Origin of the sequence: Pseudomonas sp. MF6767, assembly GCF_016405475.1 — a bacterium.
Taxonomy (GTDB): Bacteria; Pseudomonadota; Gammaproteobacteria; order Pseudomonadales; family Pseudomonadaceae; genus Aquipseudomonas; species Aquipseudomonas paracarnis.
The window spans coordinates 1-56500 of record NZ_JAEKCY010000026.1 but is presented as its reverse complement, the minus strand read 5'-3'; the positions used below and the strand labels follow the sequence as shown (position 1 = coordinate 56500).

At 57.9% G+C, this 56500-nt stretch carries 53 protein-coding genes and 1 pseudogene (1 of these 54 cut by a window edge); 28 read left to right on the top strand and 26 right to left on the bottom strand.

The annotated features are described in order from the left end of the window. The 4 genes from msrA to istA (JFT58_RS27000) form a co-directional block, all read right to left on the bottom strand. Nucleotides 1-509: the 5' portion of a peptide-methionine (S)-S-oxide reductase MsrA gene (gene msrA / locus JFT58_RS27015; RefSeq protein WP_078468219.1), read on the bottom strand. The gene continues 4 nt to the left of window position 1, outside the view; only the first 509 of its 513 coding nucleotides appear in the window; the start codon lies at nucleotides 507-509; its stop codon lies off the left edge, out of view. 1 nt (nucleotide 510) lies between these two features. Then, on the bottom strand, nucleotides 511-954 hold the full coding sequence (gene msrB, locus JFT58_RS27010) for a peptide-methionine (R)-S-oxide reductase MsrB (RefSeq protein ID WP_078468218.1): 444 nt from the start codon (nucleotides 952-954) through the stop codon (nucleotides 511-513). Nucleotides 955-1474: 520 nt separating this feature from the next. Beyond that, the gene (gene istB, locus JFT58_RS27005; protein ID WP_011911830.1) at nucleotides 1475-2278 is read right to left on the bottom strand and encodes an IS21-like element ISPst3 family helper ATPase IstB; all 804 of its coding nucleotides are present in this window, start codon (nucleotides 2276-2278) and stop codon (nucleotides 1475-1477) included. Beyond that, entirely contained in the window at nucleotides 2271-3770 is a 1500-nt protein-coding gene (gene istA / locus JFT58_RS27000; protein WP_198834789.1) for an IS21-like element ISPst3 family transposase, read from the bottom strand. The genes istB (JFT58_RS27005) and istA (JFT58_RS27000) overlap by 8 nt, the downstream gene beginning before the upstream one ends. Here istA (JFT58_RS27000) and JFT58_RS30525 point away from each other — a divergent pair. The 21 genes and pseudogenes from JFT58_RS30525 to istB (JFT58_RS26890) all read left to right on the top strand — a co-directional run bounded on the left by JFT58_RS30525 (nucleotide 3714) and on the right by istB (JFT58_RS26890) (nucleotide 23642). Further along, nucleotides 3714-4037: a peptide-methionine (S)-S-oxide reductase gene (locus JFT58_RS30525; RefSeq protein ID WP_233095458.1), complete on the top strand. Its 324-nt coding sequence runs from the start codon at nucleotides 3714-3716 to the stop codon at nucleotides 4035-4037. The two genes, istA (JFT58_RS27000) and JFT58_RS30525, sit on opposite strands and share 57 nt — an antisense overlap. A gap of 241 nt (nucleotides 4038-4278) precedes the next feature. Further along, a complete protein-coding gene (locus tag JFT58_RS26990; RefSeq protein ID WP_014596902.1) occupies nucleotides 4279-4485 on the top strand; it encodes a hypothetical protein in 207 nt (68 codons plus the stop codon). 223 nt (nucleotides 4486-4708) lie between these two features. Continuing rightward, a pseudogene (locus tag JFT58_RS30890) lies at nucleotides 4709-4819 on the top strand (helix-turn-helix transcriptional regulator); the annotation flags it as partial. Between the two features lie 206 nt (nucleotides 4820-5025). After that, nucleotides 5026-5595 carry an Hsp20/alpha crystallin family protein gene (locus JFT58_RS26980; RefSeq protein ID WP_023657737.1) on the top strand — a complete coding sequence of 190 codons (570 nt, stop codon included), beginning with the start codon at nucleotides 5026-5028 and terminating at the stop codon, nucleotides 5593-5595. Nucleotides 5596-5689: 94 nt separating this feature from the next. After that, the gene (gene clpK, locus JFT58_RS26975) at nucleotides 5690-8539 is read left to right on the top strand and encodes a heat shock survival AAA family ATPase ClpK (protein WP_198834788.1); all 2850 of its coding nucleotides are present in this window, start codon (nucleotides 5690-5692) and stop codon (nucleotides 8537-8539) included. Between the two features lie 146 nt (nucleotides 8540-8685). Further along, the gene (gene hsp20-GI, locus JFT58_RS26970; RefSeq protein ID WP_016782889.1) at nucleotides 8686-9144 is read left to right on the top strand and encodes a small heat shock protein sHSP20-GI; all 459 of its coding nucleotides are present in this window, start codon (nucleotides 8686-8688) and stop codon (nucleotides 9142-9144) included. Between the two features lie 21 nt (nucleotides 9145-9165). Beyond that, entirely contained in the window at nucleotides 9166-10074 is a 909-nt protein-coding gene (gene yfdX1 / locus JFT58_RS26965) for a heat resistance protein YfdX1 (RefSeq protein WP_078468283.1), read from the top strand. 102 nt (nucleotides 10075-10176) lie between these two features. Beyond that, nucleotides 10177-11064, top strand: a complete 888-nt coding sequence (locus tag JFT58_RS26960; protein ID WP_016782891.1) for a YfdX family protein — start codon at nucleotides 10177-10179, stop codon at nucleotides 11062-11064. An 85-nt stretch (nucleotides 11065-11149) separates the two neighbouring features. After that, the gene (locus JFT58_RS26955) at nucleotides 11150-11761 is read left to right on the top strand and encodes an HdeD family acid-resistance protein (RefSeq protein ID WP_000993372.1); all 612 of its coding nucleotides are present in this window, start codon (nucleotides 11150-11152) and stop codon (nucleotides 11759-11761) included. A gap of 98 nt (nucleotides 11762-11859) precedes the next feature. Beyond that, complete coding sequence (locus tag JFT58_RS26950) at nucleotides 11860-13005, top strand: hypothetical protein (protein WP_029611654.1); 1146 nt, start codon at nucleotides 11860-11862, stop codon at nucleotides 13003-13005. Next, nucleotides 12995-13435 (top strand): heat resistance system thioredoxin Trx-GI, encoded by a 441-nt coding sequence (trx-GI, locus tag JFT58_RS26945; RefSeq protein ID WP_000787151.1) that lies wholly within the window; start codon nucleotides 12995-12997, stop codon nucleotides 13433-13435. The genes JFT58_RS26950 and trx-GI overlap by 11 nt, the downstream gene beginning before the upstream one ends. Nucleotides 13436-13438: 3 nt before the next feature. Further along, nucleotides 13439-15145 carry a cation:proton antiporter domain-containing protein gene (locus JFT58_RS26940; protein ID WP_034113490.1) on the top strand — a complete coding sequence of 569 codons (1707 nt, stop codon included), beginning with the start codon at nucleotides 13439-13441 and terminating at the stop codon, nucleotides 15143-15145. Continuing rightward, nucleotides 15142-16059 (top strand): GGDEF domain-containing protein, encoded by a 918-nt coding sequence (locus JFT58_RS26935; protein ID WP_176707302.1) that lies wholly within the window; start codon nucleotides 15142-15144, stop codon nucleotides 16057-16059. Before JFT58_RS26940 ends, JFT58_RS26935 begins: the two co-directional genes overlap by 4 nt. Nucleotides 16060-16087: 28 nt before the next feature. After that, nucleotides 16088-16171: a hypothetical protein gene (locus JFT58_RS30635; RefSeq protein ID WP_193759561.1), complete on the top strand. Its 84-nt coding sequence runs from the start codon at nucleotides 16088-16090 to the stop codon at nucleotides 16169-16171. A gap of 11 nt (nucleotides 16172-16182) precedes the next feature. Further along, complete coding sequence (locus JFT58_RS26925; protein WP_004152114.1) at nucleotides 16183-16671, top strand: phosphate-starvation-inducible PsiE family protein; 489 nt, start codon at nucleotides 16183-16185, stop codon at nucleotides 16669-16671. Further along, nucleotides 16658-16954, top strand: coding sequence for a PDZ domain-containing protein (locus JFT58_RS30630; protein ID WP_034113485.1), 297 nt, complete (start codon nucleotides 16658-16660; stop codon nucleotides 16952-16954). Before JFT58_RS26925 ends, JFT58_RS30630 begins: the two co-directional genes overlap by 14 nt. A 498-nt stretch (nucleotides 16955-17452) precedes the next feature. Further along, nucleotides 17453-18394, top strand: a complete 942-nt coding sequence (locus tag JFT58_RS26910) for an ATP-dependent nuclease (protein WP_139048383.1) — start codon at nucleotides 17453-17455, stop codon at nucleotides 18392-18394. Next, a complete protein-coding gene (locus JFT58_RS26905; RefSeq protein WP_047292944.1) occupies nucleotides 18384-19814 on the top strand; it encodes a UvrD-helicase domain-containing protein in 1431 nt (476 codons plus the stop codon). Before JFT58_RS26910 ends, JFT58_RS26905 begins: the two co-directional genes overlap by 11 nt. 598 nt (nucleotides 19815-20412) lie before the next feature. Then, nucleotides 20413-21207, top strand: a complete 795-nt coding sequence (locus tag JFT58_RS26900; RefSeq protein WP_198834787.1) for a restriction endonuclease — start codon at nucleotides 20413-20415, stop codon at nucleotides 21205-21207. Nucleotides 21208-21351: 144 nt separating this feature from the next. Beyond that, nucleotides 21352-22866 carry an IS21 family transposase gene (gene istA / locus JFT58_RS26895; RefSeq protein WP_138726176.1) on the top strand — a complete coding sequence of 505 codons (1515 nt, stop codon included), beginning with the start codon at nucleotides 21352-21354 and terminating at the stop codon, nucleotides 22864-22866. A gap of 20 nt (nucleotides 22867-22886) precedes the next feature. Then, complete coding sequence (istB, locus tag JFT58_RS26890) at nucleotides 22887-23642, top strand: IS21-like element ISPsy14 family helper ATPase IstB (protein WP_198834786.1); 756 nt, start codon at nucleotides 22887-22889, stop codon at nucleotides 23640-23642. Nucleotides 23643-24297: 655 nt separating this feature from the next. Here the strand turns inward: istB (JFT58_RS26890) and JFT58_RS26885 are convergent. The 5 genes from JFT58_RS26885 to mobH all read right to left on the bottom strand — a co-directional run bounded on the left by JFT58_RS26885 (nucleotide 24298) and on the right by mobH (nucleotide 37631). Further along, a complete protein-coding gene (locus JFT58_RS26885; RefSeq protein ID WP_034113481.1) occupies nucleotides 24298-26271 on the bottom strand; it encodes a hypothetical protein in 1974 nt (657 codons plus the stop codon). After that, nucleotides 26261-28204, bottom strand: a complete 1944-nt coding sequence (locus JFT58_RS26880; RefSeq protein WP_010567744.1) for a hypothetical protein — start codon at nucleotides 28202-28204, stop codon at nucleotides 26261-26263. Before JFT58_RS26880 ends, JFT58_RS26885 begins: the two co-directional genes overlap by 11 nt. Continuing rightward, nucleotides 28201-28851, bottom strand: a complete 651-nt coding sequence (locus JFT58_RS26875) for a hypothetical protein (RefSeq protein WP_034113479.1) — start codon at nucleotides 28849-28851, stop codon at nucleotides 28201-28203. Before JFT58_RS26875 ends, JFT58_RS26880 begins: the two co-directional genes overlap by 4 nt. Nucleotides 28852-29381: 530 nt before the next feature. Then, on the bottom strand, nucleotides 29382-35324 hold the full coding sequence (locus tag JFT58_RS26870; protein ID WP_198834785.1) for an AAA family ATPase: 5943 nt from the start codon (nucleotides 35322-35324) through the stop codon (nucleotides 29382-29384). 582 nt (nucleotides 35325-35906) lie between these two features. Further along, nucleotides 35907-37631, bottom strand: a complete 1725-nt coding sequence (mobH, locus tag JFT58_RS26865; protein WP_034128271.1) for a MobH family relaxase — start codon at nucleotides 37629-37631, stop codon at nucleotides 35907-35909. 224 nt (nucleotides 37632-37855) lie between these two features. Here mobH and JFT58_RS26860 point away from each other — a divergent pair, with 224 nt between their 5' ends. After that, nucleotides 37856-38053 carry a DUF7740 domain-containing protein gene (locus JFT58_RS26860; RefSeq protein ID WP_034113511.1) on the top strand — a complete coding sequence of 66 codons (198 nt, stop codon included), beginning with the start codon at nucleotides 37856-37858 and terminating at the stop codon, nucleotides 38051-38053. Between the two features lie 132 nt (nucleotides 38054-38185). On the opposite strand, the gene JFT58_RS26855 is transcribed toward JFT58_RS26860, so the two are convergent. Next, nucleotides 38186-39148 carry an ArdC family protein gene (locus JFT58_RS26855; RefSeq protein ID WP_010567739.1) on the bottom strand — a complete coding sequence of 321 codons (963 nt, stop codon included), beginning with the start codon at nucleotides 39146-39148 and terminating at the stop codon, nucleotides 38186-38188. A gap of 132 nt (nucleotides 39149-39280) precedes the next feature. After that, entirely contained in the window at nucleotides 39281-39610 is a 330-nt protein-coding gene (locus JFT58_RS26850) for a hypothetical protein (RefSeq protein WP_010567738.1), read from the bottom strand. Between the two features lie 455 nt (nucleotides 39611-40065). Between JFT58_RS26850 and JFT58_RS26845 the strand changes: the two genes are divergently transcribed. Next, complete coding sequence (locus JFT58_RS26845) at nucleotides 40066-40464, top strand: DUF3742 family protein (RefSeq protein WP_010567737.1); 399 nt, start codon at nucleotides 40066-40068, stop codon at nucleotides 40462-40464. Here the strand turns inward: JFT58_RS26845 and JFT58_RS26840 are convergent. The 5 genes from JFT58_RS26840 to JFT58_RS26820 all read right to left on the bottom strand — a co-directional run bounded on the left by JFT58_RS26840 (nucleotide 40453) and on the right by JFT58_RS26820 (nucleotide 45024). Continuing rightward, nucleotides 40453-41994, bottom strand: coding sequence for a conjugal transfer protein TraG N-terminal domain-containing protein (locus JFT58_RS26840; protein ID WP_010567736.1), 1542 nt, complete (start codon nucleotides 41992-41994; stop codon nucleotides 40453-40455). The two genes, JFT58_RS26845 and JFT58_RS26840, sit on opposite strands and share 12 nt — an antisense overlap. A 10-nt stretch (nucleotides 41995-42004) precedes the next feature. After that, nucleotides 42005-42313 (bottom strand): hypothetical protein, encoded by a 309-nt coding sequence (locus JFT58_RS26835; RefSeq protein ID WP_034115544.1) that lies wholly within the window; start codon nucleotides 42311-42313, stop codon nucleotides 42005-42007. 3 nt (nucleotides 42314-42316) lie between these two features. Beyond that, the gene (locus JFT58_RS26830; RefSeq protein WP_034115543.1) at nucleotides 42317-43699 is read right to left on the bottom strand and encodes an integrating conjugative element protein; all 1383 of its coding nucleotides are present in this window, start codon (nucleotides 43697-43699) and stop codon (nucleotides 42317-42319) included. Next, on the bottom strand, nucleotides 43696-44652 hold the full coding sequence (locus JFT58_RS26825; protein ID WP_034115542.1) for a TIGR03756 family integrating conjugative element protein: 957 nt from the start codon (nucleotides 44650-44652) through the stop codon (nucleotides 43696-43698). Before JFT58_RS26825 ends, JFT58_RS26830 begins: the two co-directional genes overlap by 4 nt. 117 nt (nucleotides 44653-44769) lie before the next feature. Then, on the bottom strand, nucleotides 44770-45024 hold the full coding sequence (locus JFT58_RS26820) for a helix-turn-helix domain-containing protein (RefSeq protein WP_010567732.1): 255 nt from the start codon (nucleotides 45022-45024) through the stop codon (nucleotides 44770-44772). 167 nt (nucleotides 45025-45191) lie between these two features. Here JFT58_RS26820 and JFT58_RS26815 point away from each other — a divergent pair, with 167 nt between their 5' ends. Then, nucleotides 45192-45449 (top strand): LasR-specific antiactivator QslA, encoded by a 258-nt coding sequence (locus JFT58_RS26815; RefSeq protein WP_034128270.1) that lies wholly within the window; start codon nucleotides 45192-45194, stop codon nucleotides 45447-45449. 41 nt (nucleotides 45450-45490) lie between these two features. Here JFT58_RS26815 and JFT58_RS26810 read toward each other — a convergent pair whose 3' ends face one another. The 9 genes from JFT58_RS26810 to JFT58_RS26770 are packed head-to-tail and all read right to left on the bottom strand — an operon-like array spanning nucleotide 45491 to nucleotide 52958. Further along, nucleotides 45491-48244, bottom strand: a complete 2754-nt coding sequence (locus JFT58_RS26810; RefSeq protein WP_010567730.1) for a conjugative transfer ATPase — start codon at nucleotides 48242-48244, stop codon at nucleotides 45491-45493. After that, nucleotides 48244-48660, bottom strand: a complete 417-nt coding sequence (locus tag JFT58_RS26805; protein ID WP_010567729.1) for a TIGR03751 family conjugal transfer lipoprotein — start codon at nucleotides 48658-48660, stop codon at nucleotides 48244-48246. Before JFT58_RS26805 ends, JFT58_RS26810 begins: the two co-directional genes overlap by 1 nt. After that, a complete protein-coding gene (locus JFT58_RS26800) occupies nucleotides 48623-50140 on the bottom strand; it encodes a TIGR03752 family integrating conjugative element protein (protein ID WP_010567728.1) in 1518 nt (505 codons plus the stop codon). Before JFT58_RS26800 ends, JFT58_RS26805 begins: the two co-directional genes overlap by 38 nt. Further along, on the bottom strand, nucleotides 50130-50942 hold the full coding sequence (locus tag JFT58_RS26795; RefSeq protein WP_010567727.1) for a TIGR03749 family integrating conjugative element protein: 813 nt from the start codon (nucleotides 50940-50942) through the stop codon (nucleotides 50130-50132). Before JFT58_RS26795 ends, JFT58_RS26800 begins: the two co-directional genes overlap by 11 nt. Next, entirely contained in the window at nucleotides 50939-51580 is a 642-nt protein-coding gene (locus tag JFT58_RS26790; protein WP_010567726.1) for a PFL_4703 family integrating conjugative element protein, read from the bottom strand. Before JFT58_RS26790 ends, JFT58_RS26795 begins: the two co-directional genes overlap by 4 nt. Next, a complete protein-coding gene (locus JFT58_RS26785) occupies nucleotides 51577-51990 on the bottom strand; it encodes a TIGR03750 family conjugal transfer protein (RefSeq protein ID WP_010567725.1) in 414 nt (137 codons plus the stop codon). Before JFT58_RS26785 ends, JFT58_RS26790 begins: the two co-directional genes overlap by 4 nt. 7 nt (nucleotides 51991-51997) lie before the next feature. Then, the gene (locus JFT58_RS26780; RefSeq protein ID WP_010567724.1) at nucleotides 51998-52369 is read right to left on the bottom strand and encodes a TIGR03745 family integrating conjugative element membrane protein; all 372 of its coding nucleotides are present in this window, start codon (nucleotides 52367-52369) and stop codon (nucleotides 51998-52000) included. Nucleotides 52370-52386: 17 nt separating this feature from the next. Next, nucleotides 52387-52626, bottom strand: coding sequence for a TIGR03758 family integrating conjugative element protein (locus JFT58_RS26775; protein ID WP_010567723.1), 240 nt, complete (start codon nucleotides 52624-52626; stop codon nucleotides 52387-52389). Then, complete coding sequence (locus tag JFT58_RS26770; RefSeq protein ID WP_010567722.1) at nucleotides 52623-52958, bottom strand: integrative conjugative element protein, RAQPRD family; 336 nt, start codon at nucleotides 52956-52958, stop codon at nucleotides 52623-52625. Before JFT58_RS26770 ends, JFT58_RS26775 begins: the two co-directional genes overlap by 4 nt. 320 nt (nucleotides 52959-53278) lie before the next feature. Between JFT58_RS26770 and JFT58_RS26765 the strand changes: the two genes are divergently transcribed. The 4 genes from JFT58_RS26765 (at nucleotide 53279) to JFT58_RS26750 (ending at nucleotide 56395) form a co-directional block, all read left to right on the top strand. Further along, entirely contained in the window at nucleotides 53279-53941 is a 663-nt protein-coding gene (locus JFT58_RS26765) for a tyrosine-type recombinase/integrase (RefSeq protein ID WP_010567721.1), read from the top strand. Between the two features lie 73 nt (nucleotides 53942-54014). Beyond that, nucleotides 54015-55307, top strand: a complete 1293-nt coding sequence (locus JFT58_RS26760; protein ID WP_010567720.1) for an AAA family ATPase — start codon at nucleotides 54015-54017, stop codon at nucleotides 55305-55307. Then, the gene (locus JFT58_RS26755) at nucleotides 55307-55807 is read left to right on the top strand and encodes a hypothetical protein (protein ID WP_010567719.1); all 501 of its coding nucleotides are present in this window, start codon (nucleotides 55307-55309) and stop codon (nucleotides 55805-55807) included. The genes JFT58_RS26760 and JFT58_RS26755 overlap by 1 nt, the downstream gene beginning before the upstream one ends. A gap of 99 nt (nucleotides 55808-55906) precedes the next feature. Further along, nucleotides 55907-56395, top strand: coding sequence for a hypothetical protein (locus JFT58_RS26750; protein WP_233095457.1), 489 nt, complete (start codon nucleotides 55907-55909; stop codon nucleotides 56393-56395). Here the strand turns inward: JFT58_RS26750 and JFT58_RS26745 are convergent. Then, a partial coding sequence (locus JFT58_RS26745) for an IS3 family transposase (protein ID WP_138762977.1) occupies nucleotides 56392-56500 on the bottom strand: 109 nt, incomplete at its 5' end. The two genes, JFT58_RS26750 and JFT58_RS26745, sit on opposite strands and share 4 nt — an antisense overlap.

The following is a 56500-nucleotide window of genomic DNA, read 5'->3' as shown; positions in this document are numbered from 1 at the left end:
GCATCGCCAGCATTTTGGCGCTTCGGAAGTACCCAGCCGGGTCGGGGGAAGTGACAGGTATAGCCGCCGGGACGCTTCTCCAGATAATTCTGGTGCTCCGGTTCGGCCTCCCAGAAATCGCTGACCGGCTCGACCTCGGTGACAACTTTGCCACCCCACAGCCCGGAGGCATCCAAATCGGCGATCGTATCTTCGGCGACGCGCTTCTGCTCCTCGTCGACGTAATAGATGCCCGACCTGTAGGAGAGCCCACGATCATTGCCTTGGCGGTTCGTTGTCGTCGGATCGTGGATTTGGAAGAAGTATTCCAGGATGTTTCGGTAGCTCGTCACCGCCGGGTCGAAGACGATCTCGATCCCCTCGGCATGCGTGCCGTGATTGCGATAAGTGGCGTTCGGAACATCGCCGCCCGTGTAACCGACACGAGTGGAAACGATGCCGGGCTGCTTGCGGATTAGGTCCTGCATGCCCCAGAAACACCCGCCTGCGAGAACAGCGCGCTGATGCATGTTAAGCCTCCTCTTCCTGATCGAGATATTCGCCGTATCCCTCGGCCTCCATTTTGTCGCGCGGGATGAAGCGAAGGGACGCTGAGTTGATGCAGTACCGCAGACCGCCGCGGTCGGAAGGACCATCGGGGAACACATGGCCGAGATGACTGTCTGCGTGTACTGACCTGACCTCCGTCCGGACCATGCCGTGTGCGCTGTCCCGCACCTCGTTCACGTTTGCCGAAACGATCGGCTTGGTGAAGCTGGGCCAGCCAGTACCCGAATCGAACTTGTCCGTCGAAGCGAACAGTGGCTCTCCCGACACTATGTCGACGTAGATGCCAGGCTCCTTGTTGTCGTTGTACTCGCCCGTGAAGGGCCTTTCGGTGCCCGCCTCCTGGGTAATTCGGTGTTGCTCGGGAGTCAGGTGGTCGATTGCTGTCTGTGACTTTTCAAACTTCATTACAGTCTCCAATACTTATCTAGAGGGCCAGGCACGCTACCGCTAATTTTTTATGTCTCCTGATTTGCTCCTACAATGGTAGTGGGATGGCAAACGAGGTTTTACTAAGTGTTGGAAAATTAGAGATTTAAATTTCGCGTCTATTAATTCTAGCGCAACTGAGTGGTTAAGCAAGTACGTAATCAGTAAATATTAAAAAAATAACACAAAAGCACGATTATATAATACAGTGTCAGTGTTTTATGATAATCAACAACGCCTGTTTAGATGCTGGTAGATGCGAATTTTTTGGCGTACAGTCAAAATTTTCTGATGGTTGCTTAGTGTGTTGGCGCTGATGGAAAATTGACCCACCCTGCCGATTGAAATTTGACCCAGGGCGGATTGCTGATTTTGTTACCAGCAACTGTGGATAAGTCTACCAGCGCAGCTGCTGTTGCCCCCACTCCTTCGCTAGCCCAGTTCAGTTGTTTAAGACCTGCCACACGCAGCCATGTAGCAGGCCGTCGTCGCCATGAAATCAGAACGGCTCATCGTCCTCCGGTTCCTGGCCGCCCTTACGCTTTCGCTCCCGTGATTTGATCTTGGCCTGGGCCGCCAAGCTACTGTGTTGCAGGCGATAGGACTCGTTACCGGTTTCGACGATGTGGCAGTGGTGGGTCAGCCGATCCAGCAGGGCGGTGGTCATCTTGGCGTCGCCGAACACGCTCGACCATTCGGCGAAGCTCAGGTTGGTGGTGATCACCACGCTGGTGTGTTCGTACAGCTTGGATAGCAGGTGAAACAGCAACGCACCGCCGGCCTGGCTGAAGGGCAGATAACCCAGTTCGTCGAGGATGACCAGATCCATGCGCAGCAGAGCTTGGGCGATCCGCCCGGCTTTGCCGTCGTGCTTTTCGCGCTCCAGCAGATTGACCAGATCGACCGTGGAGTAGAAGCGCACGCGCTTACCGTGCCGGGTGATGCCGGACACGGCCAGCGCGGTGGCTAGGTGGGTTTTACCGGTGCCTGGCCCACCGATCAGCACCACGTTCTGCGCGGTGTCGGTAAAGGCCAGGCTGGCCAGCTCGCTGATCAGGCGTGCGTCGGCGCTAGAGGCGTTGAAATCGAAGCTGGCCAGATCGCGGTGCATCGGCAGCTTGGCCATGTTCATCTGGTGGCTCACCGAGCGCATGGCGCGATCTGTGTGCTCTTGTTCCAGCAGGTGTTCGAGCAGCCACTTGGACGAGGCTGTGTTCGACTCACCCTGTGCAGTTAACTCCGCCCAGGCCGTGGCCATGCCGTGCAGGCGCAGCTCCTTGAGTTCCGCCATCAAATCACGCATGACCGACCTCCTCGGCCTGGCCACGCAGGCGGTCGTAGCGCGCCGTGTTAGCGACGGGGGCTTCCTTGAGCGACAAGTGGGTTTCGACGCTGGGTGGTGGTTCGGTCGCGGCCAGGCGCGCCACGACATTGAGGATGTGTTCGGCGCTCAGGCTGCCGCTCTCCAGTACCAGCTCAACGGCTACCAGCACGGCATCGAGCCCGGCGACCGGTACGGCAGCCAGAACTTGCGCCATGATCCGGTCACCGCCGGCATGACGCCCCAGACCGTGCTTAAGCTGACGCAGCGGCGCCGGCAGATCAGCAAAGGGCGCGCCGTTGCGCAGCGCACCGGGCTTGCGTTCGATCAGCGGGAGGTAGTGCTGCCAGTCATAGCTGACCTGGTCGCGATCCAGCAAGCGGACATGGCTGGCGATCAGCGCGTCGTCAGCCACCACCTCGATTCGCGTCGGATACAAACGGCTGCTGACCCACTTACCCGCGTACTCACACGGCACCGAGTAGCGGTTGCGCCCGACGCTGACCAGGCAGGTGCTGGAGACCCGCGCAGGCCGCTCGACGTAACCGTCGAATGGCGCTGGCACAGGCATCAGTTCAGCGCGCTCCAACTCCAGCACTTCGGCCACACTCAGACCGCTGTATTGAGGGTGCGTCAGCTCGTTCCAAAGCGCGCGGCAGCGCTGGCCCAGCCAGGCATTGAGTTCCTCGACGGAGTGAAACTGGCAGTCCTGGGCGTCTAGCCAGATACGCCTGCGGCTGTCTTGCACGTTCTTTTCAACGATGCCCTTTTCCCAACCAGCGGCGACGTTGCAGAAGTCCGGATCGAACAGGTAATGCGCGCACATCACCGCAAAGCGCGCATTCACCGCCCGGCCTTTGCCCTTATTGACCTTGTCGACGGCGGTCTTCATGTTGTCGTAGATGCCCCGGCGCGGCACGCCGCCCAAGGCGCCGAACGAGCGTGTATGGGCGTCAAATAACATCTCATGGCCCTGGCTCGGATACGCCACAAGCCAGAACGCACGGCTGGCACACAGCTTCAGATGTGCCACCTGCATACGCCGGTAAATGCCGCCGACCAGCAAACCTTCCTCGCTCCAGTCAAACTGAAACGCCTCGCCAAGAGCAAAGGTCAGCGGCACAAAGGCCTGCGACGCCTTGCCCTGTCCCTCTCGCCAGGCACGGATAAACGCGGTGAGCTGGCTGTAGCCACCGTCATAACCTTCGGCTTTGATTTGCGCCAACAGCGCCTTGGCACTGCGCCGCTGTTGCTTGGGGCGCAGCGAATCGGCCTTTAGCGCCTGCTCCAGCGTGGTGTGAAAAGGGCTGAGTTTGTTGAAGATCGCGCGGCGTTGGTAGACCGGCGGCTTGGCCTCAGGTGCTCTGACCCACTTGCGAATCGTGTTGCGCGCCAACCCGGTGCGCTTGGCTATCTCATGCAGCGACAGCTTGTCGCGGAAATACATCCGGCGGATTTTGCCCATCATTTCCATACTGATCACCCTGTGTTCTCCTGCTCAAAAATTGAGCAGAAGCAGTTGAACACCTGGGTCAGTTTTCAGTCGGCAGAACAGCCTCTACTGGGTCAGTTTTCGGTCAGCGGCAACAGCCCAGTGGTAACCACCCTAGAGAGGTTAGCTGAATTTTTCGAGGCTGAGGAGTATCACCAAGACTTCTTCACAAAGAATCCAAGCAACAGATACTGCCAGATATCAATCTCACCAAAGCTCGCAAAACTGGAAAAAATAATCAAAAAATAATCAAACATGTGGCACCACTAGTACCACATAAACTTAGCGATCTGATTCTTCGAAATGGCCTGACTAGAGGTCTCTCTTACAACGTCTGCGATGGAGGCACCGGGTTCAGAACACTCCTGAATGACCTGGGCCTTAAAAGATTTGCTGTAGGTACGGCGCTGAGGGGGCATGGAAAATCCGCTTGATGGGCCATGGCCTTCGGCGGCGGTGTCGGGAAGGTGTGTTGGCAGGACGGATACTGTTGAACTACGTTGTCTGGGGCAACGGAAGTGTTTCGGCCCGACTCTGGAACGCGATCCGCAGCGACGACTGGGCAATTCCGCACGTTGGCCTGAGCAGCCTCGGGGAAATCGTCGGCTGGGCGCGCCCAGACGAGTTTCCGCCAAGGAACATGCAGACGAGCAAGGGGCTGCGGGCACTCGGCTACAACGTGAGGATCGGTGTTTGATCGAGGCGCCTGTGGCACACGCAGGCTGACGAGCCATGCGCTGTCCATGGCCTGATCAGGCCGCCCCGCTGCGCCTTGCCTGAGCAGTTGACCTGCATCAATGGGGCGGGAGATCGCTGTACATTGACTCTTGAAGTTTGTCCTGGTAAGCGCAATACCTTGCAAAGTCTTGCAAGAACTTCCTCAGGCGAGGCCGCGTGACGACGGAACTTGTGGGGGTGGTATGACAGCGCGCCAGCAGGCGATCTTCACACTCGACGAGTTGGCTGCCTACTTGAAAGTCGGCAAGCGGACGCTTTACCGGCTCGCCTCGCACGGGGAGATTCCGGTCTTCAAGGTCGGCGGGACGTGGCGGTTTCGTCAAAGTGAAATCGAACGATGGATCAATGATCAGATCCAAGCAGGCAGAAAGAAGGAGGTGATACGCACAGATGAGCAGCCAAAGTCAGCGGAACACTCCGTGTCGTCTGGGCGCGCTGTCCGTCGCCGCAGGCAAACGGAGCGAGCGAGAGTCTTCAATTTTTCTTCTGGAGGTATGACATGGACATTGATTTCAAGAAGTTGGCTCCCTGGAACTGGTTCAAGAAGGAGCAGGAAGAACAACAGAGCACTGCCTCGCTGCCCGTGCAGCGCAATGACCTGCCGGTGGCGGGTGGGCCCGTCAGTCCCATCCTGCAATTGCACCGCGAGATCGACCGCCTCTTCGACGACACGTTTCGAGGCTTCGGTTTCCCGGCGCTGGCCATGCCACGCTGGCCGTCGGACTGGCCGGGCCTGCTGAAGCCGGCGCTGGACATCCAGGAGACCGACAAGCAGTACAAGATCGCCCTGGAAGTGCCCGGCGTCGAGGAAAAAGACATCCAGATCACGCTCGACAACGACGTGCTGCTGGTGCGCGGTGAAAAGCGTCAGGAGCAGGAAACGAAAGACGGCGGTTTCCACCGGGTGGAGCGCTGCTACGGCAGCTTTCAGCGCGCTCTGAACCTGCCGACCGATGCCAACCAAGACACGATCAAGGCCGCTTTCAAGAACGGCGTACTCACGATCACGATGGAAAAGCGCGAGGCCAGTGCTCCCAAGCAGGGCCGCTCGATCCCGATCAACGGCTGACGCCGATCGGCTCGTCCTCCGAAAAAACCAGGTGAAGGTCGAGGCGCCGTGATCGGTGGCGCCTCGTCAAATCAATCTTTACAGGAGCATCAGCATGGCCAGAAAACAATGCCAAGTCTGCGACCAGTCCGCCACGGTGCGGGTGGAAGCCAATCTCAATGGTCGCCACAGCACCATGCTGTTGTGTGACGATCACTATCGCCAACTGGCGCGCCAGCAAAAGCGCACCGTCTCGCCGCTGGAGGCTCTGTTTGGCTCGCGCAGCGGTTTGTTCGAAGACTTCCTCGGCAGCGACTTCTTCCGCATCGGTGACGATGCACCGTCCGTGGCGGCTGATGCCGACGAAGTGGTCGATGCGTCTTTCGGCGAATCCGCTCCCGCAACGGCGGGCACGGCGCGCCGCCGCGGCAGTGGGCTGGCCAGCCGTATCAGCGAACAGTCCGAGGCCCTATTGCAGGAGGCCGCCCGACACGCTGCAGAGTTCGGGCGCGCCGAAGTTGATACCGAACACCTGCTGCTGGCGCTATCCGACAGCGATGTGGTCAAGACCATCCTGGGGCAGTTCAAGATCAAGGTCGATGACCTCAAGCAACAGATCGAATCCGAAGCCAAGCGCGGCGAGAAGCCGTTCGAGGGCGAGATCGGCGTGTCGCCCCGGGTCAAGGACGCGCTCAGCCGTGCTTTCGTGGCCTCCAATGAACTCGGCCACTCTTATGTCGGGCCGGAGCATTTCCTGATCGGGCTCGCCGAGGAAGGCGAAGGTTTGGCGGCCAACCTGCTACGTCGTTACGGTCTCACGCCGCAAGCGCTGCGCCAGCAGGTAAGCAAGGTGGTCGGCAAAGGGGCCGAGGATGGCCGCGCCGAGACGCCGACCAACACGCCCGAGCTGGATAAATACTCGCGCGACCTCACCAAGATGGCGCGCGAGGGCAAGCTCGATCCGGTCATCGGCCGTGCGCAGGAGATCGAGACCACCATCGAGGTGCTGGCCCGGCGCAAGAAAAACAACCCGGTGTTGATCGGTGAGCCCGGCGTCGGCAAGACCGCCATCGTCGAAGGGCTGGCGCAGCGCATGGTCGCCGGTGAAGTGCCCGAGACGCTGCGCGACAAGCGTCTGGTCGAACTCAACATCAACGCCATGGTGGCCGGCGCCAAGTACCGCGGCGAGTTCGAGGAGCGCGTGCAGAAGGTGCTCAAGGAAGTGACCGAGCACCAGGGCGAGATGATTCTCTTCATCGATGAAGTGCACACCATCGTCGGTGCCGGCCAGGGTGGCGGCGAAGGCGGGCTGGACGTGGCCAACGTGTTCAAGCCGATGATGGCGCGCGGCGAGCTGAACCTGATCGGCGCCACCACGCTCAACGAGTATCAGAAGTACATCGAGAAGGACGCCGCGCTGGAGCGTCGTTTCCAGCCGGTGATGGTGCCCGAGCCGACGGTAGCGCAGACCATGATGATCCTGCGCGGCCTGCGCGACACCTTCGAGGCGCACCACAAGGTCAGCATCACCGAGGATGCGATCATCGCCGCCGCCGAGTTGTCGGACCGCTACATCACCGCGCGCTTTTTGCCTGACAAGGCCATCGACCTGCTTGACCAGGCGGCCGCACGCGTGAAGCTGTCGGCCACGGCTCGCCCAGTGGCCGTACAAGAGCTGGAGTCCGAACTGCACCAGTTGCGGCGTGAGCAGGACTACATGGCCTCGCGCAAGCAGTACGACAAGGCCGCCGAGCTGGGCAAGCGCATCGAGGCAAAAGAGGCCGAACTCAAGAAGCTCATCGAAGATTGGGAGCGCGAGCGCGCCTCGGGCAGCGCCGAAGTCAAGGCCGAGCATGTCGCGCAGATCGTCTCGCGCCTGACCGGCATTCCGGTCAACGAGCTGACGGTGGAAGAACGCGAGAAGCTGTTGCATCTGGAACAGCGGCTGCACGAGCGCCTGGTGGGCCAGGACGAAGCGGTGCGCGCGGTGGCCGATGCCGTGCGGTTGTCGCGCGCGGGGCTGCGCGAAGGCGGCAAGCCGGTGGCGACTTTTCTGTTCCTCGGGCCGACCGGCGTGGGCAAGACCGAGCTCGCCAAGGCGCTGGCCGAGTCCATCTATGGCGATGAAGGTGCGCTGCTGCGCATCGACATGTCCGAGTACGGGGAACGCCATACCGTGGCACGCCTGGTGGGCGCGCCTCCGGGTTATGTGGGCTATGACGAGGGCGGCCAGCTCACCGAGAAGGTGCGTCGCAAGCCCTACAGCGTGTTGCTGCTGGACGAGATCGAGAAGGCTCACCCCGACGTCTACAACATCCTGCTGCAGGTGTTCGACGACGGGCGGCTCACCGACGGCAAGGGCCGGGTGGTGGATTTCACCAATACCATCATCATCGCCACCTCGAACTTGGGCTCGGACATCATCCAGCGTCGGCTGAAGGCCCGTAGCGCCGCCGGCGAGGAATACGAGAAGACCAAGTCCGAGGTGATGGACGTGCTGCGCGGACACTTCCGCCCCGAGTTCATCAACCGCATCGACGAGATCATCGTCTTCCATGCGCTGGGCAAGGAGGAGATCCGCCATATCGTCGGCCTGCAGCTCGATCGTGTGGCCCGCAACGCCGCCAGCCAGGGCGTGACGCTGACCTTCGATCAGACCTTGATCGACCACTTCGCGGAGGAAGGCTACAAGCCCGAGTTCGGTGCGCGTGAACTCAAGCGCCTGATCCGCAGCGAGCTGGAAACCGCGCTGGCACGCGAGATGCTCGGCGGCGGAATCGGCAAGGGCGATCACGCCAGCGCACGCTGGGACGACAAGGCCGAACGGGTGGTCTTCGAGCGCCAGGAGCCACCCGCAAAGCCGGCCGAGCCTGAGAAGCCCGATGCCGCGAACGTGGCCGAGACGCCGCCGAGCGACGCGAGCAAGCCTGCGCGCAAGAAAAAGTCAGCGGGCGGCGAATCTTGAGTCATGGGGAGGCTGTCGTGATCCTTCAATTGACCCAAGGACTTGTTCTTGATGGAAACGAAAAGTAGTAGGCGCTATTCAGAGTGCGCCGGCGGCTCTGTTCGGTGCGTCATCCAATTCGCCGGCATTGTTCAAGGAGAACCGATATGTCTGCATTGACTCCGTGGGACCCCTTCCGGGAACTGGATGAATTGCAAAACCGCCTGGCGACGATGTTGGGACGGCCCCCCCAGCGACAGGGCGCCCGTACCGGCAACGAAGCCATGACCACGGCGGACTGGGCACCAATGGTGGACATCAGCGAGGATGAGAACGCATTCCTCCTCAAGCTGGATCTGCCGGAGGTCCCCAAGGATGCCGTGCGCGTCAGCGCGGAAAACGGCGTACTCACCATCAGCGGCGAGCGCAAACTGGAAAAAGAGGAGCAGGGCAAGAAATTCCACCGCATCGAACGTGCGTATGGCCGCTTTGTGCGCAGCTTTGTCTTACCTGACAACGTTGATCCGACCAAGGTGACGGCTTCGATGAAAGACGGCGTGCTGGAAGTGCGGCTTGTCAAGGCCGAGCAAGCCAAGCCGAAGCAGATTGAAATTTCAGTCAATTAACTTCAATTGGAGTCCAACATCATGAATATCAAACAGCCCCAATACATCCGTTCCGCACTTGCCCTGGCGGTCTGCATCGGACTGAGTGGACCGGTTTTGGCCCAATCGGCGGCAAGTCCAAGCGCTGCAGCGCCCTCTGTCGCACCCAAGGCGGCGCAGCCACAAGTAGACGACAAGGCCGCCCAGGAAGCCGAAAAAAAGCGTTCCGAGCTCACTCAGGACGCCATCACGGCGCTCACCAAGACCCAGGAGGCTTTGACCCTCCTTGATGCAAATAAGACCAAGGAGGCGCTCGCTGCGCTGGAACTGGCCACCGGAAAGCTGGAACTGGTATTGGCACGCGACGCCAAACTTGCTTTGGCGCCGGTCGATGTACGCGTCATCACCCATGATATCCACGCCAACGTGGAATCGGTAAAGAAAGCGGTCAAGTTGTCTCGGGAGTTGTTGGGTGATGGCGAGGTGCAAAAGGCCCGGCCCATCGTTGCCAATCTGGCCAGCGAAATCGTGATCGAAACCGACAACCTGCCCATGGCAACGTACCCGGCAGCGATCAAGTCGGCTGCACGGCTCGTCGACAGCGGCAAGATCGACGAAGCCAAAGCAGAGCTCGCCCGAGCACTGAACATGCTGGTGGTCACCCAAGTTGTACTCCCTCTGCCCGTGCTACGGGCCGAAGCCGCGATAGCAAAAGCTGAAAAGCTGGCCGAGACTGACAAGCGCGATGCCAAGCAGAACGAGGAGCTCAGCACCTTGCTGTCGTCCGTGCGCACGGAGATCGAGCTGGCGCAAATCCTGGGTTATGGCAAGAAGGAGGACTTCAAACCCATCTTCGATCAGGTGAAGTCCATTGAGCAAAAGTCGGCTGGTGGCAAAAGCGGCAATGGATGGTTCGACGAGTTGAAGACGCGCATCCAAAAGCTGTTTTGAGGTGATGAAGGGGCCGACTGCTCCATCGGTCAGTCTCGCGATATTCGCAGTCGGCCCCAATAGATTCCCCTATTTTCACTATCTCATACGAGGCATATCACCATGAATGAGCAAACATCGAATCCCAACGCGATCAACGAAGGCACGAACGAACAGGCCGCGGTAAGCAGCCTTCCTGCCAGACCAGAGCCCAAGCCTGAAGTCGTCACGGAGGTACAGCCTGAGGTTCAGAAGGAAACGGACTCGCAAGCGGCAGACAAACGTAAACAAGTCCTCGATGAGGCCGTCTCGGCCTTGGCGCTGACCAAATCAGCGCTGGCGGCCCTGGACGAAAAAGAATCCGCGCGAGCACTGGCAACGCTGGCCGAAGTGACGGGAAAGCTGGAGCTGATCGTTGCACGCGAACCCACGCTCGCCCTGGCCCCCGTTGATGTGCGCACCATCGTGCACGACTTGTTCGCCAACACGGAAACCGTTGAGGCGATGACTGACGAGGCGCTGGATGCCCTCAAACATGGCGAGGTGCAACGCGCTCGTCGCGTGTTGGCATTGCTGGCCAGCGAAATCGTGATTGCGGTCACCAACATCCCTCTGGCGACTTACCCGGCAGCCGTGAAATCCGTCGTGCCGCTGATCGATCAGGGCAAGATCGAAGAGGCCAAGGCCGCGCTGCAGTTGGCGCTCGGCACGCTCGTCGAGACACTCAGCGTCATCCCGCTGCCCATCCTGCGCGCCAAACTGCTCGTCAAGCGCGCCGAGACCTTGACAGAAGATGGCCAGCGCAGCGAGGCGTCCGGTGAACGCCTGCAGGACTTGTTAAACGAAGCCCGGCAGCAGTTGGAAATGGCAGAACTGCTGGGCTATGGCAAAAAGAAGGACTTTGAGCCCCTGTACTCTGAACTCAAGAAAGTCAAGGAAAAGACGGCCGGAGGCGGGAGCGGAAAAGGCTGGCTCGATGAAATCAAGGCGAGACTGTCAAAGCTGTTCTAAAACCGCAAGAGAGGGGCGAATAGCCCCTCTCTTCGCCATGAAGGCTTGATTTTCCTGATCTCATGATCCATCAAGGAGATATCGCATGAATGCAAATACCATCGCCGATTCGAATGCGGATAACCCTGCCGATGCCGTGTGTTCACTGACCCAAAATTGGTGGTTGTTTGCGCTGCGCGGCATATTCGCGTTGATTTTTGCAGTCCTCGCATTCTGGATGCCACACTCGGCTTTGTTCGCCATGACGATAGTGTTCGGCGCATTTTCTTTGGTCAATGGTGCGTTCAACCTGGTTGCAGCGGTGCGGCAAATGCGACAAAAGCAGCGCTGGGGCTGGCTGTTGTTCAGCGGCATCGTCGGCATACTCACCGGTGTCGTTGTGGTAGTTGCCCCTCTGGCTGCCACTTTGGCGTTGGCCTATTTCTTGTGGGTAAGCGTGGCATTCTGGGCAATTTTCACCGGTATGCTGGAGATATCCGCCGCCGTTCGTCTGCGCCGGGAAATCAAGGGCGAGATCTGGCTTGCCCTCAGCGGGCTGCTTTCCGTGCTCCTCGGTGCGATCATCCTATGGATGTTTTTTACCCGCCCGATCGAATCATTTCTGGCCGCGGGCTGGGTATTGGGTTTCCATGCTGCGATCTTCGGTATGACTCTTTTGCTTCTTAGTTGGCGTTTGCGCAAAGCGCGTCAGCGGTAAGGGCGTGAAAAACCAAACCGTAAGATCATCTTTGAAAATCAACATATCCAATCACCCGGGTCCACTCACCTGGGCGGACAACCCTAAAGGGCTTGAGCATGCGTATACAATATAGCTATCGACTCGTCGAAAAAGAATTTCATGAACCTTGGCGAATGTCTGTAGAAAAAGCGGTTGAACCCGCTCTCAAGCCGCTGATCGAAAAGCGCTCCGAAGATTCGGTACGTCTTCAAATCGTCCTCGAACGCGCGAAAAAAGGATCTCGCTTAACGGCCAGTGGCCACATGCACTTGCCGGGCAAAAAAATCGTCAGCGTCACTGCATCGCATAACGATCTGACGCCTCTCGCGCACATGCTAGCGCAGGCGTTGTTCCGGCAGGCCAAGAAGCACTTTGATCGGCTGAGCGCTCAGGATCAAATCAAGCGTAAGGCGCGTCGTGAACGCTTGCGCGAGCTCAAGGCGCGGATCGACACTCAACCTGCCTCTGTCGTCCAGCAAGCACGCGGGATAATCGAGACGCTGCTGCCGAAGGTTGAGGCCGTTGCGCAACGCGAGTTGGCTTATCTGCATGCCGCCGGTGATTTGCCTCGCGATTATCCGACGCTGCACGACGTGGTGGACGAAGCGATTGCTCTGGCTGAATCGGTATGGACATCCGTTCCAGAAGAAAATGCCGCTTACCTCGATCTTTTGAAGCATCTTTTTGCCGTCATTGATCGCGAAGTGGCAAACAGCCGGCAATATGGCGAGGCCGTTTCGCTGGATGCGCCGGTCGAAGCGGATGCGCAGGACATGGCGGAGGCCATGGTAGAGGAAGAGTTCTACGAGTTTTATCAGCCTGATGACGCACTCAGCCTGGCCGACGTCATGGCTGATAGTCGGCTTCCCGACCCAGCAGCAATCGCCGAACAGGAGGAAATTGGTGACAGATCGAGCGAATTCGCATTTGCATTCGACCTGATGAAGGGTATGCCGCACTTGTGGCGCCGCATTTTTCTGCTTATCCGGGTGGATGGGCTGGATGCAGGCTGCGCTGCTGAAATCCTGCGGATGCCTAATAAGATAGATGCTGTCAGAGCGGGGCTCATTCAAGCCGAAGCCTTCATTGCGGCTCACGTGGAAGATGCCGGCGTGAGCGAAGACGGGAACGATTGGATCAAAGGCGTAAATTGGTCGGCGATGTCGGTGATCCGAAGCGAGGCAACCTCACCGCAGTCCAAGGAAGCGAACCATGAAAAATGAACTCCACATCGTCTGCCCACATTGCCAGTCCATCAACAGCGTGCCGGCCGCCAAGCTCGCGGATCGTCCCAACTGCGGCCGCTGCCAGCAGCCCTTGTTCACCGGCGAGCCCATCGAGTTGACGACGGCGACGTTCTCGCGCCACGTGGAGCGCAGCGATCTGCCGCTGCTGGTCGATTTCTGGGCGCCCTGGTGCGGGCCGTGCAAGATGATGGCGCCGCAGTTTCAACAAGCCGCGCGCCAGCTCGAACCCGGGATCAGGCTGGCAAAGGTGAACACCGAGGCTGAGCCCCACCTGGCCGCGCAGTTCGGTATCCGCAGCATTCCGACGCTCGCCCTGTTCCAGGGCGGACGTGAGATCGCCCGCCAGGCAGGCGCCATGGGCTCGCAGGACATCGTGCGCTGGGCCTCTGCACAGGTGGGACGCTGACCGATGCAGGATTTGCTCGGCACTACCCTGATCCTGCTGGCGGCGTGCAGCCTCGCGGTGGTGGCGACGGCGGCGTTCAGAGTACCCGCCTTGCTGGGTTACCTCGCCGTCGGCGCCTTGCTGGGCCCCTCGGTCAGCGGTGTGATCGCGCCGGGAGAGGCGTTGACTTTCATATCCGAACTGGGTGTGGCCCTGCTGCTGTTCATGGTCGGACTGGAATTCTCGCTGGGGCACTTCTGGCTCACTCGCAAGACCGTACTGGCGTCCGGCAGCTTGCAGATGGTCGTCGTGGCCGCGCCACTGACCCTGGTGCTGATCGGGTTGGGTCAGCCAGCTCAGAGCGCTGCACTGCTCGGCGCCGCAGCGGCCATGTCGTCCACGGCGCTGGTCAGCCGACAGCTGGCCGACCAAGGCGAGCTCACCACCCGCCACGGCCGCAGTGCCATCGCCGTGCTGGTCTTTCAGGACCTGGCCAGCGTGCCCCTGCTGGCCCTGCTGGCGATCTGGGCGCGCGGCGACTCGCCGAAGATCGAGAGCGTGCTGCTCGAAGTGTTGGGCGTGCTGGTGTTGTTCGCGGCAGCGGCGGTTGCCTCGCGTCGTCTGTTGCATGGCCTGCTGGGCTGGGTGGCGCGGCAGGGCCACGAAGAATCCTTCGTGCTGGTCTCCTTGTGCGTGGTCGTGGCGGCAGCCGCTGCTGCTCACGCCGTCGGCGTATCCGCCGCCCTGGGGGCCTTTCTCGCCGGCATGGTCCTGGGCGAGAGCGACTTCCGGCACCACATGGAAAGCCACCTCAAGCCCTTTCGTGATGTGCTGTCGGGCCTGTTCTTCGTGACCATTGGCCTGCAGCTGGACACCGCGCAGATCGTGGCCGCACCGCTGGCGGTACTGGGTTGGCTGTTGGCCTTGGTGCCTCTCAAGATGGGGCTGAACTTTCTGGCGCTGCGCGCAACCCGCCTGTCGGCGCTCGACGCCTGGCGCGCAGGCATCGTGCTGGGTCATGGCGGCGAGTTTGCGCTGCTGCTCCTGGGCATGGTCATGCAGCAGCACCTGATCGCCGCCACCATGGTGCAACCGATGCTGGTGGCGCTGGTGTTGAGCATGGGGTTGGCACCGCTCCTGATCCGACACCATGACCGATGGGCGCGGGCTTTCAGCCGCTCGGGCGCACTCGGTCAGCCACCGCAGGCCGAAGAAGGCGAAGTCGCCGAGCGGGCGCGGTCGTTACGCGACCATGTGATCATCTGTGGGGCGGATGACGTCGGGCTGCTGCTGAGCCGAACGCTGCGCCTGGCAGGCATACCGCATTTGCTGCTGGAATCGGACCGCCAACGGGTCGAAGCGGGGCGTGCGATGGGGGCGCCGGTGTCGTATGGCGATGCCAGTCGGCTCGACACCCTGGCCGCCGCCGGATTGGCCCATGCCCGCCTGGTGGTGCTGACGTTTGCCCGTCCGCAGACGGCCCTGCGTATCGCTCAGGCGGTTCTCGACCGCCGCCTGAGCTTGTCCGTGGTGGTGGCCACTGAGCGCGTAACGGATGCCCAGCTTTTGCGTAATCTGCCCAATGTCAGACTGTACCCGTTGTACCTGGCTGCGGGACTGGGACTGGCCGAGCAGGTACTGTTGATGTTGGGCATCAACGCCGACCAAGTCGACCACCGGATCGAGGAATTACGGCAGACACTCAGTGAGTCAGGTGGGGATAGACCATGAACGGGCCGACCATTTGGCTGATGGTGTCGCTACTTGCCAATATTGGCATGGCGGTTGCGCTATGGCGTTTTGTTCGTACCAATCGCCAGAGGCGTGACGAGCTGAAGCATCGCCAACAAGCGCAAATCGATGACAAGGAACGGATCGCCATCGCCCTGGAGGGCGCAGGGCTGGGATTCTGGGAGTGGGATATCGCTACCGACAGCTTCAGGCTTTCTGCCCGCAGTCTGGCGATGTTCGGCTTGACCTCCGACGAGGAGGTTGGCGCCACCCATGCCGCATGGCAAGCGCGTACTCACCCGGAGGATTTGCCGGTCGCTCTGGCAAAGGTGCGCGCTTACCAAGAAAACCCGTCGGAGCGATTGGAGTGCGAGTACCGCGTTCGTCATCGATCTGGCGTTTGGATTTGGGTGCTGGATCGCGGCCGTTGGCTGGGTGGCGCGGGCAGGCAACTGATAGTCGGCACTCTGCTCGACATCTCTTCTCGCAAGGAAATGGAGCAGCAGTTGCTGCGTATGGCGATCACCGACCCCTTGACCGGCTTGTCGAACCGGCGGGCTTTTAACGAACGATTACAGCTGGAATGGGAGCGCCTCAAACGCAGCCCCGAGATACAAGCAGCACTTGTGCTCTGCGACATCGATCACTTCAAGCGTATCAATGACACCTATGGACACGGATGCAGCGATGAGGTGCTCAAGCACTTTGCTTCACGGTTGAGGGAACATGTTCGCGCAACCGACATGGCTGCCCGGATTGGGGGGGAGGAATTCGCTGTGTTGTTGGAAGCGGCATCGATAGAAGACGCCCAAGTATGGGCGGAGCGATTTCGTCAGGACACTGCGGCGACAGCGGTGGTGTGTGGAGAGGTGTCGATCAGCTATAGCGCCAGCATGGGGGGAGGCTCTCCTTGACCCCCGTTTGCACTCTGTCGAGCAGGTGATGCAGCAGGCGGACAGCGCGCTCTACCAGGCAAAAAGACAAGGGCGCAACCAAGTTGTGGGTGCACAAGTATTTCAGAATTGAGAGGAGTGGCGATGAAGGAAAAGCAAGCAGACCCGATCAAAACATTTCGCGCCCAATGGGCAGTGATGACGTTCTACGAGCGCTTCGAACAGGTGATCGCGCTCGCGCTGTCCGCAATCATTGCCGTGATTATCGTGGTCTCGCTGCTGCAGCTGATCTCGATCGTCTTCAGCCTGCTGATCATTGATGCGTTCAATCCGCTCGATCACAAGGTCTTCCAGACCGTGTTCGGCATGATCATGACGCTGCTCATCGCCATGGAGTTCAAGCATTCCATCGTGCGGGTGGCCTTGCGGCGCGACAGCATCATCCAGGTCAAGACGGTGATCCTGATCGGGCTGATCGCCCTGGCGCGTAAATTCGTGATCCTCGACCCGGAGACCGGCCCCGCCAAGGTCGCGGCGCTCGCAGGCGCGACACTGGCCCTCGGGGCGACTTACTGGCTGCTGCGCGAGCGCGATGACCGGACAGCCGGGGAAAGCTCAGATGATCAGTCGTGATCTGCGCCACGCGCAGAATGTCGGCGCGCGGCATCGCTGGCTCAATCGCCTGCAAACCGCGCTGTTGGTGCTGACCCTGCTCGGGCTCGTCGGCGTCGAGGTCACCGCAGGCGGCATCGTGCCCGGCGATCGCGTTATCAGCATCGACGGTATCGCCGTCGACGACGTCACCACATTACAGGCCCGGCTAGACGACAAGAACGTTGGAGATGTTGTGGTCTTGTTAGTGGAGCGGGCCGGCAAGACTCGCGAGATGCTTGTGGAACTACAACCGGGAGTTTGATGGAAAGTGGGTCATGGATCTGCACAGCGAAGCAGCCAAGCGACTTCAGCCTTGCGCCGAACTACGAGCCCTAGCTAGTGCAGTGGGGGGAAGGCTGTTTAGGTTAAATGGATATAAGGGTGTCATTTTTGATTGTGTTTTTAAAAGAAGGTGTTGATTTTTTTGGGTAAGCATTTAGGGCGTCCAAGGGTTGGAGCAGTTGGCACGGATGAGAGAGCTCAATGCTCGCTAGGGATTGGATCTATGTGTTTTTTCTGACTGACTGCTTACGTGTTGGAACGGGCAACATCGGAAAAGGATGAATCTTTATTTTCACCATTTACCGTATTTTTCGAGCCTGGGCGAAAATTAGGATGATACTTTAGCGCCCTTAATCATTCTCCCATGAAAGGCAAAACGATCCAGTCTCGGGTGTAAGTGCTCACAACATACTGATATAAAAGGGATTTTTTATGAATAGGAGAGCGCGCGACGTTTCTCTCTGTTTTTAGGGTTAGGATGAAACTTTATTTGCATCCCACAGCCGCGGCGCAGCGCGCATCCATAGCCCTGGTGGACGAGGTGGAATATGGCCTGGAACCGCACCGGCTTGTCAGGCTGCTCGACTCCCTCGGTGCGAAGGAAAATCCGCCACCGCTACAGGCTTTCCTGACGACACACTCGCCGGTTGCCGTACGAGAACTCAGTGGAGACCAGATATTCGTGGTCCGAAAAAGATTGGACGGTGCGCATCTAGTCCAACTGGTAGGTATCGCCGATGACGTGCAAAGTACTATCCGACTTGACCCCGAGGCATTTCTCGCCCGCAGCGTGATCGTCTGTGAAGGTGCAAGCGAGGTAGGGCTTATTCGTGGGCTAGACCAATGTTGGACTCTTGCCAACGGGCGCTCGATGTTGGCTGCGGGGACTGCCTATGTCAACGTAGGTGGAGGCGAGCCTGACAGATGCTTTGTTCGCGGAATCGCGCTCCGAAAACTGGGCTACCGCGTCCTGGTGCTGGTAGATGCAGACAAGCCGCCAACGCCCGCGACCGTACAAGAGTACGAAGCCCTAGGCGGAGAGTTCATCACCTGGAGGCAGGGCCGCGCTTTGGAGGACGAGCTGTTCCTCAGCCTGCCCGATACCGCGGTGGACTTGCTGCTTCAACGCGCTGTCGATCTGCTCGATGAAGAACTGGTTTCGGCACACCTCCAGACCCAGTCGAACGGCCAGGTCACGCTCGCGGGCATTCGGCTGCAGCGGCAACAGGGGATTGCGTATCCCCCAGAGATTCGGCAAATCCTTGCCGTGACCTCACGCTATCGGAAGAACGGTTGGTTCAAGTCGGTGACTAAGTTTGAGGCCTTGGCGCGAGATATTGTTGGCCCTCATCTGCATGTTTCGGATGCCGGATTCATCGGCCTTATCGAGCGGCTTTACAGGTGGGCCCATGCCGCTTGAGTACGATCTGTTTGCTTTTCGTCGTGGCACCATCACGGCCCCGGCGGGCTGTGGCAAGACTCAAATCATCGCTGATACGCTGATCCAGCATGCTGGCGCCAAGCCTGTTCTAATCCTTACCCACACCAACGCGGGCGTGTCCACACTGCGGCTGCGTATGCAGCGCGGTAACGTTCCTTCTTCCGCTTACCGCATCACAACCCTAGACGGGTTCGCCATGCGTTTGGTAGGCACCTTCCCTGAGCGGAGCGGGATTTCTCCTGGCATCCTCCAGCTCAGGAGTCCGGGCACCGACTATCCCGCAATTAGGCAGGCCGCTTGCCAACTGGTACAGGGAGGACATCTGAACGAGACCCTGGCGGCGTCGTACGTGCATCTCATCGTCGATGAATACCAGGATTGCAACCTGGTTCAGCACGCCCTAGTCACAGCGATCGCCGCTACGCTGCCCACCTGTGTGCTCGGCGACCCGATGCAGGCCATCTTTGGCTTTGGCGGCAACCAGCTGGTGGACTGGAATGCGCACGTGTTACCTCAGTTTCCACTTATCGGGGAACTCAGCCACCCATGGCGCTGGATTAATGCCGGCACCGCAGCCCTTGGCCAGTGGCTTCTGCATTGTCGGCATGTCCTGTCCGCAGGTGGCAATATAGACCTGCGTCAGGCTCCCGCTGAGGTCACTTGGGTTCAGTTACTCGTCGGTACGGTCGACCATCAACGGCTGGTAGCCGCGAGGACCGCGGCGGTGACCGCATGGGGGCAGGTGTTGGTGATTGGCGACAGCCGTAACCCGCGGGGGCGTCGGCAGATGGCCAGCCAGACACCAGGCGCTACCGCCGTAGAGCCGGTGGACTGGGCCGACCTTACTACCTTCGGTCTGCTCTTCAACCTGGGCGCGGCGGATGCATTAACACGGCTGGTCCATTTCGCGGGCGAACTAATGACCCAGGTCGGTGTGGCTGCCTTGTTGGCGCGGCTTGAAAGCCTCTTGCGTGGCACCGCACGCAATCCCCCAACACTTGCGGAGGCAGCGCTATTGGCTTTCGCGGCGGGCCCGAGTTTCCCTCTGGCCGAGAACGCACTCCGCGCCTTGACGCGTCAGGATAATGCACGCGTCTTTCGGCCTGAAATCCTGCGTGGCTGCATCCGCGCGATGCAGATTGCGGCGGGCGGTGGTTGTTCCTTTGCCGAAGCCACCATTCGAGAGCGCGAACGCAACCGGCATGAAAGCCGACCTCTGGCGCGTCGTTCTATCGGTAGTACTTTGTTGCTGAAGGGATTGGAGGCTGAAGTAGCGGTCATACCGACTCCAGAGACAATGGACGCCAAACACCTTTACGTCGCCATGACACGTGGTTCAGCGCGGCTGGTAGTCTGCTCGGCCACGCCAGAGCTCGTCCCTTTACCGCCCGGCCGATGATTCAGCTTGAGCATTTGACTATCAGAAACATAATAACGTGCAGAGTTGCCCCGATGGCGTACAGCGACAATGGAGGCCTTGGGTGCCGCTGGTTGGTGGGGGCTGGGCCGCCGCAAAAGGTTCGCTGACGAACTGCCGCAAAGATGATCCAGCATTGGCGGTCAGCCTATACAGTATGGGTGTTGTCGAACGTGTATTGGCCAAGTCCTTGGCGCGCTGGGCAGTTGGGCTACGTCTTGCACTATCGAACTGCCGTGCAGGTTAGTGTGATGCTCCCGACAGTGGTCGGCCGGGAAGTAGAGATGGCTACACGACGGCAGCACTGAAAAGCTGGATCCTGTGTTGCGCCTCCTCCCTCGCATCGATAAAAAGGGATTCCGCGTAGCAATTCAATGGAAGGTTGGCGTCAAGGTCTGAGTAAAAACTCGGCACATAGTCAGGCATCTGTGCCCACTGCAAGGGAGCGCCGTGAGGTTGTCCGCTTGTCAGTATGCTGACATGAGCTGACACCATCTTGGTCTTTAAACTAGGATTAAAAGTCACGCAATGCGAGCCTATTCAAGATCCGCTGTGACAGGGACAAGTGAGGACGACGGCGATGGCAGAGCAGTTTCACTATCCTCCAGAGATATTCAATCTGTTGGTCGACACGATACCGTTGCTGTGTCGCAGTAAACGGGACGTTATAGGCTTCTTCCAAGGAGCAGGCGTTGCACCTGAAGACCTTGCTGAGGTTGATCGGATGGTGCGCACCGCCAGAGATTCGATCAGTAAATTTGAAATCGCCCGGAATATTCTTACAAGGATCAACGCACGTTGTGACAGCGGTTTACGAGCCCGTCGTGAACTAATCAAGAGAGTTACAGAGTTCGACAGTTTTGAGAGCTGCTGGGATGCGGATCGGCTCAAGGCAAAAGGTCTAGTATCTGAGCTCTCTAAAACGGTCAACGTCAAAGATTCGTTCACCCGAATGAAACAGGAACGAGAGGCACAGCGCGATCAGGTGCTTGTTCGTCAGCGTACTGAAATGGCTGCTGTTACTGCTCGCCGCACAAAGGTCGACGAGATCAGTAGTCGACTCGGAGCGCTGTTTTCTATGGACGATAAGCCCCACGAGCGCGGAAAACTTCTTGAAGGTGTGCTCAATGACTTGTTCAGAGCCTACGGCATTTTGCTGCATGAAGATTTTCGTCGTAAATCCCCGGAAACGGGGACAACTGTAGAGCAGATTGACGGGGTCATAGACCTAAACGGTGTGATCCATCTTGTCGAGATGAAATGGCTGAATGCACCTATAGGTAAGGGGGATTTCGCTCAGCACATCTGCCGTATTTTTACGAGATCAGATGTTCACGGTGCGGATTCCACGGCCATCCGGCCACCTATTCCATGAACATCCGGCCACTGATTCCACGGTGATCCGGCCACTCATTCCACGCTCATCCGGCCACCCTTAAGGCAGGCAGCAACGCAGGATTAATTCACTACCATCGACCTCTTTTATCGAAGCAGAGAGGTCGTCGTGGAGCGGTTATCCATGCGTAAAATTAAGGAAGTGCTACGTCTCAAGTTTGAGGTCGGCCTATCTGCTCGCCAGATCGCTGTCAGCTTGCAGGTGGGTCGCGCAACTATCGGTGAGTACCTCAATCGCTTTGCTGCCAGCGGGCTGACTTGGCCGTGTGCGGCGAGCGAGGCGCAGTTGCAGCAGCGTCTTTTTCCGCCACCACCCGACGTCCCCAGCGATCAACGTCCGATGCCGGACTGGACTCATGTCCACGCAGAGTTGCGCCGCCCCGGCGTAACCCTGGCCCTGCTTTGGCAAGAATATCGACTCGCCCATCCGCAGGGCTTCCAATACAGCTGGTTCTGCGAGCACTACCGGCTCTGGGCCGCCAAGGTCGACGTGGTCATGCGCCAGGAACATCGTGCAGGTGAAAAGCTGTTCGTCGACTATGCCGGCCAAACGGTGCCAGTCATCGACCGGCAGACCGGCGAAATTCGCCAAACACAGATCTTCGTCGCCGTGCTGGGCGCCTCCAGCTACACCTTCGCCGAAGCCACCTGGTCGCAGAAACTGCCCGACTGGCTGGGCTCACACGCCCGCTGTTTTGCTTTTTTCGGCGGCACCGCACAGATCCTGGTGCCCGACAATCTGCGCAGTGGCGTGACCAAGGCGCATCGCTACGAGCCGGATATCAACCCCAGTTACCGCGATCTCGCCGAGCATTACGGCGTAGCCGTGCTGCCCGCGCGCTCGCGTAAACCCAAGGACAAAGCCAAGGTTGAAGTCGGCGTACAGGTCGTCGAGCGGTGGATACTGGCGGTGCTGCGCAACCGCCAGTTCTTCTCCTTGGGCGAACTCAACACAGCCATCGCGTTGCTGCTGGATCGCCTCAATCAGAAGCCCTTCAAGAAACTGCCCGGCTCACGCCGCTCGGCCTTCGAGACCATCGACCAACCCGCGCTGCAACCGCTACCAGAACATCCGTATGTCTACGCCGAATGGAAAAAGGTGCGAGTCCACATCGACTACCACGTCGAAGTCGACGGCCATTTTTACTCCGTGCCGTACCAACTGGTGAAACACCAACTCGAAGTACGCCTGACCGCGCAGACCGTCGAGTGCTTCCACGCCAACCAGCGCGTGGCCAGCCATCTGCGCTCGCCGCACAAAGGCCGCCACACCACCCACACCGAGCACATGCCCAAAAGTCACCGCGAACACGCCGAGTGGACGCCCCAGCGGCTGATCCGCTGGGCTGAGCAGACCGGGCCGAACACCGCTGGCGTTATCGCCCACATCCTCGAACGCCGAATCCACCCGCAGCATGGCTTCCGCGCCTGCCTGGGCATCCTGCGCCTGAGCAAGCAGCACGGCGAAGCGCGGCTGGAAGCTGCTTGCCAGCGTGCGCTGGCACTGGGCGCATGTAGCTATAAAAGCCTCGAATCGATCCTGCGCCAAGGCCTGGAGCGACTACCGCTGGCCCAGCAAAACCTGCCGTTACTGCCCGACGAACACATCAACCTGCGCGGCCCTGGCTACTACCACTGACCTGAAGAAGGAGCACGAACATGCTGCCCAATCCGACACTCGACAAGCTACAAACCCTGCGCCTGCACGGCATGATCAAGGCGCTTGGCGAACAACACGCAACGCCTGACATCAACGATCTCAGCTTCGACGAACGCCTCGGCCTGATGGTCGACCGCGAGCTGACCGAGCGTGAAGATGCGCGCCTGAGTACGCGTCTCAAAGCCACACGACTACGCCATAACGCCTGCCTGGAAGACATCGATTACCGCAGCCCTCGTGGCCTGGACAAGGCGCTGATCCTGCAACTGGGCAGCGGCCAGTGGCTGCGCGACGGCCTGAACCTGATCATCGGCGGCCCGACTGGCGTAGGCAAAACCTGGCTCGCCTGCGCGCTGGCGCACAAGGCCTGCCGCGACGGTTACAGCGTGCGTTATCTGCGCCTGCCGCGCTTGATGGAAGAACTGGGCCTGGCACACGGCGACGGCCGCTTCGCCAAGCTAATGGCCGGATACGCCAAGACTGACCTGCTGATCCTGGATGACTGGGGACTGGCACCGTTTACCGCTGTGCAACGCCGCGACATGCTCGAACTGCTGGACGACCGATACGGCAACCGCTCGACGCTGGTGACCAGCCAGATGCCGGTGGACAAATGGCATGCACTGATCGGCGATCCGACCTTGGGCGATGCGATCCTCGACCGGCTGGTGCATAACGCTTATCGGATCGAACTGAAGGGCGAATCGATGCGCAGGCGCGCAACGAAATTGACGACGGCAGGGACTTCAGACTAACAATGCAAACCTGCGTCGCCGCGCTCCGACTGCCCGGCCGGATGAGCGTGGAATAGGTGGCCGGATGTTGGTGGGCTGGGTGGCCGGATGGCGTGGAATGCGCAGTTCACGGAGTTTTCATCGCTGCCAATGGGTACACGGATGCAGTGATTTCTGAATGCAGGGACGTACTAAACCTTAAGACTGTCTTCCTATGCTCCTTGCGAGAATTTGTGTTACTGCTCCAACGTCAGGGCGATCTTACGGTAATGCTGAGGAGAAAATCGCAGGCCGCGATCGTTGACAAGAATCCCTTTGTTGAAATTTTGAGTTGAGCCTCGGGCTCATTCGATTCCCGGAGCCGTAGAGCATGGCGCTCTCAGCGATAGGTGCTAACTGGCCAAGGTCTTTGCCCTGATTAAATAAGACTTGAGGGACGTAGGGATGCAACCTAAACCAATGATCAATATGTTGATCCGCAATTGTGGATGATGCCGGACTGGGCAGCGCGGATGAAGTTTTGAAGTCGTGGGTTGTCCTAGTAACCGTGGTCGAGAGTGTGTTGCATCAGGGGAGGGTGGCGGTGAAGTATCTTTCTCTGAAAGATAGCTCTCTGTCGACTGCTATGTGATCCGAAGGTACTGCGATGAGGACGGTAGGCGCACTGCTTCCATTGCTACTGGCTTGCAGCTCTCTTTCTAGGTTTGGTCGTCTTCAGGGACATCGACGAAGGTGATTTGAGATTTCCTGGCACTCTGAAAACAACAAGGTGACGCACAATGCTGCTGTTTGTGGGGAGGACGGAATCGTACCAGATACACTCCTCCAGGCTGGGCGGTGGACCCTTGCGATCCACAATCTCCAAGACGCCCAGAAAGCCAAGTTTCACGTTCGTATTTTGGTAGCTAGCGGCTTGATCGCAGTAGGTTCTCGCAGCCGCTCGGTCCAGATGTCCATGATGGCGCTTCATCTCGATGACGAGCCTATGGCCACCGAATCCGGCATAGAGATCCGCCCGCCCTGTTGCAACACCTTCTACTTCGTCCAGGATTTCACAGCTTCGATAGTTGCCAGACAGCCACTGCCAAAGATCTTGCTGCAGCTGGAACTCTGTTGCCGCTGGATCACGTAGATACTTACCTCGATCACGTAGCTCCTTGGTTCCCCCATCCTGACGGGTTTTGCAGAAGAGGACAATTTGAGCAAGGAGTTCGTTGAAATGGATCCGGACCTCCCCTGAATAGTCTTGACAGGCCTCTAGGTGGGATGTGAGCCCCTTGAGTAGTCGCTGGACCACCGGGTTGCTGAAATCATTCGATACGTCGTACCGATCATTCAGCGCTGTTTCGATGCGATGCAATGCGTCGGAAGACCACTCGGGCGGAAGTTCAGGGCTTCTGAGCAACTGCTGAAGCATCGGATAGCTTTCGTTAGGCGACGGCTTTCCCAATTCGACATTATTGACCTCCAGTTGCGCAATGCGAGCACGAAGGATGCGTGCGGTATCCTTGTGTCCTGGCTCCCAGTCGGGCTCAGCGAGAAGATCGTCAAGAAGGGCTAGCTGCCCGCGCTCCCGTACGAAGCTGGCTTCTATCCGGGGGCGCAAAAGCTGGCCTAGTCCACCTTTGGTTTCGAAGGTGCGGTCAGCATCAAAGACCGCTAGCAGGTTTTCGATGATGGCACTCGCCTTTAGCCAGCTTGGACGTGTTAAGTCTCTGCATGCTTGCTGCACTGATCTCATCAATCGTACCCATTGGATTTCTCGATCCGCTCGAGGCATGAGCCAATCTGGAAGGTGCTGATTACCTAGAGCGAGTCTCCGGTCTTGAACGGCTCTGGTTAGGGACTCAGCGCGCTCATTCATGAACTCCGCTGGTGCACCTGTAGAGAATCCTCGAATGATGTCTACGACTGCCGCATATGCCGCAGCATCAGCTCGGTCCTCGTCCACTGCCTGGGCGTCTCGCAAAAGAGCCTTAGTGATTTCTAGATGCTGGTTGATCTCCTCAAGGGAGCCAGCATCCAGAGCCTTGGATAGGCTCACCAGTGCAAGTTCAAAGGCTGCCTCACCCTCTGCATCCTCGATCTTGCGCAACTCGTTCAAGGTGACTACTAGCTCTGGCTCTTGCCAGGCGTACAGGGCGACGCCAGCTAGTTTTGCCGCATGCTGCGCATACAGGTTGTTCGCGTTGGATTTGATGCAGGCCAGGATCTTGAGCGGTATGAACTTTGAGATGCTGGATGCCAGAGCCAGGCGGAACAATGCTTCAAGCGCGTAAGCGGCTATCAGCTCCTGTTTTTTTGTGGTCTGAGATTCGATGCGTTGTTCCAGTACGCTAGCAAGTCGGGTGCTGATACGCTGGCGGAGGGGGGGGCTGCAGATGACGATGTCTGCCGCTGAACGTATGGCGCAAGGATCCTGACACTCCGCGAATCCTTGAAGCAGCAGCTTGTCAATGTCAGCCGACTCATCTGGGAGCGCGCTGTTTGCAAACTCTGCGAGCACATCAAGATACGGCGACTCCACCAACGACTGCGCTTGTGCCATCAAGGCTGCCATCCCTCCCAGCGACGCAATCGTCAGTGGCGTCGCGGATTGCAGGTGCTGCTCTATGGCACCCAGCAAGCAAGGCTGCTGGTTACCAGACATAGCCGCCTTCCGGAGCCACACGACACTGCTTTTCCCCAAGCGCCTTGAGTACGGCAGGCGCGTTCGCACTCGCAATGAAAATCTGCAGGCCCTGCGTTTCGTTGGCTACTCGCCGAAGTTCGGTCAGAAGCTTTGCCAGATCATTCTCACTGGTTTCCTCGGAGCCGGGTGAGTCGATGATCAGCAGGCCAGGGTGGCGCCCGACGCCCAGATTCTGGCCGACGCGTAACAACGCGATGGCTGTAGCAATGCGCAGCCTGAGACGTTCACCGGGAGTCAGCCTGCTGAACGCTGATTTCTGATTGCCTTTGCGTACTGCCATCTTCGCGTCGGAGCCAAGCTCAATAGATTCAAGCCCGAGCGCACCGAATTCGTTTGCCAGGCGAAGTATCTCCTGATTGAGTTTATCCATTAGATCGACCTTGCCTTCATCAAAGGCTTTCTTCGCCTCTTTCAGGGCAACATCAATCAACCCTGCATCCTCGGGTGGTTGTGGCGACGGGGTCGGGTCGCTGTGTGCGTGCATTTCCCCCTCTAGCCGTGCGACGAGAAGTTCAGCCTCCCGCTGTTGCTGATAACTTTTGCTCGTACTTGCACTTGCTAGCGTTTCTTGGGCAAGGGAAAAATTTCGCGACGCAGTCTTGGTCTTGGCTTCGAGATCCCGATGTATTGCCTTCGCCGCTTGATAAGCGGCTTGCGAAGCGACTGTACGGGCCTCTGCTTCGTCCAGCAGCTCTGAACTGTCGTCTTGTCCGTCTTGGCTGATGGGCTCTGAGCACAACGAGCAACTCTGCTCAACGCTCTCCCGCTTGATCCGTGCCTTGGGCACGGCTTTCTCGCAGCGAGGACAGCTGCTCGGCTGCAGGCCGGTGAAGAAAGCTGCAGTCACTAGATTTTCTCGCAGGTCGCGGAGTGCTCGCTGGTCGCCATCTGCTACCCCCCTGAGTGCCGCTAGCTCAACTGCTGCGCCGAGCGTTGCCTGCTCCAGTTGGAGTGTCTGGTTGGAAAGCTCCCTGGCATTTACAGTCAACCTGTCAAGGGACTCTGCAGTTATGCCTGTACTATTGAGCAACGCTAGGTCACGGCGGGCTTGCTCAAGTTGGACCGTGATTCGACCTCTCGATTCTTTACCCTGTTCGTTTCGGGCGGAGTGAGTGCGACTTGCATATGCCAACTGCTGCTCTATTTCCTTCTTGGCAGTGCCTGCTTGCATGACAGTGCTTGCCCATGGCAAGCCAATGTAGAGTTGGAGCATGCGTGCCGGCAGCCCTGCCATCAGGACGTCACCCAGCAGTGCCTTGTGATCCCCTCCAAAGTAGAGTGCCCCAGACAAGGCTGGCCATCCATGAGAGACGGTGCTGCCGCCTTCATCGTTATTCTTGCGGGATGGAATTGACTGAAGATCAAAAGCGCTCATCATGAATCGTGACATGGCAGCAGCAAATCCTTCATCGCTGCTAAATCGGTCAATGACTTCGGGCATGCCATTGGGGCGAATAACCTTGAGCACTCCATTGGGTCTTTTATCATTGACGTCAAACTCGACGATGTGATGACGATCATCAAGGTTGAAGCTGAGCTGGACCCATGAAAGCCAACTGCGCACGTCCTCCTGTAGGTCCTTGGCATCACCGCGCAAGCACCATAGGATGACCTCGAGGACACTCGATTTACCCACCAGATTGGACTTTCCTAAGCTGCCATGGCTGGTGACGGCCCAGACACCCGAGCTCAAGTCTGCCCAGGTGAAGTCGATGGGGCCGCTGACCTTTCCCACCTTCTGGCCCTTGAATGCAATTCCGGATACGGTCATCTTGGGCGTGGGCCTTACAGGCCGATCTACATAAACACCGCGCCGCTGAAGGCGGGATTCTGCCTCTGTTACCGACAATCCGGTGTCATTGGCGACCGTTTCAAGCCAACTCATGGTCATGCGGCATTTCCTTGCAAAAGAGCTTCCAAACGTTGTCGTACGCGATCTGTGATAGGCGCGATGATGTGCTTGAGTGCGGTGTCGGCGTACTCGGCCTGAAGGTACTGGCGGTCTTTCAGTGCCTTACCTCCCGCGCCACCGGCTATCCGGGCTACCACGCAGGCCCTATCTCTGTACCAGGCGATCTCCTCAGCCATTTCCGACAGCTCGTTCATGGCATATCTACCTTTAAGCGTCAGCAGGTAGATATGCTCTTGTACCTTGCCGGGAGAGCCTTGACGTTTGATCCTGATAAACTCGGCAGCGCGCAGAATCGATAGTGCGTTGTCTAACGGTTCAAAAGCACCAAAGCGATAGCGGATCATCGGGACACGACGCAGATCGGGCTCTCGGGAATCAAGTATTTTTTGCGCCAGAACTAATGATGCCGGATCGCCTCCAGCTTCAAACTCCGTGAGCAATTCGTTGGCAAGATAGTCGGGATTTCGCATCCAGAAATCCAAGGCCTGAAGACGAGACTGAGCACGCAACGTTGCGACGACATCGGTTCCCCAAGATTGATTGATGACGTCTGTGGAGCCAGCATCAATGCAAGCGAGAAGTCGTACAGCGCTCTGACGATCGCTGGCTATGGGAATAGAACTCAACGGACGGTGCCCCCCATTACGTCGTGCGCTTCAATGCGCAGATGAATTCTTAATTAAGCAGTGCTGATGAATGGCACATTAGCATCATTTTGTAAGAGTCTGTCAGAATGGCAGGACTGAATTGCATTTTCTGAGTGGGCGCCCCTATAGCTGCAACTACGGGGCATTCCGAGCGATCTCTTGAGTTATGGTAACTATTGAGGCGAAAAAATGGATGTTCATTGGAGCGCAAAACATACGTGCCCACGCTGTGGTCAGGAGTTCCCATTTCCCGCCCTAAAAGCTTGGGGACAGCACAAATCAGAGTGTATGGCGTCATCGAAGCCTGCGGTCCCCAAGAGGAAGCCCACGAAAGCGAAGTACTAGTTCCTAATAAGCCCATTGCTCATGGCTTTAGGGTGCATCATGTGTGGCGTGTTGCGTGTAGACGCAACCAATGTGGTCTATGAACGAACTCACAGATTGATTGGGGCAGTAAAGGAGCAAGAACGCCCCATCATCGTTCTGACGGGGCTATTCCAGTTAGCAGGTTATCGCTCGACTCGGCTCAGGTAGCTTTCGGCAGGTTTATCACCGTCCACTGAGCGACAAGCGTGTACCCAGATATCAAGAGGACCTGCAACGTCTTCTAGAGCTTTGCGACCCTTCGACGTAACGACGAGCGCGACTCCTTCTCCCCAGAATTGATCTTGATCAACATCCAGCGAGGCGCCATCACGCCACCAGATTAGTTTCGCAACGCATTCGCCGACCTGATCAATGTAGTTCATCCAATTGTCTGGATCATGTTGCCACTCCAGACGCTGCAGCCACTCAGGGCACAGCACCAAGAAATGCTCTGGATAACTAGGTATGCGACTGATCGACACCCTACGGACAATAGTCGGAGATGGCTCTTCAGGCGCCCACACTCCTTCAATCCACAGGGCGCCGGGAAGTGAGTAGCCCGTACTCGCCCTGCGTTCCTTGTCGGCAAAGAACGGCGCTCTTGCCCTTGTCATTTCAAGGTTGCGTCTCACAAAACGGCAGTAAAAATGAGATATCTCGGCAATGACAGAGTCGCCGTTATCCATCAGCGGCGAAAGGTCGAGTTCAGTCTCATCCAGCCACTGCATCTCCCCCGAATGCCATCCTGCGTCATGGTGCGCGAAAGGACGTGGCATGAAGGCTGGTCGCACCGTCGGACCAATGAGCGGTGGCGTGTCGGCTTGATAGTTCATGCCATAGAGCAAATTGGGGATGGCGGGAGCCCCCACTTGTCCTGCCAGACGAAGCTCTCCCGCAACATGGCGAAGCGCTCTGAGCGCTGCGAGCATATGCGGTCTAAAGAAGGTGATCTTCATGTCCACTTTAGACAGCCCGGATTGCAAGCGTGTTGTCTCGGATTGGCCAAATGCCTCCAGCCCACCCCATGACTCGATCAGGAAGTAGCAGCGATGGCGGATGGTTGCCATTGAGATGCCGGTTCGGGCCAGGTCATCGACTTGAGAGGTGAGTGCAGCTGTCCATCCGAGTGGGTCGTTCACACGCATCGCCCCGGACGAGGGGTCGGTCAGAAACGAGGGTTCGAGTTCACCCTTGCTGGCAGGCATCTGCAAACGATAGAAAAATGGTAGCTCCTGTCGTGTCATTGCCCAGGCATTTCCCCAACGATCCAGAAGACAACCTGCAAAGACCGCCACTACGTAGTCCGGATCATTTACCAACGGCGAAATCCGCTCGGCCCAATCCGTCGCAGTAGCGTGCGTGTCGCGCAGAAGTAGCTGAAGCGCCTCCGCTGGCTCATCCGCGTTGCCTTCCAATAGGGCGTCTACCAGTAAATGAAAGGCCGCCCTGCCTTGAGGTGCCCTCGATAGCTGCAGGGCACCAGCGCGGGCAAGATTTGTCAGTTCAATGGCAGAAAGGGAAAAGGACCATTGGAACAGCGCCGCAATCAGTGCTTCATCAGATTCAGGGGCCTGCGTTGGAAGGTTAATCTGAGCGAGCGAATGCTCTCTGGTCGTTGCAAGTTGTTCGGCAAGAAGCTCCCACACTGCTGCCCAATTTGGCGTTGCGCAGATAGTCGACAGCACATCCTTACTGTCAAACAGGATCGGGGATGAATTGTCCGGCGCGGTAATGAGTTCCTCGAGCAAGTCTGCGTAGGCTTCTTTATGCACCTTTGATCCATCAAGCTCAATGAGTGCTCGAAAGTACTTTAGCTTCGCTGCGCCTCTCCAGTAGCTCCAGCCAGGGCGACCATCGTCATGGCTCTGGCTATCATTCACCAGACGCCTAGCCAGTGTCTTGTCATCTTCGGCAAGCGCTCGTTCGATCAGTGAGAAGCGGGCATGACTGTCGCGTTGGATGGAGGGCCAGCGTTCAAAAATAGCAGTCGCTTCTTCCAGTGTTGCGGTATCCAAGAGGCGCGAGAATGCGCGGGCAGAGTCGTAGCTCGGAGCTTTGTCGCGGCTAAGCTCATCATCAAGGAGGCTCAATGAGCCAATGTCATCGTACTTTCCTGGCGTGCCCCTATCATGAGGTATGGGTGTCTCAGCTTGCCAACGACGCAGTGCATCATGGGCACGCTCGTTGTTGATTCCCCTTTGCTTCAGCGCCGCGACAAGGCGCTGAAGCAACCTGACTCGTGCTGCGCTCGTGCTGTGAATCTCAACACCATCCAGCAGGGTTCCAACAACCGCGGAAAGGTCTGTTTCTGGAGCAATGGCAACGACTTGGCTGACGAACTCGCCAGTTTGATCCTCCCGGTAGTACGGTTCAGTGTAGAAAGGAAGGGCAAGTGATCGCCAAGTGACCGCGCATGACGCGGCCAATTCTGGATTTCGTCGGACTACTCCGATCATCAGCGCATTGATAGCGCGATCCCAGCTCAAAAGCCCCTCTGAGGTGAGTACTTTGGCGGCGCGATACCCGAGTGCAGAATCGCACAACGCCGCCTCTGACAGCGCTCTGGAGGCCAAACGATGAGCGGCATCACGGCCCTCCGTCAGGGTCATGCCAGCAAGCTGTTTTAGCATAAGGACTACACGCTGCGCGCGACCAGCAGGATCCTGATGGTTGGCGCATTCTAGAAGATCTCCCCACAAAGAGTATTGTGGATCTTTTTTGGCCGGCAGGGCATAGCCAAGCGTGTTGGTATGCAGCTGTTGCAACAGTTCGCGGGCGCGTTCGGTGTTGCCCATCTCAGCGAACAGTTTTGCCAGGCCTGCGATCAGATCGATGTGTTCTTCAGGGGTATTACCGTGGATCACACCCAAAAGGTCTTCCAGTCGATCGAAGGCTGCTTGCATATCGCCATTGCTGTGAAAAATCTCTTCAATCGCCGCTCTTCGGGAAGGAATGTTCTGCTTGGCGGTCCCCTTTCTATTGGCAAATGACGAGTCAAACAGTTGCACCACTGCTTTGAATTCTTGCTCGCCACACATTGAGGCGATCCGAATCATCATCCGGCTCAAGATCGGATCAATGTTGTTCAGTTGATGGGTCGCATAGAATTCACTAGAACTCGCCGCGCGAGCATTGTCGAGAAAGCCAAGCAGAGCTTGAGTCGCCTGAATGACTTCACCTGGCGTGATTTCATGACCTGTAAGTGCTCGACCCAGCAGCATGCCAATTGTGTTGGCATGGTGCTGCAGTGGTCTCAGTACCGGACTCTTCGACTTTGCGGTATTGGTAACGGGTAGCCTAAGTGCTGAGGCGAGTGCTGCGTGCTGTATGACTGCATGGGTGATGTTCTCCGCATTATGCTCCCCGATGGCGTCATCCATTAATGCGATGGATGGAGTTTCCAGTCCTTCAAAAATCGTGGTGGACACTGTTTCGTTACCGAGGCGTAGGGCGAGGGTCGCCAATTGCCTACGCATGCCACTAGCAATGCCTGGGAAGCTTGGATGTGTATGCGCTGCGTCGACAAATGTGTGTGCTCTATCAAGTTCTCGGTGATCGTATGCGCGTAGGCCGGCTTCGATCAACAGGTAGGGCAGTTCAGAGTCACTGACACCAAGCTGCCTTGCCGTGAGCGATGGGTCGCTATCAGGATCGGCGAGCATGGCCGAACGGGCGACGTTGCAGCGAAGTGTGGTGATGTCCTCAACGTCCAGCCCGTGTCCGCCTTCGGTGGCGGTCAACTTCGCCAAACATGTCTCTATCTGTTCCGCGTCCCGAAAGTGGAAGACCCGCTGTGCCCACTCTTCCAAATCTGAGTGAATAGGGGACGGCTGTGAATCCTTGGAGAAGGGGTCAATCTTATTGAATAGAGCCTTGGCACTATCGATTTCGCCCGCTACAAGAAGCACATCAATAGCCTTGTAGTGGTCGCCGATTTGTCCCTCTGCCATCGTTCGGACTCCATCAATATCGCCGAGCGCCTGCAGCGCATCGACAACTGCAGGGGCGTACTCAATTGCGGAGCAGCGGCGTTCCATTTCATCTCGTGCGAGCAGCAGACGAAAGACCGCAGATGCGTCTGGCTCGTGCTTGGCACAAATCAATGCCAGGCGAATGTCACCTTGGATCTCAGTCGCTGGGCGTGAATCTGCCAGTTGATGCCTGAATCGGCGCGGCTGTGCCAGCCTGAGTACGTCCTGGTGTAGCTCGGCGCGTGCCAGGTACCTCAACTCGAGCCAGCGTTGCGGGTTATCGGATTCTGCAAAGCGGGCGAGCTCCGCCAGCTTGCAATAGATGGATGGTGCATAGTCTGGGTCAAGTTTCCCAAAGCGAAGTTTGGGTTGTTCCAGTACAAACAGGCGGAAGCTATTGTGGAACACACTCCAGCCGTGAGTGGTCTGGCTGAGTAGATGGCTCGTCGATCTCAATGCCGTTTCTACAGCGTGCTCTGACGTGGCTACTGCCAGCAATTCGGGTGGGATTGGACCTTCAGCACGTGCAATAAAATCGATGACCTTTCTCGCGTCTGCATCATCGGAAATTTCGCGCCATGCCGCCTTGTAGACACGCTCAATGTCGCCTTCAAAGCTGAAGGCCCCGTTTAACAGTGCTTCCCGACGAGCTACGTCTGCTTGACGCAGAGCTTCTATCAAGTACCGCGCTACTAGAGGGTGTCCCTGGCAAAGCTCATAGATGCTAGGTCGGGGCACGGCTTTGTCCAACCCAAGCTTCAGTGCCATCTCGCTGACGGCTTCTGGTGAGAGCGGTGCGATCTGAATATTACGATCCGCCAGGGAGGCTTGTTCCCGAACCTGATGCTTCAGGCTAGTCAGTTCCAGTCGCTGGGTTCCGAGTAGGATCAATACGCCAGCTGGCAACGCCTCTGGGAGTGGCAGCTCTGCCAGCAGTGAGCGAGCAGGGTGCTCTTCTCGGGGGATGTGATCCAATCCATCGACGATGATCAGTGTGCGGATGCCTTCATCGCGATAACGGTCTCCAGCTTGGCGCAGCAGTTGCTCAAGCTCTAGCTGTCGCTCTTGAAGGGTGTTGTTGCGGGCCAAGCGTCCCGCCAAGCCACTTTGCCTAAGCTGAGTGTTGAGATCGTCGAGGAAGTTATCGGCTTCGGCGCGGCCAATGCCTTGGCCTTCGCCAGGCATGTAGGCAAGGTATCGCACCAGCTGCAGCGTCGGCCCGCCACTGAGTGCCGATTGGAGTAGGGTGGACTTACCAGCTCCTGGAGGGCCGACAAGGGCCAGGTATCCGTGGTCCAGTCGGTCAATGCATTCGAGAAGTTGTTGTTCGGTTTTGCGATTACGCTGAACGTGCTCGCCAATAGGGAACTGGTGGGGGCGGTGCACGATGAAGCGATCCTTCCAGCCAAGTTCTGCAAGCAGCTCGGCGCGGCTCCAACGATCCTTATTGCGCCGATCGGCGACCAAGTCGGGGAGCTTTGAGGCAATTTGCTGGACTAGCTTTAACGACTCTGACGACAGGCGATGGCGCAAGATGAAGTCAGCGGCTGATCCCGTTAGAAAATGGACTGCATGTAGGAACGTCTCGAAATCCGCGACAGGGAGTTTCGACGCCGCCGCAAGCTTGTCAATGAAGGGCTGCCAGCGGGTGGCTTTCCATTCGGATAAGGTGCGGCTGTGGTAAAGCTCGAACTCTCGCAAGAAAGCAGCGCTGTGATCGTCCTTGTCGCTTAACAAGTGATCATTGGTGGTGGGTATGTCGTTGGTAACGAAGCGAACTTCTGTCAAGGCCTCACCATGGGATTGGCGCAGACTCGTCCATGCGGTCACCAGCTTCAGCAACATGCCTTCTGCGCCAAGCAGCAGGGCTTCAATCTGGAAAGCTTTGGGGAACGTGGAGGTCTTGAATTGGCGACCAACTGCCTTTCCCGGAAGGCCTAGTACGAGATCGTCAGCAATACCTGCGCTACGATCAGCTAGACCAACCCAATTCAACTGGTCTTTATCTAACGCGGCATAGATGGCTGCTGCGCCGGATTGATACTGTTGAACGAATCCGCGTTGCGCGTTGCGTTCGCCCTCTCCTGAGGTCATGGTGTTGGTTGACTCTCTCATTATGCCTCTCAACTATCCGTACTGTCCGTGATGACGGACGTTGTTCAATCCATGAGGTAAAGCAATCCGGGGTCTTGAGTGCGCGGGCACACTGTGGGGACAGTGTGACGACCTAGGAGTGATCATATCAACTCGGCTTCATATGAAAACGCGTTACCCTGACAGCCCACTGGATCGTTACCAATCGGTGGTAGTAGTTGTTTCAATAAGAGGGTCTGCGCGTTATCGCGGGGTTTGCTGCATCGGTTTGCGACGTGCTTAGAGATAATGGCGGGACTTCAGTCGAGCTGCAGGGAATCTTGCGAAACAACAGTCTGCACGTAGCAAGCTGGTTATGAACCGTTCAGGTGTGCTCCAGCTTGAGGTCGCACGCTATGCAGGCGCTTCTGTCCCAAACGTCCCGGACGAATACAGTCCGAGTGGAGCGGAAAGGTCTGACAGGGTGGGGTTTTCGGTGTTCACTGCATCCAATCCATCATCGAACGCTATGAGCCGCCGGGGAGCGGCAAGAGAGCGGTTCAGTGGCGAGTGCACCCCAGAGTCGATTCTGCGTGTCGAGCTCCAATGGGATGCTACGGAAATTTAAGCTTTTTCGACCTTAAGAAAAGGATTGTCGGCAGGCATCGTTTCGAACAGCAGTTCCGGCTTTTCTAGCAAATAACCTTTGAGTCTTGCTTTCTTCCGAGGACCTTCGACCTGACAGATCCAGATGTTCAAGCCATCGTCCCGTTTCCTGTGGACCTTCAGTTTTTCGAACTGCTTCTGCACCCAACGCCATTCTTCAATCTCTTGATCGGATTCCTGTGAGATACCAGGAAACTCCCGCGCGTAGCGTTGGAAGAGACCTGGTGTGACCAATAGCACGGTGCCGCTCACCGTGTGGATTTTAGCCTTGCTGTCGTTGATGATCAGCTTGTGGTTCTGGATGCCTTCCTTGACCCAATTCAGGAAAGCCTGACCTGGGTTGTCCAAAGGGGGGGCTGAGACTTCGAGAGCATTTTCTGACGGCGTATCACGCACCTCGGCTTCTCCCATTTCGAACATATCCAGCAACGTTCCGAGGTAGTCGGCATCTTCCATCGCCATTGGATCTTCCATCGATTGTTTTTGATGCGATCCTGTTCCGCCTGCCTTGGGTGCTGGTGATGATACTGGTGCGTCAGTCGGGTGCTCATCGACTGCAACGCTCACCATTCCGCGGAAAGCCTCAGGCCGCTCTTCGCTCCCCCAAATCAACGCCGGTTGAAGGCGCAGAAAGGTAAAGCTCTGCTGCCAGTTTCCCTGCGCGACAATAGCGGTCCAGATGGCTTTGCCTTCCGGGGTCGACTCGACCAGCCCATGCGATTGCAGCTCGTCGAACACAGCGATGTTGGATGAGGGAATGCCCTCAATCGATTGCGACAGCAGATAGGCTCGCAGCTTGTCCGTGACCGTCTTGCTGACCAGCCACAGTGTGTCTTGAGTCAACCAACCCGCGGCACCCGGCTGGTTGAGTTTCAGCTCGTGCTGAACCAGATGACGCAGTCCGCTGATCAAGTGATGTTGCAGCGAATGAATCGGCGCTTGTAGCGCCTTGCTTGGGTTGCCGCCAATGTTCTGTGTGGTGGAGACTCGGTCGGCTTGAATCACCAGTTCGCCCAGCACACCAGCATGTTCATACTGACCGGCCAGGACATACAGCAGACTGGCCCACAGCGACGGAAATCCACTGAGCCAGTCCAGGATCGGGCGGTCGAGAATTTGGGTATAGAGCAAGCCTGCGGCGGCACCGTGCAGGTGGTAGTCACGACCTTTGATGTAACGAAAACGGTAGGGCTGATCCAGGGGACCCTGCCAAGGATGCCAAAGCCGGCCATCCTGGCATTCGACCTGCAGGTCCACGGCGATCTTGCCGATGTCATGGAGCAGGGCGCCATAGGCGATGCCAGCGGACCAAGCGTCGGTCTGAGCGGCCTGGTCTTCGGGCGCGGCGCCAGTGGGAAGCAGATACGACTGACGCAGTTTCAAACTGCAAGCGACCAGCTCCAGGCCATGGTCGAGCATGCCGCCGAGATACGCATGGTGGTGCGTCTCGCTGGCCGGGAGTTGCTGGACCTGTTCGGCGTAGCGACGGATCGGATTTAAGTAGAGCTGGGTGAATTGGGCGTGGGAGAGGGCGGTGTACTGCCAGATGCGATCGAGCAACTGGCGGCGGTGCTCCGCGGCTAACAAGCTGTGGACCGACTCGATGGGCAGGTAACCGTCGGCGACGTTGACGGTCGGTGGTGGAGGAGGCTTCTGCTTTTTGTGGCGAAACAGACTGAGCATCGTGACCTCCGGGAAGTGACAGGGTCAGTGGCCCTTTAGCCTTTTCGGATAGGGCTCTTACCCTTGAATCCCCATTCCCTTCCAACCCTTACCTGTCCTTTTGGCTCGTGTCCCTTTGTGCCGCAATCGGAATATTGATACGGCTGGGCATCATTTTGTTGGAGGGCTGGTACGGAAAAGACAAGAGTCGGTACACTGCGGTGCGAATTTTCTCGGGGCTTGCCATGAATCTGACTGACGCCACGCTGGTGCTGCTCCTTGCGGCACGTATCCATGGGACAGACGAAGCCGTCAGGGCCTCGGCGAGGAGCGTGGTCAAGAAGTTGCCACGCAGTAAGCGCGATCTGATCTACAAGGTGATCGACAGCCGGAGACCACTCGAGCTGGTGGATTTTCTGGCGCAGAACCTGGATGCGGAATGACAGGCTGCTGGTGTGCGCGCCTCTCTTGTTCTTTGCGCCAGAGTCCCGCGGCATGGAGCCTTTCTTCTGAGCATAAAAAAGGGCCCAACTCGTGTCAGGCCCTTTGAAGCGTTTGCAACGGTGAGGTATCGATTAAGCTCCATCGTTCATGCAAGGCGAGTCATCCATGACCGCTTGCTTCAGTTGCTGCTCCAAGTCGAGTACATACTCCGATGCGCTTCGGGCGTGACCACTGGCGCGAAAGATCGCGCGCTTGTCTGCCTTGAGCAGACCGAGCCAGGAGTCGATGTAGCCCTCGTGCCGAAGCTCTCCCTGTATACCGGAGTAGGCACATAAAAACGCCGCGCCCATTTCCGCGATCAACTCCTCAAACGCGTAGCCTGGCGAGCCAAACGGACAGACTGACGTCACGCCTTCGCGCTGCAACCGAGTGCGATGCCCGGTCCAGTGCGTCAGCTCGTGAAGTGCGGTGGCGTAATACCCACCTTCATCGTGAAATTGCGCTTTTGTCGGCAGTTGGATGAGATCCCTGATCGGGTGGTAAAAGGCTTCGTCGGCAGATCGATGAACGATTTTCGCCCCGGAACTGAGCAGCAGATTTTCCGCAACGCTGTTGGCCAGGAAGGGATCGGTCGGTTCTGTCTCGAGCAGGGTTTCATTGAGCGTTTCGAGCCCCTCTGTTTGCTCGATGTTGAATAGAAAATGCGTCCTGAGAATGCCAAAGTTAGCGACCTTGGGCTGACCGTGTTCATCGAGTACGGGTTGGCCTGACTCGGTCTGTTCCTCGCGCTCCATCGGCTTGTAGAGTACCGCCAGGGTGCTGTGCTCACCCTTACGGATGTGCCCACCGGCCTTTCTGGCTTGGTTGAAGGTCAGCCAACGATCTTGAGTGAATCCCTGCAACCTGGCTTCGGCCCAGAGCAGTGGCAAGTTGATACCCGAATAGGGACGAAGCGTGATGGCGTTGATGGGGTAGGGTTGATGATTGCCGACGTAAGCTGAGCCACTTGAGGACCAGGGTTTGATCCAGGGAGCAACGCCTTGGTCTAACGCGGTAACGATTTTGTCAGTCACGTCTTGGTAGATATCGCGCATGGCATGTTCCTCAACAACGGAGGAACGCCTTGCCCGTCGGGGAGGGTTCCCCGGTGGGTGATGGGTTGGATTGATGCAGGTCTTGCAAGCGCTCCGACTGTGGATGTGGGTGCCGAGTACGGCCATATGCACTTAGCGCTGATGCTCTTCTGCGAGCGCTATCAGTAAGGCGTTAGGCTGGTCTGGCTCGAGGAGCAGGCTAAGGTTTAGTTGCAGCAACGGGTTTTGGCGTGGATGACCGGTTGACGCGATGTGGGCTACCTCGAACAGCACATAGGGCTCGTGTGGATGGGCCAGGTGAGCCTCGAAGGCTGCGCGCAATACGTTGCTCAGGCGATCGACCTGCAGCTTCTCAGGATGACCTGAGCGCTCGAGCAGTACTGCGCGTTGCCACGCGCCAGGCGTGAACACAATGGGTAACTGTAGGGTGTTCAGTGCTTCCGGCGTAAGTGGGTCGGACATGGTGTGCCTCCGTTGAAAACGCGAAGAAACCTGCCCGTGCGGGAGAGAATTTCCCCGCGGTGGGTTGAAGAAAAACAAGAAGGTTTGCCTGGCGAGCGGAGCTCGGAAGACGCTCAAAAGAGCAGTAGGCGTTCATCACCGTAGAAACGGTGACCGTGCGAGCCACCGAACGCTCATCGCACTTGGGGAAGAACCATCACCGAAGTGACGTAGCCTTGAAGGTTCTGGCTGCCTGGGAAGGTGCTGTCGATAACAGCGATCCGTACCTTGTATTTAGCGTAGCGATTTATACGGGTCAACCTCCGAAGAAAAGCTGTGCCCTGATGTTCGTCTTCTATCTTCCAGTGAAGATTTTTTGGCTGGGCAAGCTGATAAACGGTCAAGCACGGACAGTTTTCAGTAGTAGGCTGTTACTCCTGTCTCAATCATGAAAACGCTCAGAAGAGGGCGAGAACATGCCGACTCAGAACCCTGTTCAGAATTCACGTGCCCTCCGCTGGGCGTACGCCTGTGGCATGTCGGTAAAGCGTGGTTATCGCAAATTGAAAGCGTTTGAGTCCCACCTGGCGGAGCGTGCGGTGACGGCAGGTATGCCTGCGGGTAAATTACTCGTTCGCGGGAGCTTTCTGATTGCCAAGCTGGCATTGATCGGAGGTTTGCTCCTTGTCAGCGTTTGGCTGGTTACTTTTTTTATGATGATGTTGGCTGTCATCACTTTGATATGGTTCAGGGCTTTTGTTGGTTCCGATCATCAAGAGGAAAGTCCAGGGCCAGACTACTTGGGTGCTGATCTCTACATTGGTGACTTCGATGACAATGGGCATTATATAGGCGACAGCAAGTCATCTAATTGAGCGCTTAGTAGCCCCCAATATTTGATCCGTACCTTTGCTCGCTGAATCACTTGCGGCTTTGCTACCGTTCGCCAACATGCCTTGAATCCCGTTGCCGACTGAATATCCTGCCCAGCTCATGGCCCCTAGAAACAGCATCGGTAGCACGATGAACATCGCCCCCATCACATACTCGATCACCTGTGCCGTGACGGTTCCCTCCATGAAGCCGGATGTGGGCAGCGATAACAGCACTTGATTGGAAGCCGAAACTTGGTTGTACAAGGTGTCGAGCATGCTGGAGTCGACCCAGCGGGCTAGTTCCCACCAGAAGCTCAGCATGTGCAAGGTGAACAGCGCAAACGTCACCGTCATGACGGTCTTCAACTGGTAGGTACTGACCAACAGAATCAGCGGCAAGCTGATGATGACACCCATGATCAGGAAAGCCTGCACCATCGGTAGAGCGGCGCGTAACGCATTCATCGCCGGGAAGTTGCTGAAGGAGCCAAGGGCTAGCCCGGTATTGGTGGCGAGATTATTGAGCCCCTGATTGATCGACCCGCCGCGAGCACTGGAGCCATAGTCCTGGTAGACCTGTCCGGGCGACATGGACATCGATTGCTGGCGCGGGCTGACCAGTTCGCGCAGGGTGGCATCCTCGATCTCGTTGCTCGAACGGCCAGTCAACCAACCTTTCAGCTGAGTCAGCAGCGAAGGATCGACTTGCTGGATCAAACGTTCGCGCAAGCCAACACCGCTATCGCTCCACCACTGCTTGCAGGTGGGATAGCCCGCGCCATTCTCCAGCCGAGGTAAGGAAACATCTCGGCTTTCGTCATACGGCCAGCTGACTCGCGGTGTGCGTGAACGATCCGTATCGTAGTAACCGGGTGTGTCAAAAAAATAGTTTGAGCCGATCCAGGACGCGTCATAACTTTGTGCCTTGTCCAACTGCGGACGGTTGGTGAATAGCCGAGAACGGGAATAACCATAGCAATCGCGAGTGAAGTCGGCAACTTCCTGCAGCAGTACCTGACTGTCGATGCGCGAGCTGTCGATCTCCATGCGCATTTGTCGGATATCCGGTGCGCAGGGGATGGAGGCGGTGGCCGCCGCGGTTACCCCTTTGCTCAAGGCATGCACCAGAAACCACCAGATCGGTACGTTGGCGGAGCGTTCGCCGATAGTATTGAAGGTGGTCCCCCAGGCGGTTTCCGTCGGTTTGGCGACACTCACGCCGCAGCGCTGACTCGCCGCATCATCGAACGCCATTGAGGCGAGGCTCAGCGGAAAGACGGGCGCGCAACCGAACAAGACGACGATATAGGCCAGCCACAACCGGTTCTCGATCCGCGGCACCGAGAGCAGTCCCTTGTTGCCTTCATCCGCGCCTTGCTGACGGGCAGACAACCATTCCTGCAAGATAATTGCGCCAAAGGGCGCGGCGAATAGCCCGGTGTCGGACAGGACACTCCAGAGGCCGTTGTTGATGATCCAGGCCAGCAGAGAGAGGTAAAACTCCAGGTAGCTGTTGGTGCTCATGAGCATGGTGGTGACCTCACAGTCGGGTGAGTTCGACGCAGGTAAAGAGCACGAGCCCTAACGCTCCAATGCGTTTCACGCGCAGTCGATGCTGTGGTCGATGTCGGTAGCGCCGAAGCAGATCCCACCAGAGCGCAAAGAGGGCGGCGTAGAGCAGGGCGCGCCACCACCGCAGATAAGGTCGTGCCGATTCGAATGCCTGCTGCCAGACCTCGAAACTACCCAGCGCAGTGCGGCCGATCCAGGCGACCAGTGCGGCGGTCAGGATCATCACCGCGGCAATCCTCAGACCTGAAAGCAGAGTGAATAGCGGTGAGCGTTTCATGGCTCACTTGCGCCTAGCGTCAGCATCATTGAGTCGGCCCGGCTCAGGGTCGCCTTGCTCGACGGTACGCGAAGCATCGGCACCACCCGCATGTCGATCGAGCACCAGGCTGGCGGTATTGGTTGCGAGCATCTGCCGGACCTGCAGCTCGGTTTGTAGCAGACGTATTTCGCGCTCCAGGGCGTCGATATTTTTCGTCAAGGCGGTCTGGGCCGGCTCGGCTGAAGCGATGTTCGGTTCGTGACTGCCTGCCAGCAGGGTGCGCAGTAGCAGCAACGCTTTGTCGAGCACGCTGGACAAGGCCGTTTCACTGGCCAGGCGTCGCGCCAGCAGATCCTGGTCGGGATCGTCGCGCAAGGCTTCGATCACGCCACGGGTCACTGGAAGTATTGGGCTTGAGGCTTTAGCCAGATTGTCAGGGGTAGGCGACAGTGAACCGGACAGCAGCCCTTGCAGGGCCTTGAGGCGTTCGCTGTAGGCCTCCTGGATCAGCGGCGTCAATCCGCTGCCAGCGGCAGCACGCAGGGTTTCGCAGCTGTCGCAGGTCGCGACTTCGCTCTCGCCCAACACCCGAACGGCCCATTCGGATTCCTCCTGGGGCGAAGCCCATGTCTGGCAAATGGCTCCACCCAAACAGTCGCTGCTACTGATCGACGTACTGTCAGCCACCGTCCGGTTATGCAGCAAGTTGTAGCCCGCGCGCACTACGTCGGAGGTCACCCGAATGGGTGTCTGCCCATTCCCACCAGCCTTCGAACCGCCGACCCAGGACACCCCATTGTTGCCGTTTTGGGACTCGGTATTTTTCACCGTGGCCACTGCATCACCGCCGGTTTGCTCCAGATTACTCTGCATCTCCTGGTTCTTGGCCAGCGCACCCCAGCCGGCTTGGCCGACCTTGTCCGCCATTTTCTCGGCCATGGCTTGGCAGGTCAGTTTGGAGCGATCGAAGTCGATACGGCCCTGCATCACCCCGTTGCTCAACAACTCATAAAGGCCGGGGTTGGCGCGCTGGATGATCAACGCTGGCAGCGACATCACCGCTTGGGTCGCGTTCTGCACAACGCTGCCCATGATCTGCTGGAAACCCTCAGTGGCACCGTTCAGCTGGTTTTGCAGGGTATTGGTGAGGCTCATGTTTCCGCACATCATGTTCGCTCGCCAGGACCCGCCGACACCGAGACCACTGGGTCGGTAGAGCGAGCTCGGTGAGCCGACTGCCGAGCCGCCACCAATGGTGTACATCACCCGGTCGTCGAGCACTTCGCCGTGAGTACCCAGGCGGTAATCGCCCTCGGCGGCGTGGGCATGCGTGGCAATGGAGAGCAGTCCGCAGAGCAACAGACTCATCGGGCCCAGCCATGGTCGTGCGAGAAGCCGACTCATGAAACACCACCTTCGAAGTCGATGCTGAACAGGAAGGTCTGTCCCTCACGTTTGCAACAGCTATAGGGGCGCCACAGCGCCCAGGCGTAGCCGCCATCAGCGCTCTGCACCGGATCGCTGGGGAAGATGGCACACGTGGGCTGAATCTGGGGGGAGAGCAACTGCCATTTGTGGGTTGAAGCATCGTTTTCAACGATCGGACCCGGCGGCCAGTAGCCGTCGCGTGGTGCGGGTGTGAGCGGCAAGTACACATGTGGTTGCCCGTTACGGGTGATGACATCGCCGGCCCGTTGCGCCATCACCGCGGCCGCCTTGAAATCGTCGGGCTGTACCAGAAAACCCTGCCGGGGATAGACGTTGCCCCACATGTTTCCCAAGGCCTGCCGACCGATTTCACGGATCCCCGGCATGAGCGACTCGGGGTAAAGACTTTCCGGTATGCCATGGCGCCAGGCCAGCGAGTCCAGGGTGCTCAGGTAGTAGGGCATGAACGCAGTAGCGCCGCTGGCGCAGGCGTAGCCGGAATGCGAGGCCAGTTGAGTGGCGGCCCAGCCACCTGGATGACCGATGCCATCAACGTTTTTGAAGCGAGGCAGGTTGTCGCGGTGGCTGTTCGGCGTGATCAGGTTGCCGCCACCTTCCGCACCGCCAATGGGAGAGGAGAGGGTGGCCATCTCGGACCATGGATTATTGCCCGTAGTGGCGTAGCTCGAGACCACCAGCTCAGGAATGAAATGACGCACCTTGGTCGAGGTTTTGACTTTGCAGCCGAAGGGCGTGCAGAGCAGCCAGAAACAAATGCCGACGACCCTGTAGGCGAGGCAATTTGGCGACAACACCGAGGACGTGATGCTGCCGGTATCCAGCGCCACGCTTGGCCCGCACGCCAGCAGGAGGCTCAGTGCCAAAGGTCGTAACTTCTGGGGCGCAATTGATGGGCATACGACAGGCATGATCCAGGCTCTTTGGGCTAATGGCCTGGACACGTTCGATGATTGAACGTACACCGTCAGTGATAAAGCTGAAGCTGGCGTTGTCGGTTTACAAGGATTTGCAGGGCGACGAGGTAGCTATTCGATGCTCAATGCACGGCGAAGGGTGTCTGACTCAGTGAGGAGCTGATCCGTCGTGATTTCGAGAATATTGGCGAGTTTGCACAGGACCATCAGCGACGGATTGCCCGTGCATCGTTCGATTTGACTGACGTAGGTGCGATCCACCTCGGCCATGAGCGCAAGTTGCTCTTGGGTAAGGTTTTTCACGCGTCGCATCAAGCGGATGTTTTCCGCCAGATGCAGACGAAGCTGTTCGTAGTCTTGAGTCATGCGCGCAAATTGCGCCTTGAGGGACTCTCAATCCACGGGATATAGTCTACATTGGCATATCTAGGCTATTTGATGCTCATGCCTGTTATCGAGCTTTCATTTGGCTTCGTTAGGATTTTCGAGGCTGTACTCCGCGTCTAACAATAAATCAGAAATCTAGGGTGTGTATGGACGAAAACTACATTTCAATTCCTGCGGCGGATGGTTGCCCAAGTCTTCTGACACCATGGAGCAACGAGTTTGCCTCGATGATCGAACGTGGCGTGCAATGTGCTCAGGCTTGGCTTGATACGCCCGGCGAGATTCCCCTGTGGTGGGAGCTGGCGCAAACCCGCAAGACCTTTCCTGTCGGTGACTGCCAGGATGCCTTCGAAGCCGGATTCTTGTTGAGGATTCAGCAGCGGCTCCGGGGCGTACCGCAATAACCGATCACTCGCTTTAGAGCGAGAGGCCTGAATAGATTCCCCTATGCGAGTTCTATTCCTCGCGCTCTATCGATCAGTTCCGCTACCCGATACGCCGCTTCCAACTCAGAGCAGCCGTTCTCCTGCATCAGTGTCCAGCGCTCGGCTTTTTCCTCGGGCTCCGTCATGGCCAGGGCGAGATAAAGACTTGGCGGCACGGCCCGAAACAGCGTTTCGAGCTTCTTCGATAGCACGACCCCCTCAGTGTATTTTCCCGGCTCCTTGCTGGCGGAGAGCAACAAGGCTTTCTGTGCCGGCGTGAGTTTCTTGAACCGTGCGATTTCTTCGATTTCCGCGGGCGGCATGTTCAAACAAATCCACCATTCGATCATGTTGAGCATGGTCTGCGCGGCCGTGGGGAAGTCGGCCAGGTTCTGTGTGGCGAGCCAGAACCAGGCACCGAGTTTGCGCCACATCTTCGTGCCCTTGACCACGAATGGCGCCAGCAGCGGGTTCTTGGTGATGATATGGCCCTCGTCGGTGACCATGACGATCGGTCGACCCAGGTACTGGTCGCGCTCGGCAAGGTTGTTCACGGTGTTCATCAGGCTGATGTAGCTAATGGACATCTGGGCTTCGTAGCCTTCGCGAGCATAGGTGGCCAGGTCGACAATGGTCACATCGCTCTCGGGCCAAGGCGTGCCCTCGCGATCGAACAGTTCCCCTTCGAAACCCTGGCAAAACAGGTCGATGGACTCGCCCATTTCCTGGGCACGCTCACGACGCTTCTCCGGCAAGTGCGTGTCAGCGGCGACGTGCAGCAAGGCGTCGCGCACGTCACGGGTCAGTACCTGGCGACCCGCCGCGACACACGTTTGCGCCGCATCCAGGATGCATTCGCGGATCAAGCTACGATCGGCTCGACTCAGGCGGGCTTCTTCCTTGGCCTCGCCACCGGTGATCATCAGGCGAGCGGTGATTTCCAATTCGCCGAGAACATCGCGCTGGTCTTCGCGACTGGCTACCGCCTCATCGTCCAGCTCATCGATCGACAGACTCGCCACCTGATCCGGCTGCTCGACCAGGCGCCAGGCATCGGCGAACGGGGCGAGACTGACCGAGGCGCCAGGTTTCAATTGGACCTTGTTGACCGACAGGCCCTGTGTCGCGAAGTAGTCGCCCTGCAAACCGAATGAGTTGCCGGCCTCGACGATATACAGGCGAGGGCGGTACACGGCCATGACCTGCATCAACAGGGTGACCAGGGTGGCCGACTTGCCGGCACCGGTGGGGCCGAACAACAGCAGATGACCGTTCATGGCCCGGTCCAGACGTGACAACGGATCAAAACTCAACGGCGAGCCACCACGATTGAACAGGGTTATGCCCGGGTGGCCGGTGCCCGTGCTGCGGCCCCACACCGGAACCAGATTCGCCAGGTGCTGGGCGAACATCAGGCGGGTGTACCAGTTGCGCGTGTCGCAGGCCGGGTTGTACGCCATTGGCAACCAGCGCAGGTAGCTGTTGCAGGCGGCGACCTCGTCGCCTTCACGTACTGGTTGCAGCCCCGCACCCAGCAGCGCGCTGGCCAGGCTGACCGAGCGCTGGTGCAACTGCTGTTCATCGTGACCGCGCACGTAGAACGCCAGGGTGCCACGGTACAGCTTGTGCTGGCGGCCGATGATCGCGCGAGCCTCTTCGACATCCTGGCGGGTTTGGGTCGAGGCCAGGTTTTCACCGATGGCTTTGCGCGCTAGGCGGTTCAACTGCTCTTCGAGCACATCCTGCGGTTTGACCACCAGGGTCAGGCTCATCACCGTACCTTCGGGTAACTGGTCGAACAGCGCATTCACCGCGTCACCCTTGCGGGTTTCGCCAGTGAGTTGGCCAATCAGTGGCGCCCGCCGCAGTTTGTCCACCACCATCACCCGATGGGGTTGATCGTCGAAAAACCAGAATCCGTGCGGCACATCCGAACGCGGCTCATTGAAGAACAACCGCTCGGCGAAATCGTGATCGAAGGGCAGTTCCAGCGACTCATCGTTGCCCGACTCCGGGTAGGCCACGCGGCGATAGAACTCCTCGGGCGATTCATCGGTGAGCTTGGGGGTTGGATTGAACCAGGGCACTAACCAGGCATATAGGCCTCGGCCATCGACTCGTGTCGATTGCACCCCGCACGCCTGCAACGAAGCACCGATACGTTCGCAAGCCTGTTGCAGGGATTGCACCGGGCTGAGTCCCGTCTCCTCATCGCCAGACCCGAGCCAGCGATAAACCACCAGGCGCACCCGGCGGTTGTTGCCACGCCAGGGCAGGCGCGTCACCACCTTGTCCTCAAACAGCCCACCCGGCTTGGCGATGGCCTTCAGATGACGGCGGCTGAGTTGCAAATACGCCTCGGTGAAGACGGTGCCTCGCGCGCTGTCCTGAATATAGCTAGTGAGCCGATTGAGGTAGGGGGAGAAGTCGTTGTCGTCCTGACAGAAAAACTGCGCCACCCACGGCGCTTGGTCCAGCTCGTCAAAGCTATCCTGCAGGGCATCCTCGAGGGCATCGCGGGCGGCCATCAACCAATCGGGTTCGCGCCCTTCAGTGCCAATGGGCAGCAACTCGAACACGGCACCCACCGAGCGGTTGTCATCCAGTAGAAAACACTGCTCGGTGTCGAGGTATTCGACCCATGGCAGGTGATCGGTGAAGCTGGGGTTATGCGCATAGAGTGCAGCTTCATCGGCCAAGGTGGCGCGAGGGCGCAATGGGTGGCGCCAGGCTTTCCATGCAGAAGTGCGGTTGCCCGCATCGCCGGCACGCACTACAAGTCTTCCTGACGTTCACCGGGTAATGCGTACTGCACCCGTTGGTAGAACGGAAAGACGGTCGAGTAACCCGGAACCGGTGCCTGCTCGGTACCACTCAAATGCGGATACACGTACAGCACCAGATCGGGATTGGGCAGGCGCGGGAACAGGTTGCGGATCTCGTTCGCCGCTGTGCGCGTGTACGGTTCCTGGAGAGCCGCGGAGACATCTGCCTGAGCCAGCGGGCGGCGTAACTGCTGTCGAGCATCCAGCAGTTGCTGCTGAGTGCCTTGCGAACCGGCGCCGTTCCAGATATCCATCATGGTTTGCTCGCCATGGGGCAGCAGCGTGTCTTTGTCGGTGGAACACCCCGTCAGGACCCAGCAGAGCGAGCTAATCCAGGTCAGGCAGAGAAGCATGGTCTTTTTCATGGCGAACGCTCCGGCCCTTGGGCTCGTAGTCGATGGTGATCTCATGGTCGAGGTGCAGTGCGACCTGTGCTGCAGGTGGTACGTACACGGCAGCAAAGGCTTCGCCATACAGTTTGTTCACCCACTCGCGGATGTCGCTGACCCCACCACTGAGAATTGAATTCAGTGCGCTATTGCCACTGCTGCTGGTGACTCCGAGCGTACTGCCGCCCGAACTGATCACACTACTGTTGTTCCGCTCATCCTCGAGCAGCGCTGCGACACCGGCACCGGCGGCAGTGATCAGGCTCTGGCTGCCGAGGTATTGCTGGGCGTTCGAGCGGCGCTCGCCAGCGATGCAAGGAATGCCGTACGGATCGGACAGGTAACCGAGCCCGCCACGTATCTTGTCGGTGTTCGAGTTCTTGTTGGTGGAGGCATTGCGGCTGGCTACTGCTTTCGGCTGCGGCACTGTGCGGATGGTGCCATCGGTAAACACAAAGGTGATTGACTCGACCTGTCCGCGTACGCAAGACAGGGTCCAGTCACCGGACGCCGTGCCGCTCATTACGGCACCCGCAACGTCCGGCAGGTCGATGCCGTTGGCTGTTAGGTTCTCGGGGCCGACCAGCACCTTGAAGGGATAGGGATCATTCACGGTGCCGTCTACCGGGACTCGGCCGATCAACGCGGTCATGGCGACCGAGCCCATCAGCGTGGCGTTTTCGGGAATGGTGTAGACCGGTTTCGCGTCTTCGGAACGATCAACGGATCGCGTGAGGTCACGCTCACCCTGGGTGACTGCACGTAGCTGTTTCTGGCTGCGATCATTCGCGTTATCGTTCAAGCCTTCCAGTGAGTTGAAGGCGGTAGGCAGACTCAGTGCGGAAGAGATCTTGGTTTTGCCTCGGGCGTTGGTGGGCGGAGCATCCGAGGGCTCAATCCACTGCAGCGCATCATTGGCAGAATGCTGCCCGTCGAACTGAGCTCCGTCGCCCGGCTCAAGCCCCAATCCTATTGGCATATCCTTGCCTTTGCCGGTCAGCCCCGACAACTGGTCCTGCAATTGCGTCAGCAGACCGCGAGCCTGACGACTGTCTTGTTCCGCTTTGAGCCGGGCCTCGTTGGCTTGTCGGCGACCTTCGTCGACCTGCTGGGTCACGCTGCCAAGCGCCGTCTGGATACGCGAATCGACACTGTTTTCCCGCTCGCGCAGGCGGTTGTTCTCCGTCAACAGCGACTCGTTGTGTTTCTTCAACCCGAGCATGTCGCTACGCATGGCCTTCACCTGGCCGACCAGGGTGGCGACCGTGTCGCGCGGGGTATCGCCCGCAATGCCGAGCGACTTGGCTTGCTCGGCGGATAACTGAATATTGCCCTGATCAACCGGGTGCTCTGGAGAGGGCGTGCTGCCACCCGCGACCCAGCTTTTCAGGATGATCACCACCACGGCCAGCAGCGCAGCCGGTACCAGCCATTTGAGCAAGGCGTTAGCCTTCATCATCAGCACCTCGCGCAACGGGCGGAAGCAGCACGGCGTGTTCGAGGCCAGCACCACGGGTGACGAGGTAGGCAATCGTGGTGTCTTCCGCACTGCCGACCGGCCCGAGAAAAGCATGCTGGAAGGCTGCGGCGAACAGCTTGGCCTGAAGCCGGCGCGGATCGAGTTGCACCGTCTCTGAACCACGATTGCGCAACTTCACCGCTGTCACCCAGTAATCACCGAGTCGCCAGGTGGCGATGGGTGTGCTGGAAACGTTTTCGCTCGGCAGCAGGGTTGGCAGTTCGCTGCGCAGCTTGAGCGGTAGGCGGCGTACGCCGGGCAGGGATTCTACGGTGCGCAGCGGCGCGTACAGGCTCTGTGCGGCATAGCGCGTTAAAGCGACCGGGATCGGCGTGCGTGCTGGAACAGGGACAGTGCTAGATTCTGCCTCGGCAGCCTGCGCCGGAGCATTCTTAAGAATACGCACGGGCTCCAGCGGTTGATCGCCAGGTGTGGCCGCGATGTCCAGGAGGATGACCTCGCCCGTCGCGACCGATTGCAGTTGCAGGCGGGTCGGTGCAATGGCGTCCGACGCGCGCAGGTACAACGTGCCGCCGGTTGATTGCACGCGCAGCTTGCCCGTCAGGGTTGAGGGCACACCGACTCGAACATCTTCATCGATAAAGACCACCCGCTCTTGATTGATCACCAGAGGGACCGCGAGGGGAAGGCGTTCCCAGTGCATCAGCTCGACGGCCTGCACTGCAGCTTCCCATAATATTAGTGCGACGGTGAGCCCCAGGGTAGAAATCCGCTTCATGGCTCACCTCCAGGCAGGGCGATTTTTTGCGGCGTGCCCTGATAACAATCCAGTGCCAGCCCCCACTTATTGCGTTCGGGATCCAGGTCAAAACGCACCACGCGTAATGGATAACGCACCACCACTCGTTTCACCGGTTCGGCGGCGTAATACTCATCGGCGTTGAGGTCGAGCTTGACCAGCCAGCTGTCGCGATCGAGTTGCTTGACCCTGAGTTCCGGATCTTCGCTGTAGCCTCGGCCCAGAATTTCGTAGACGCCACGCACCCGCTGGCGCAACTCGCCAGCGGCCTTGCGGTACTCGTAGTCGCCATCGAGGAAGGCTTTGCAGGAGGGTGTCAGGTAGGACTGCAAGCCATAGATGGCGCGGCGATAGTCCTGCTCGCCATCTGAGGGCCAGCGGTTGAGCTGGCCAAAGATGTACAGGGCAAAGGCATAGACATTCTCTGAGGGGATATCCCACCACTTGCGCGTGCTGCCCGAGCGCAGATCTGGGGGGACATGCACGGTCAGATCGGTCGGTGCCGAACGCCAGCCGTACCAGAGCCCGGCACAGACCAGGGCAAGGATCATTACCGCCAGACGCAGGCTGAAGATATGCGCCTGTTGGGCATCGACCTTGTTTCGAAATCGGCTCATGGCTGCCACCGGGACAGGGCAGGGCGCAGTCGACGCGAACGGCGAACCGTCCAGGCGCCGGAGTGGAGAATCAAACTTCCGCGCCCCAGGCGCCAACGGCTGGCGAGTACCCATTCGAGTTTGCGGTACAACCAGGTATCGGGGCGGGCCCGTTTGGCCCGACGCAGTAGCGTGCCACCGGCCAATAACACCACGGCCATGCCTGCGATCATGCTGGTCGGCGCCACGGCAATGGAAGCGGTGGCGATCGTCAGAGGAACGCCCAGCAGCAGGCCAATGATTGCGCCGGTGCCAAGCGCTACCCACATCTCATCATTGGTCAAACCGCGTAATACGGCAGGATCGCGATTGAGCCGCTCCGGCAGAAAGACCAAGGTGCCGTCGGCAAGATGTTCGATTGTGTCGTTCATGCCGTCCTCACAGAATCGCGGCAGCCTTGGTCAGGAACCAGATGATGATCACCACCAACAGAGCACCGATACCGACCACCGCACCTAAGTCTTTCCAGGTCTTGCGTTGGTTCTGCACGTCGGCATAGACAGTCAGGGAATGCCAGGCCACACCTAGAAAAGCGAGTAGGGCGATTAGCAGACCGAGCAAGATGCCGCCGTCGTAGGCGTAGTTTTTGATCGTCTCGATCAATCCGGATCCTTCACCGCGCGAAGGGGCTTCCATGGTGGGGAGCTCGGCGAAAGCTAGGCTTGGGCCGAGTACCAGCAGCAGACCGATCAAGCGTTGGCTGGCACGATCTCGCAGATTTTTTTTCAGAGGGGTAAAGCACTTGAGCATGGTGGCGATCTCCTGGGTTAGGACAGGGTGAAGAACATCAGGACCAACAAGGTGAGCAGCACGCGTGCGGTACTTCCGCCAAGCGCGCCGAAGCGCACACTGCCGGTGGCCCAACCCCGGTAAGCCGTCCACATCACCCAGGCGCACCACAGCAAAGCCAGGACCAGAACCAGGGAAAGCCACAGCGTCGAGCTGCTTAGCACCGAGAAGCCGGACGCATTTTGGAAGGCAGAGATCTGAGCGTCAGTCATGCTCATGGCGACGGCTTCGCAATCGGAGTGTCGAGGCGGTAATCGCCGACCAGCTCATCGGGGTCGCGGGGCTGAGCACGGGACGGGGATAGGTAGTTCCGCATACCTTGGCGGATGCGCTGGATGTCCTCTGTCAGGCGGGGATAGTCGAAGCGATAGCGTTCGTTTGGTTCAAGGGTACGGGCTGCCTTCGCTCGCGTCGCAAGGCGTTCGATAATGTCGAGCTGCTGTTGGATCAGGCTGAGCTGTTCCTGCTCATGAGCCGATGCGGCATAGCCGCTGCCATGAACGATGGCCAGTGAAAGCAGTAACAAGCAGCGAAAGATGGTAGTTGGCATGATGCTGGCCCATATGGATCTGGGAGCAGAATCAAGTTAGAGGTCGAATTTTTCCGCAAGAAACCTGAGGTCTGATGAATCGCTTTTTCTGGGGAGGTACTGGAGATGTTTACTTACAGCTATGTGGTCCTTCGATCTTTGATGGAGAGAGTGGTTGAGGCTCTAGGGAAATTCCACTCTCGATGAGCTTAGTTGATGACGATATCGTCACAACCCATTTTCCGTGAACGTGAGTAACACCAACAGGCCGGGGCTATCTCCGGCCTTTTTGTTGACGTACTATGTCAGGATTGATGATAAATCAGCATCTAGAGTGAATAATGCCCAAAGCGATTGTTATCGAAGATGAGCAGCTTGAGCATGCTTTTCGGGTTGCGAAAGTTAGCAGCCCTGAGAACGGATGCCGGGATGCTGCCCTTCTGCTTACCTGCTTTGGCACCGGCATGACCGTGACGGAGATTTGCCGTCTGCGTGTGAGCGACTACTTGACGCAATCAGGCGCTGTAATGATCGACTCTCAGGTGCGGGCAGAGATTGCCTACAACCATCGTTCAAGGCCGTTGTGCTGGACCAGCAAGAAATTGACTAACGCTATAGATACACACCTTGCAGAACGCCTTGTACGCGGTCATGGCGTTTCTACCAGGGTGATGGCATATCGTGGCCTCGACCCGGACTCGCCCTTGTTCGTCTCCGGTCGAACTGGTGAAGGGTTGAAAATCAGTGCGCAGCGTCGAGACGGCAAGACCTACTACAGTGCGAATCAGCTCAGCCGGTTATATACGCGCCTGTTTGGCCTTGCGGGGATTGAGGGGGCCAGTGCGCAGTCAGGGCGGCGGACGCTCGCGGTAAAGCTCAAGCGCCGTGGCATCGACTTGAGGCATATCAGCGAGATTTTGGGCATCGAAAGTTTGGAGGCGGTCAAGAAGCTCTGTGCGGGGGATCCTGCCCGCTTGGGCGATATTGTGCGGAGAATTATTTGATGGGCATCAGGATGACACCGGACGAGTTCAAGAAAATACGGATGCAGATCAACAAGCCTTGGAAGGAGTGACCATGCTGACAAATATCATTATCAAGGGATTCAAAAGTTATCGGGAGCAGCGGTTACCGCTGTCGCCCTTGACGCTAATGATAGGCGCCAATGCCTCAGGCAAAAGTAACGCGCTAGAGGCCTTCCGCTTCCTATGCTGGCTGGGCCAGGGTCAGAAGCTGTCGGTGTTACGCCACCGGGTCGATGAGTCTGAGCAGATTCTCCGTGGTCAAATTAAGGACCTTCCCTACCACCAGGGCCGGTCATTCACCTTGGGTTGCGAAACCGACGACTTGGACTGGAATAGCCTAAGTGTTGAAATCGCCCTGCGAGAAGATGAGTTGCACATCGTTCACGAAAGTATCAGCTCGCCTCTCCAAAAATTCCCGCTTTACCGTATCGAGCAGTCCTCTAGCGGTTTGAGTACTGACGTACGCGTTGCATACAATAATTTCTCCACAGGTGGTAAGAAGCCACAAATCACATGCACTGACCAGATCGCCATCCTAAACCAGCTCGCCAGTTCAGCTTTGTTCGACTCAGGGCACAAGAAAGCACAGAAAGTCATCCCGCAAACGACTGAGCACTTCCAGTACCTACTTGCTAATACCTTGTTCCTTGATCCCGTGCCTGCTCTGATGCGTGGCGATAGTTATCCGGACAAGAAGCTGCGTGGTGACTGCTCTAACCTGTCCGGTGTGCTTTATACACTCTGGCAGGACGAGGAGGCCCGTCCTGCGATCATCGAGTTCATCAAGAGTTTGCCCGAGCAAGACGTAAAGGATGTGAACTTCTTCGAGGATCGCCGCGGACGCGTATCCTTGGAGCTGGTTGAGAACTTCGGATCGGTCGAGCGTAATTGGTCCGTTGAACTGCTCTCTGATGGCACCCTTAGAGTGCTGGCTATCGCCGCTGCTCTGCTGTCTGCACCGGCGGAGTCGACGCTGGTAATCGAGGAAGTCGATAACGGTGTCCACCCGTCACGTGCGCGCCAACTACTGAAAACTATGCGTGAGCAAGCAGAGCTCCGTGGTGTGCGCCTGCTGCTCAGCACCCACAACCCAGCTTTGATGGATGCACTTCCAGATAGTGCATTGGGCGATGTGGTGTTTTGCTACCGTGATCCGCAGGATGGCGACAGCCGCTTGGTACGCCTTGCTGATCTGCAGGACTACGCCGGGTTGGTCTCTCAAGGGCCATTAGGGGAGCTCGTAACCAACGGTATCGTGGATCGTTTTGTGAAATCGCCCGTCACGGTCACGCAGAAACGGCAAAATGCGTTGAATTGGCTCCGGAAAATGCAGGGAGAGGCATAATGAGCTCAATCTGCTTGATCGATACTAGCGTGTTCGTAAACATGCTAAACGTGCCGGGGCTCAATCAGGACGCCGAGCGTGTGGGTGCCGATTTCCTCGAGTATGCAGACAACAGTTGCACGTTTATTCTGCCGATGGCCACTATCCTCGAGACCGGTAATCATGTCGCTCAAAACGGCGATGGAAGACTCCGCCGACAAACAGCACAGCGCTTCTGTGATGCAGTACGCGCCGCGTTCGCCGACGAGCCCCCTTATAGGCTCAGCGAGTTTCCCAACACGAGAGAAATTCTCGAGTGGCTGGCTGAGTTTCCGGACAAAGCTGGCCAAAATAAGTCTGACACTCGAATCGGTGAAGGTACTAGCTTTGGTGATCTCAGCATCATCAAAGAATATGAGAGGTGCTTAGCGCGGTTCCCCATGAGCGAGTTATTCATCTGGTCTTTAGATAGCGATCTAGAAGCGTACCATTACCGACCGAATCACCCTATTCGTCGATGATATTTCTCGGTGAGTAACCGTCCTGCTCAAGGAAGAGTTAGGCTCGATTCTTTTGGCCAAGGATCCATCTGCAAGTTGGTTTTTTACCCGAGGTACGGTATGGCGATCATCGGCAATCTTAAGCCTAAACCCGAAACTGAAGTGACCGAAGCCCTTCAATTGGCAAGTGATGACTATCGTCAATTCATCACTAATATCCTTGAGCCTGCAAAGGATGATCTCGAAGCGAAGGTCAAACTGAACGCGGTTGCGCTCCACCAAGTATTTGGAGTGAACCTACTTTTGGCACACAGCGTTGACTACTTACAGGCTGTGAGATCTGCTGATGGGATAAAAGAATCTCGTAAGGATCTGGTAAAAACTTTTGACGAGAGATTCTCGGTGGCCGGCGCATACCTCGGCAACCGTAAAATGGAACTTATTGACGCGATCAACAATGCCTTAAAGCACATCCGGCTCGATACCAAGCGATATGAGAGTGTAGAGGAACGGTATGGGGAAATTTCGTACCAAAGCCTCGCGGAGGATGAGGGCCGAGTTATGTGTCACCTTGAGAACTATCGATTTGAATCGCCCCGGGTTTCCTAGACACTCTCCAGGCTCGCTGCGTAACGCTTTTCAAACTCTACCGGTGACAGCTGATTGTTGAAACTGTGGCGTCGTTTTGGGTTGTAAAACATCTCGATGTAATCG

What these genes read in the sequence shown, in the direction of transcription:
- istB (WP_198834786.1), top strand. Translation starts at nt 22,887, where the DNA reads ATGCTGCCCAATCCGACACTCGACAAGCTACAAACCCTGCGCCTGCAC.
- JFT58_RS30630 (WP_034113485.1), top strand. Translation starts at nt 16,658, where the DNA reads ATGATCAGTCGTGATCTGCGCCACGCGCAGAATGTCGGCGCGCGGCAT.
- hsp20-GI (WP_016782889.1), top strand. Translation starts at nt 8,686, where the DNA reads ATGTCTGCATTGACTCCGTGGGACCCCTTCCGGGAACTGGATGAATTG.
- JFT58_RS26830 (WP_034115543.1), bottom strand. Translation starts at nt 43,699, where the DNA reads ATGAGTCGGCTTCTCGCACGACCATGGCTGGGCCCGATGAGTCTGTTG.
- JFT58_RS26940 (WP_034113490.1), top strand. Translation starts at nt 13,439, where the DNA reads ATGCAGGATTTGCTCGGCACTACCCTGATCCTGCTGGCGGCGTGCAGC.
- istA (WP_138726176.1), top strand. Translation starts at nt 21,352, where the DNA reads ATGCGTAAAATTAAGGAAGTGCTACGTCTCAAGTTTGAGGTCGGCCTA.
- JFT58_RS26775 (WP_010567723.1), bottom strand. Translation starts at nt 52,626, where the DNA reads ATGAGCATGACTGACGCTCAGATCTCTGCCTTCCAAAATGCGTCCGGC.
- JFT58_RS26790 (WP_010567726.1), bottom strand. Translation starts at nt 51,580, where the DNA reads ATGAGCCGATTTCGAAACAAGGTCGATGCCCAACAGGCGCATATCTTC.
- JFT58_RS26770 (WP_010567722.1), bottom strand. Translation starts at nt 52,958, where the DNA reads ATGCCAACTACCATCTTTCGCTGCTTGTTACTGCTTTCACTGGCCATC.
- JFT58_RS26960 (WP_016782891.1), top strand. Translation starts at nt 10,177, where the DNA reads ATGAATGAGCAAACATCGAATCCCAACGCGATCAACGAAGGCACGAAC.
- JFT58_RS26925 (WP_004152114.1), top strand. Translation starts at nt 16,183, where the DNA reads ATGAAGGAAAAGCAAGCAGACCCGATCAAAACATTTCGCGCCCAATGG.
- JFT58_RS26760 (WP_010567720.1), top strand. Translation starts at nt 54,015, where the DNA reads ATGCTGACAAATATCATTATCAAGGGATTCAAAAGTTATCGGGAGCAG.
- JFT58_RS30525 (WP_233095458.1), top strand. Translation starts at nt 3,714, where the DNA reads ATGCAGCGACAGCTTGTCGCGGAAATACATCCGGCGGATTTTGCCCAT.
- JFT58_RS26780 (WP_010567724.1), bottom strand. Translation starts at nt 52,369, where the DNA reads ATGCTCAAGTGCTTTACCCCTCTGAAAAAAAATCTGCGAGATCGTGCC.
- yfdX1 (WP_078468283.1), top strand. Translation starts at nt 9,166, where the DNA reads ATGAATATCAAACAGCCCCAATACATCCGTTCCGCACTTGCCCTGGCG.
- JFT58_RS26755 (WP_010567719.1), top strand. Translation starts at nt 55,307, where the DNA reads ATGAGCTCAATCTGCTTGATCGATACTAGCGTGTTCGTAAACATGCTA.
- istB (WP_011911830.1), bottom strand. Translation starts at nt 2,278, where the DNA reads ATGCGTGATTTGATGGCGGAACTCAAGGAGCTGCGCCTGCACGGCATG.
- JFT58_RS26955 (WP_000993372.1), top strand. Translation starts at nt 11,150, where the DNA reads ATGAATGCAAATACCATCGCCGATTCGAATGCGGATAACCCTGCCGAT.
- JFT58_RS26795 (WP_010567727.1), bottom strand. Translation starts at nt 50,942, where the DNA reads ATGAAGCGGATTTCTACCCTGGGGCTCACCGTCGCACTAATATTATGG.
- clpK (WP_198834788.1), top strand. Translation starts at nt 5,690, where the DNA reads ATGGCCAGAAAACAATGCCAAGTCTGCGACCAGTCCGCCACGGTGCGG.
- JFT58_RS26765 (WP_010567721.1), top strand. Translation starts at nt 53,279, where the DNA reads ATGCCCAAAGCGATTGTTATCGAAGATGAGCAGCTTGAGCATGCTTTT.
- JFT58_RS26910 (WP_139048383.1), top strand. Translation starts at nt 17,453, where the DNA reads ATGAAACTTTATTTGCATCCCACAGCCGCGGCGCAGCGCGCATCCATA.
- JFT58_RS26800 (WP_010567728.1), bottom strand. Translation starts at nt 50,140, where the DNA reads ATGAAGGCTAACGCCTTGCTCAAATGGCTGGTACCGGCTGCGCTGCTG.
- JFT58_RS26855 (WP_010567739.1), bottom strand. Translation starts at nt 39,148, where the DNA reads ATGCGCGATATCTACCAAGACGTGACTGACAAAATCGTTACCGCGTTA.
- JFT58_RS26885 (WP_034113481.1), bottom strand. Translation starts at nt 26,271, where the DNA reads ATGTCTGGTAACCAGCAGCCTTGCTTGCTGGGTGCCATAGAGCAGCAC.
- JFT58_RS26880 (WP_010567744.1), bottom strand. Translation starts at nt 28,204, where the DNA reads ATGACCATGAGTTGGCTTGAAACGGTCGCCAATGACACCGGATTGTCG.
- JFT58_RS26835 (WP_034115544.1), bottom strand. Translation starts at nt 42,313, where the DNA reads ATGAAACGCTCACCGCTATTCACTCTGCTTTCAGGTCTGAGGATTGCC.
- trx-GI (WP_000787151.1), top strand. Translation starts at nt 12,995, where the DNA reads ATGAAAAATGAACTCCACATCGTCTGCCCACATTGCCAGTCCATCAAC.
- JFT58_RS26870 (WP_198834785.1), bottom strand. Translation starts at nt 35,324, where the DNA reads ATGAGAGAGTCAACCAACACCATGACCTCAGGAGAGGGCGAACGCAAC.
- JFT58_RS30635 (WP_193759561.1), top strand. Translation starts at nt 16,088, where the DNA reads ATGCAGCAGGCGGACAGCGCGCTCTACCAGGCAAAAAGACAAGGGCGC.
- JFT58_RS26840 (WP_010567736.1), bottom strand. Translation starts at nt 41,994, where the DNA reads ATGCTCATGAGCACCAACAGCTACCTGGAGTTTTACCTCTCTCTGCTG.
- JFT58_RS26850 (WP_010567738.1), bottom strand. Translation starts at nt 39,610, where the DNA reads ATGTCCGACCCACTTACGCCGGAAGCACTGAACACCCTACAGTTACCC.
- JFT58_RS26750 (WP_233095457.1), top strand. Translation starts at nt 55,907, where the DNA reads ATGGCGATCATCGGCAATCTTAAGCCTAAACCCGAAACTGAAGTGACC.
- msrB (WP_078468218.1), bottom strand. Translation starts at nt 954, where the DNA reads ATGAAGTTTGAAAAGTCACAGACAGCAATCGACCACCTGACTCCCGAG.
- JFT58_RS26785 (WP_010567725.1), bottom strand. Translation starts at nt 51,990, where the DNA reads ATGAACGACACAATCGAACATCTTGCCGACGGCACCTTGGTCTTTCTG.
- istA (WP_198834789.1), bottom strand. Translation starts at nt 3,770, where the DNA reads ATGGAAATGATGGGCAAAATCCGCCGGATGTATTTCCGCGACAAGCTG.
- JFT58_RS26905 (WP_047292944.1), top strand. Translation starts at nt 18,384, where the DNA reads ATGCCGCTTGAGTACGATCTGTTTGCTTTTCGTCGTGGCACCATCACG.
- mobH (WP_034128271.1), bottom strand. Translation starts at nt 37,631, where the DNA reads ATGCTCAGTCTGTTTCGCCACAAAAAGCAGAAGCCTCCTCCACCACCG.
- JFT58_RS26805 (WP_010567729.1), bottom strand. Translation starts at nt 48,660, where the DNA reads ATGAAAAAGACCATGCTTCTCTGCCTGACCTGGATTAGCTCGCTCTGC.
- JFT58_RS26900 (WP_198834787.1), top strand. Translation starts at nt 20,413, where the DNA reads ATGGCAGAGCAGTTTCACTATCCTCCAGAGATATTCAATCTGTTGGTC.
- JFT58_RS26860 (WP_034113511.1), top strand. Translation starts at nt 37,856, where the DNA reads ATGAATCTGACTGACGCCACGCTGGTGCTGCTCCTTGCGGCACGTATC.
- JFT58_RS26950 (WP_029611654.1), top strand. Translation starts at nt 11,860, where the DNA reads ATGCGTATACAATATAGCTATCGACTCGTCGAAAAAGAATTTCATGAA.
- JFT58_RS26935 (WP_176707302.1), top strand. Translation starts at nt 15,142, where the DNA reads ATGAACGGGCCGACCATTTGGCTGATGGTGTCGCTACTTGCCAATATT.
- JFT58_RS26820 (WP_010567732.1), bottom strand. Translation starts at nt 45,024, where the DNA reads ATGACTCAAGACTACGAACAGCTTCGTCTGCATCTGGCGGAAAACATC.
- JFT58_RS26980 (WP_023657737.1), top strand. Translation starts at nt 5,026, where the DNA reads ATGGACATTGATTTCAAGAAGTTGGCTCCCTGGAACTGGTTCAAGAAG.
- JFT58_RS26825 (WP_034115542.1), bottom strand. Translation starts at nt 44,652, where the DNA reads ATGCCTGTCGTATGCCCATCAATTGCGCCCCAGAAGTTACGACCTTTG.
- JFT58_RS26845 (WP_010567737.1), top strand. Translation starts at nt 40,066, where the DNA reads ATGCCGACTCAGAACCCTGTTCAGAATTCACGTGCCCTCCGCTGGGCG.
- JFT58_RS26815 (WP_034128270.1), top strand. Translation starts at nt 45,192, where the DNA reads ATGGACGAAAACTACATTTCAATTCCTGCGGCGGATGGTTGCCCAAGT.